Genomic DNA, 56,610 nt, shown 5'->3' with positions numbered 1-56,610 from the left:
CAAAGCAGCACGGCTACGCCAGCAGCATCCAGACTGGACCGAAGAGCAGGTACAGCAGAAGGTGAAGGAAATTTTCATGCATGCAGTCACGTGAGCCATACCTGATCTTCACGCAGAAGGTCAACGAGCTCGAGATCCGTTACATGGAAACGGAGCCCGCCTCCTTTCGGAAACGGACTCCGCCACATTCAACCAACTCACGCTTTGACCAATTTCGGCAGCACCGATGCCGGCACGACTTCATAGGCCGTGGGGACCATGGAGTAGCTGGCGCGGCCGCGTGAGAGGCTCCTTATGGCTCCGGCGTAGCCGAACATCTCCACCAGGGGCACTTCGGCGAGGATGCCTGCCTCGGTGCCACGGTGGTCGATGCTGGTGATGCGGGCGCGACGGCGGTTCAGATCGCCCAGGATGTCTCCCTGGTGCTCGTCACTCACCGTGCATTCGACCTGCATCACGGGCTCCAGGAGCACGGGGGCTGCCTGGCGCACGGCTTCGCGCAGGGCGTCTCCAGCGGCCATGCGGAAGGCCTGGTCGTTGGAGTCCTTGGCATGGCTGGCGCCGTCCACGATGCGAACGCGCATGTCCACGAGCGGGCTGCCCGCCAGGGGACCGCCTACGGCTGCCTCAGCGATGCCACGACGCACGGCGCCCATGAACTGGGCGGGGATGCTACCACCGATGACGGCGTCTTCGATGACCACACCGGCACCACGCTGCAGGGGCTGCACGGAAAGCTTCACGCGAGCATACATGCCGGAGCCGCCGTTCTGCTTTTTGAGCAGATGGTCGGCTTCGGCCGGCTGAGTGATGGTCTCACGACACGCGATCTCCGGTGCGGCAGCGATGGTTTCGACGCCATGCTCGCGCAGGAGTTTTTCGCGGATCACCTCGAGGTGGAGTTCGCCCATGCCGGAGATGAGGCACTGGCCGGTCTCCTCGTGCGTGCGCACGCGGAAGGTCGGATCCTCATCCGCCAGACGCGAGAGAGCGGTGGAGAGACGGGACTGGTCGGCGGACTTCGCAGGCTCGATGGCCATGCTGACGACGGGTTCGGGGAACACCGGCGGCTCGAGCATGAGGGCATGATCCTCCAGGCACAGGGTGTCTCCCGTGCTGAAGTCGCGCAGTCCGGTGACGGCGCAGATGTCGCCTGCTTGTACGCTTTCGAGCTCATCGCGGCGGTTGGCGAAGACACGGAGCAGCCTGCCGCAGCGCTCGGTTTTGCCGAGGCGCGGATTCAGCAGCAGAGCGCCTTTTTGAAGCGTGCCGTTATAGACACGGACATAGACGAGGCGGCCTGCCTGAGGATGACGCACGATTTTGAAGGCGAGCGCGGCGAAGGGGGCCTCGATGGCCTGCGTGCGCTGCACCTCTTCAGGAGCAGGGAGGAAGTCCACGATGGCATCCACCAACGCTGAGACGCCGATGTGTTTATACGCGCTGCCGCCGATCACGGGCACGAAGCGGCCGGCGATGGTCTGACGACGCACCGCGGCGCGCAGTGTCTGAGCGGACACGGGTTTGTCTTCGATCCAAAGGGCGGCGATGTCATCGTCGAGACTGGCGAGGGCCTGAATGAGATCACGACGCGCGGTTTCCACGGCGGAGAGGCATTCGGCGGGAATGTCTTCGACGGTGAAGCCGGTGGGTGAGGCTGCGTTGGTGCGCAGTGCGCGCTGCTCGATGATGTCGAGCTGGCCGCAGAGTGCGGATTCAGCGCCCCATGGGAGGAGGACGGGCCAAGCGCAGGCGTTGAGCTTGGTTTGCAGCTCGTTGACGACGCGGGAGAAGTCCGCGCCGAGGCGGTCCATCTTGTTGATGAAGGCTATGCGGGGTACGCGGTAGCGTTCCATCTGTCGCCAGACGGTTTCGCTTTGCGGTTGCACGCCACCGACGCCGCAGAAGACCGCGACGGCGCCGTCGAGCACGCGCAGGGAGCGTTCGACTTCGGCGGTGAAATCGACGTGACCGGGGGTATCGATGATGTTGAGCCGGTGCGGCTGGCCGGTGAAAAGGCGGCTCAGGCCGGCGACAGGCTGCTGCGTCCACGAGCATGGAGCTGCGGCGGAGGAGATGGTGATGCCCTTGTCTTTCTCGATGTCCGAGAAGTCGGTGGTGGTGTTTCCATCATGCACATCCCCGCAGGCATGGATGGCTCCTGCGTAGAAAAGGATGCGTTCAGTGAGCGTGGTTTTGCCAGCGTCAATGTGGGCGGCGATGCCGATGTTGCGGATGCGGCCGGAGTCAGTCGTCGTGAGTTTCATAAGAGTCAGATGTTCAAGCGGAACGCGCTGCTCCCCGGGAGGATATGAAAAGGCCCTGATGCGACTGGCGGCATTCAGGGCTCCCGGGGATAGCAGCAATATCTGACTTCTGTCCTCTATGACATAGTCATCCCGAGCCCTGGCCGGAGCCGGGCTGAAGAAACTATTTTGAGGACGCGGGGTGTCATAAGACGCGGGTGTATCATCCACCTTAATTTGATTTCGTCAATGTGGGGCGGCATGCCGGGCTTCCATCACAGGCCCTCGCACGCCGCATTTACCAAGCCACGTCCCCGGTCCTGGCTGTATTGCTGCGCAGCGTCCTGGAGCATGGCATCAAATCCGGCTTGATCGAGGCCCATCTCAGACGCCATGGAGGTGACATTTTCCCAAGTCACCTGCTGTTCAACCGCTCCGATCTCTTTGAGCAACATGAACGCAATGGCCTGCAAGCGAATGCCCCTTCTTCTTCGTGCATTCTCCCATGCCAAGAAACCGATCTGCCCCAACGTTCTGGCCTCTCCGGCGCGATCGCCGATGGCCTGCCTTATCTCGAGCGAACGGCCAAACTTCTCGCATGCCGCTACATGGTTTCCTTCGTTCAATTCAATTGTGGCAAGATTATGCCACGATGAGGCTTCGCCGGCACGGTCGCCGATAACTCGCGTCATCTCCAATGCGCGACCAAACCTTTCCCGCGCCGCTGAGTTGTCTCCTTCTTTGAATTCAATAGCACCAAGATTCAGCAACGTCGCAGCCTGCCCCGCTCGGTCGCCGATGGCTTGCCTCATCTCCAGCGCCCGACCAAAATTTTCCCGCTCCGCGCCGTAATGGCCTTCGTTCAACTCAATCAAGGCGATTTGATGCCACGTCGCAGCTTCCCCCGCTTGATCACCGATGGCCTGTAGCATCACCAGCGCTCGGCCAAACTTCTCCCGTGCAGCCGCATAACTGCCTTCGTTCAATTCAATCGACGCGAGACTATGCCATGTCACGGCCTCTCCAGCCCTGTTGCCAATGGCTTGCTCGATCTCCAGTGAACGGCCAAACTTCTCTCTTGCAGCAGCGTAGTTTCCTTCGTGCACATCAATCGTGCCAAGTTGATGCCATATCGCAGCTTCCGAAGCTCGATCACCAATGGCTTGTTTGATCTCCAGCGAACGCTGATACTTCTCTCTTGCGGCGGCGTAGTTTCCTTGTTGCACATCAATCGTACCAAGTTGATGCCAAGTTGCTGCCTCACCCAACCGGTCGTCGATGGCTTGTCTAATTTTCAACGAGCGATCAAACCCCACTCTCGCGGTTTCGTAGTCACCTTCTCTCATTTCAATTGAGGCAAGCTGATGCCATACTGTGGCCACCGCTGCTTGGTCGCCGATGGCTTGCTGCATCTCTAATGCCTGACTAAACTTCTCCCTCGCCGCAGCATAGTTGCCTTCGCTCAATTCAATCGTCGCAAGCTGATGCCAAGTTGCGGCCTCCCCGGCTAGGTCGGCAGCGGATTTAAACCTAGCCAGTGCTTGAAGATAAAATCCCTTGGCTCGTGACCACTCACCCAAGGATTGGCATGTGTCCGCCAGTAATTTCAGAGTTTTTGGCTCAGCTTTTTCATCTGCCAAAGGCTCCAGCAAAGCAGCAACCGCCTTAAATTCCGCTGCACGGTAGAGAATAAAGGAAATACCTCCAGTTGCCCATTCTTGCCGTTCTCGGTCTCCGCATGCCTCTGCATGTTCTCGGCATGCCAGCAACTCCGCCATGACATCTAGTCGCAATTCCTGTGCACGGTTGGAGTTGAGGCATGATTCGAAAAAAGCAGCGGCGGCACGATGGGCTGCAACAACCAGTTCAGGGTAGAGGCGATCGGGGTTTGCCAGGAAGCCGCGCTGTAGCGGATAAACGGCATAGACCACGGTCTCGTTCTCCTCTCCCAGTTGTTGCAGCAGACCACGGACCACCATGGCGGCGGCGGCGGCAGGTACTTCCGCCGAGGTCAAGCCGCCTATCTGCGCCACGCCATCCAAGGGAACTGGAAGTTCCACCAGGGCCAACCGGCTGAGAGCGAGGCGGTGAGCCGGAGCCAGTGCCTGATAAAGCTCCGGGACAAAGATTCCTCCAGGTATTTTTCCCGTAGTTCATTCAGAGTATCGTCTGCCTGCATATCCTGAGCGGATTCCAACTGCTGCTGCAATGGGCCAATCTCAGTAGAGGCTAGCACATCCCCGGCCTGCTTGATGAAGCGCGGGGTACCGCCGATCTTACGATGCAGGAGGGAGAGAAACCCGCGCGAGATCTCACCAGCGGCCATGCGCTCTAGCACACGCTCATTGCGCGTGAGGCATTTGATGAATTCCGCCTCCGAAAAATCGGGCAAGGGCTCGTGCACCCGCCCTGGCTGGGCAACATCAAATCCCTCTGGTACATATCGGCAAGTCAGGATGCAGCGCCCCTCCCCGGTCAAGCGGCCAAAAAGCACCTCGAAGAATCCGGCCAACACTTCGCTTTCCCAACACGGAGCCGCCGGTGGCAGAGGCATGAGGTCTTCCAGATTGTCCAGCACAAGAAGGATTCGCGACTCCTTCAGAACTTGCACGGCCAGCCGAAGACGATTTGCCAACTGTAGCTTGCCGTCATTCAGCATTTCAAAGTCCGACTGCCTCCCGAGTCGCTGGCAAGCGTCTCCTATTTGCTCTACCAGCCCAAGGGCAAAGTTCTGCGCGTTTTTCCGAGTGGCCCGCAGCACGGCCACATGAAATCCCTCCTGCTGGCAGCGGTTGGCAAGACGGGTGGCAAGCGTGCTTTTGCCAGCGCCGCCGATGCCGGTGAGCAGGACCACATGAAACTCTGCATCGCGCAAGCCAGGGCGCAGACGCTGGAGCAGACGCCGACGGCCCACAAAGCCCTCCCTCAGCCCCACAACGCCATCTCCCAACAGCTCGTATTTGATGCCGGGTTGTTGCAGTCTTTCCAGGGGCTTTGACTGGTCGATGAAGTCATCAGTGGCATCCGCGGCGAAGACCTGCGGAAGGGTGAACGTGGCATCGAAATAGACTTCGTCCCCCACCGTGAAGTGCGCGCTTCCAAAAAGGTCCCGACGCGCCGTGGCCACCGAGGCATCGACCGGGCGGCCCGCCGCCAGCTCATGGTAAAACACGCTGGCAAAATCTGTGGCCAGCCCGTCCGCCACACTGGCCCCCCAGCCCAGAGCCACGGGCACATGCCCGGCGGCCGTCAGCGTCTGGCAAACCCCGGCCGAGGCTGCCTGTGCCGACTGGCAGCCGCTGACGAACACCACGCGCACGCCACGACCGGCAAACAACTGCTCCGCCATGCTCCGGGCATCGCGCAGGTCTGAGCGCCCGCGCTCGTCCTCAAAGGTGAAATAGCCGATGCCGTCCTTCACGATACCGTGCCCGGAGAGGTGCACCACATGCGGCTTCAGCTCCGAAATGAGATTCTTCAGCTCATCAAACGTGGCCGCCTCTGCGATGCTGAGGTGGACCCTGCTCCCCAGCTTGGTGGCCAGCCGCAGCATGGCCTCCTCCTCGCGCTCGTAATCGAGGCCGGTCTGGTCAATGGGCGCACAGGCGGCAAAGAGGATGCGCAGAGGCAGCGCCACCTGGCCCAGCCTTGGTGCAGCCAGCGCCTGACTCATGGTCCGCCGGATGGCCCAGCGGCCATCCGCCACCAGGAATCCGCTGCTGGGGGAGGGCAGCAGCTCCCAGGGCAGGTTTAGCAGCGCGGGTGTGGCGGAGGAGATGCGCAAGGTGCCGTCTGTGCTGCTGATTTCCTGCTCCATGTGCTGCCACAATGGACCAAGCAGGGTGTCCCTGAGTTGATGGCCCAGCTCGCTCAATGACACGGGATCTGCCAGCGGACGCCTGCTGCCTTCGAACGAATCGGAGAGAGCCGTTGTCTTTTTGAGCAGGTCATCAATAGCGGCCTTTTCCGCATGAAACTCAGGACCGCCCTGCACCGGGCCGAGGGTGGCCTGAATTTCCCCATCTTCGGTTTGTCGCAGGTGAATGACCAGGCTAGGCATAACTCACCATCATCATAGGTGGAAGACTGCAATGTTTGCAAAAGAAATCCTGTTTCAGATTTGCATTTGTCAGAAGCCGCAGAATGTTGCCCCATGGCCAAGCAACCCCAAGCCGCTCCCACCCGCATCAAGATAGGCGGTGTCGAGATGGTGCTGCGTCCGCAACACCAGAAGGGCACCATTCCTGAAGACCTTCTTCGCAAGGCTGTCATGAAGGCAGTCGCCTCCGAGCAACCGGTCAAAAAGTCCTGAAATGCCAGCCAGAGGAAAGCAGGACTATCAGCGGCAGGTCTTCATCAACTGTCCCTTTGACGCTGAATTTCTCCCGCTGCTGCGAGCCATGGTCTTTGTGCTGAAAGCCTGCGACTATGTGCCGCGCTGCGCCCTGGAGGCGGACAGCGCCACGGAGGTGCGAGTGGAAAAGATTCTGCGCATCATTGGCGAGTGCGGGCTGAGCATCCACGATATATCCAGAACACAACTGGACCGGAAATCAAGGCTGCCACGCTTCAACATGCCGTTTGAGCTGGGATTGTTTCTCGGAGCGGCAAAACTTGGTGGAGCACAGCACCAGAAAAAGAGAGCACTCATTTTGGATGTCGAACCCTATCGCTATCAGAAATACCTTTCTGACATTGCCGGACAGGACATTCGTGCTCACGGTAATAATGCAGACACGGTGATCGGCCAAATCCGCAATTGGTTGAACACACACAACGCGGACAGCCAGGTTCTTCCGGGCAAGGCTGCGCTGGTGAAGCATTACCAACGGTTCCAGAAACAACTGCCCATCATGTTAAAAGATCTGAAACTCAAGGAGACGGAGATTTCGTTTGTGGACTGGTCCAAACTCATCGGAATGTGGCTCGTAGCGGTGGCGAAAGTTTGACGGTCGATTGGAAGTGCACAGGCCAGCCCTTCATACAATCTGCCACTTTCTGTCCTATGACTTTATACCACGCTTGCTTCTCATAGCTTGACATAAGTCACGACAACAACCACCCTCCGGGCCCAAACCAAACCAGGAGGGCCTTATGCAAAACAACATCGATCAATACGAACAGGCATCCTTTTTTCGAGCGCTCCAGCAAGCGTCGTAAAGGCTACCCGAGCGAAACACGCGTGAAGCGTGGCGTCCGCATCGTCAACGGAGACAAGTGGCTGGAGGAGAAACTTGGCCGCCAGGATCTCTGCCCCTGCGGTTCCAGCCGCCGGTTTCAAGAACTGCTGCCTCGCCGAAGGCCGCTATGAAGGCGCGGAACGCCACCGGTTTTTTCCGTGAGTGAAGGAGCGCGCATGCGCTGAGCGCCTTCCATGGGATGGCCGACACCGAGAAAAGTCTTCCACATCGCCGCAGAAACCGATATATCTGCGGCGATGTGGCCGGACGGCCGCGTTTGCTTATGAAATCATCTCTGACCGCGAGTGCTTTCCTGTTGCTCAGTTTCGGCCCTGCCGCCGCCACCACGTGGGATGAGCCATGGCAGAAACAGATCATCGAGAACTCGGACGCGCTGGTCCGTGTGAAGATCGTGAAGAGCAGCCCCAGCCGTGTGGAGTTTGCCGTCATCAAACAAGTGGCGGGTGAAAAGCTGGGCGAGAAAGGAAGTCTCGTCGGCTTCTCCATGCTCAACTTTGGCAGCTACTCGGTGAAGGAGGATGTGTTCGAGCTGAGTCCGAAGATCGAGTACTACCTTTTCGTGAAGAAGGCGGAGAAGAAGGGTGAGTACCTGCTGCCCACGCCGACGTCCGGTTTTGCGGCGACTCGAAAGGGCACAACCACGGCCACCTACCGGCACAGCCACCACCAGGCCTTGGTGTCGGACGCGGACTATGAGATGACGATGGCGGCCATCTTCAAGGAGCTCAAGCATGAGAAGCCGGACCTGGGTCTCGTGAGGAAATACATTGCCGAGCAACTGGCCCAGAAGCCCGCGGACATTCCTGAGGATCCGAAGGATGAAGAATTCGGCCGCTTCTGCCGCCAGCATGTGGCACTGGAGACGCTGTATTATCTAGGCGGCGCTGACCTTGCCCAGCTCGAACCCTTCCTGAAGCACCAGAACTGGCATGTGCAGACCTCGGCCGTGCGTGCCCTGGGGCGGATGCCGAGAGCCGAGAGTCTGGAGCGGCTGCTGGCATTCATCGCTGATCCGGAGCGGGCGGGATTTCCCAAAGTGATGGCGGTGTGGGCACTGCGCGACCTGAACGCCACGGAAGCCGCCCCGAAGCTGCGCGAGATGCTCAAATCCACCAAGGATGAAGAGACAGGCTTTGGCGGAAACATCATGGACCCGCGGGTGGCCACGAGTTTTCCTGCTTCGGTGCATGGAGCGATCGAGCAGGTGCTGGAAGGGTGGGAAAAGGCGAAGAAGCCATGAGCGGAGCGTGAGGAGCATTGTTCACTGCCTGCTGAAAAAGACGGAGGTGCCCACGCTGGCGGAGGCGCATGCTGTCACGCTGGTCGGAGCGGCGGAATGAGCGAGATGTCGAACTAAAAAGTACTTCCGCGGGCATGCGGACTTCGCTTAACCTGCGGCATGAAATTTCCGCTTCTCGCCGGCGCCTTCTTTTCTCTCACGATCATCGCCTGCGCTGACGCACAGACCGACACGCCTGAGATGGCTGAAGCCCGGGTGATGGGCGTGACGGTGGTGCAACTGATGCAGGACAATCTCAAGTCGCGGAGCGAGACGAGCTTTCCAGGCATCCATGACTGGATGCTGAAGGAGGGGAAGACCTTCAATGAGCTCAACAAGGACAAGCCGGACGATTCCTGGCGCAAGCTGGACAGCCGCAAGCTGATCCACCACAATGCGAACTTCTGGCAGATGTATTATGAGGTGGTACCGGGAGATCCGGGACTGGCGATGCTGCATGCGGGTGTGCTGATGGCGGCAGGTGATGTGGACCGTGCGCAGACGATTCTGCGGCTGACGCTGAACCGCGGTGATCTGGATGACAGAACACGGCAAATCCTCATCAGCATCATGCGGCATTGCGGAGCCTTCATGACCCCGTCCCACAAGCTGGTGGAGGCGGGGGTGGAACTGCATGACAAGGAGGAATTTGCCGGTGCGCTGGCCCAGTATGACGCCGCGCTGCGCCTGTGGCCGCTGAACGGCTGGGCGGCCTATGAACGTGGAACAACCCTGCGCATTCGCGACAAGGATGACACTGAGGAAGTTGTGAAGGCGTTCGCGCAAAGCCGTGAGATCCAGCCATTTCAGTTTCACGCATGGCAGGGCAGCAAAAAGGACATTCCGGGAATGGTGGAGATGATGACCGAGATGCCCGGGCTTTGGGAGCCCTCGCAGAAAAGCATAAAGCACATGATGACGCAGGAGGAGCTACTGAAAATGTCCGAGATTCTGCAACTGGCCGAAGTGGACGATCTGGCGCTGGTGGCGCGGCAGATTTACATCGTGAGACGCGGACGCTACGCGCCGGAGGATCACCCTTTCATCTCGAAATCACTGCGCCGGCTCGCGCCCGGCGTGCAGGCGGAGGCGACGATCGCCAAACTGGCAGGAGCAGGACTGACCACGACACAGATTTATAAGGCTCCGGTGCCGGGCCGGGCGGAATGAGCATGACTGCCAGATGACGGCAAAGACCATGATCCATCTCACCCTTGCATGAATACAGGTCTTCTGCACATCCGTCCATTCCAGCCCGCTGATGAAGCCGCGGTCATCGGCTTGTGGCGGATGTGCGGGCTGGTGGTGCCGCAGAACAATCCGGCGGCGGACATTGCGCGGAAGCTGCGGGTGGCTCCGGAGTGGTTTCTGGTGGGAGAACGGGAGGGAGCGGTCGTGGCGACCTGCATGGCGGGGTATGAGGGACATCGGGGCTGGATCAACTATCTGGCGGTGCATCCTGATCATCGCAGGCAGAGCCTGGCGCGGCAGATCATGGAGCATGCGGAGGCGCTGCTGCGCGCGGCGGGCTGTCCGAAGATCAACCTGCAGGTGCGGAGGACGAACAGCGCCGTCATCGCATTCTACGAGTCCATCGGTTTTTCGGTGGATGAGGTGGTGAGCCTGGGCAAGCGGCTGCAGCATGATTCGCCCCAGGACGGTGCGCAATCTTGAGCGTGTTTCCCGCAAAGGGGAACCTAAAAATGAGGCTGCCATGCGCCTTGCGATCTGGCGACCTTGTGATTGGGTTCGACCATGAAAACGTCTCGTCTGTTTCTGGTCGTGCTGAGTTTTGTTGGGGCGGCTCTGCCCGCCATGAGCCTGGCTGCGGAGGGGGTGCTGAAAAAGGCCACCTACTGCCATGCACTGGCAGAAGATCAGTCGCCGAAGGACACGGCGGAATTCTTCAACCAGGAGGATACCATTTTCCTCTCCATCCAGCTCAAAGGGCGGCCGAAGTCCGGCGAGGTGGCGGCAAAGTTCATGATCCAGGACCGTGTGTTTGCCGAGGCCAAGGTGGACGTGGCCACCGTGAACAAGGGCGTGGTCTTTTCCATTGGCGAAGACACCTTTGTGGGGTTTGACGTGAAGCCGAACCAACCTCTGCCAGTGGGGGTGGGCTATCAAACGGTGGTGACTTTTGATGGCAAACCGCTGGGCCAGTTCCCTTTCCGCATCGCTCCGCCCAAGGAAGCCACCGTTCCCAGCAAGCTGCTGCGCGTCACCCTGGCGAAAGGCACGGACGAGGACCGCAAGCCGGTGAATGAGACGCATGACTTCGGAGGCGAGGACAAGGTCTTTCTAGTGGGCACGGCCAACCTGGGACTGGCCTCCTGGCTGGAGGGCACCTGGAGCGTCAACGGCAAGGTGGATGAGGGAGGCACACGCAGCATCACCATGAAAGAGAACAAGGAAAACGTGCCCTTCAGCTTCTCTTTCATCCCTGCCGGCGGCTGGCCCGCGGGCACGCATGAGGTCTCGCTTCAGCTCGACGGGCAGGAAGTGGCGCATGAAAAATTCACGGTGAAGGTCGGTGCGCCGATGGCCGGGGCCACCAAGCTCGACATCGACTCTTCCCTGCTCTTCCGCGACGACGGCAAGGGCGAGCCCGGCAAGGAGGTGAAGTCGTTTTCCACGGAGGACACCGCCTTTCATGCACGATGGCAGCTCAAGAAGCCCGCGCTCGTGAAAGGCGTGCAGTTTGTCTGGCGGCTCGTGGAAGCCGAGGGCGAGAAAGCGCAGGTCATTGCCACCGCCGATGTGGAGGCTGGTGTGAATGACGAGATTGACTCCTCGCTCACCACAAAAAACGGCCTGCCGCCGGGCAAGTATGAGATCGATCTGGTGCAGGACGGCAAGGTGCTGGACAGCAAGGCCTTTGAGGTGAAGTGAGGGCTTCTGGTCGAAGCCTTCTTTCAACTCAAGGCTGAATGATGCGCGCCCCGCGCTGCCAGGTGACGTAGGACCAGACCCATTGGAGGAACACGGTGGCGCGGTTGCGCATGCCCATGAGGAAGAGCAGGTGGACAAAGAGCCACATGAGCCAGGCCAGCAGGCCGCGCAGATGCATGCCGCCCACGGTGGCCACCGCCGCACTGCGGCCGATGGTGGCCATGCTGCCTTTGTCAAAATAAGTGAAGGGCTCGCGGGCTGTGGCCCCGCCCCCGGCTTCATTCACGATGGTTTTGGCAATGAAGCGGCCCATCTGCATGGCCGCCGGACTTACGCCGGGAACGCGTACGCCTTTGGCATCCGTGAGCGACACCACATCACCTGCGGCAAAGACTTCGGGGTGAGCTGGAAGGCTCAGGTCCGGCTGCACCTGGATGCGACCGCCGCGATCGAGGGGCACACCTGCGAGCGTGCGGGTGACCTCGCTCGCCTCCACACCTGCCGCCCAGATGACGATGTCGGACTCGATGCGCTCCTTGCTGGTGACCACATACCCTGCCCCGACCTCCGTCACTCGTGTGTCCAGATGCACCGTCACACCCAGGCTCTCCAGCCGACGGCAGGTGTAGTCCTGCAGCGGGGCAGGAAAGCTCGGCAGAAGTTTAGGCCCTGACTCAATGAGATGAATCTTTGCGGAGCTGGGATCGATGCGGCGAAAGTCCCCCTTCAGCACCACGCTGGCCAGTTCCGCCAGCGAGCCAGCCATCTCCACGCCCGTGGGGCCGCCACCCACCACCACCAGCGTCATCAGCCGCGCGGTTTCCTGCGGATCGTTCGCAGACTCCGCATGTTCAAAGGCCAGCAGCACCTTTTTGCGGATGGCCATCGCATCATCCAGGCTTTTGAGCCCCAGGGTGTGCTGCGCCCATTCGTTGTGTCCGAAATAACCGGTCTTCGCCCCCAGGGCGATGACGAGGTAGTCGTAGTCCAGCACATGGTCCTTCAGATGCACTTTTTTAGCCACCAGGTCGATCTGCCGGACCTCGTCCATCAAGGTGGTCACGTTTTTGCGGTGCGAAAGGATGGAGCGCAGCGGCTGCGCGATGTCTGTCATGGCGAGGCCCGCGGTGGCCACCTGATAGAGAAGCGGTTGAAAGAGGTGATGGTTCCAGCGGTCCACCAGCGTCACCTCAAACCTGTCTTCGGGAAATCCCTTGGCACATTCCAGTCCGGCAAAGCCGCCGCCGAGGATCAAGACACGCTGTTGTTTCATGCGGTGATTAAAGCATCCACACAGACTCCTGCAATGGCGCCTGGTACAAGTCCGGTTTTCCCTGATGTGGGCAAGATTGGCCGGTCCGTGGCTTCTCGCATGCCTCCTGCACGCGTCACTCGTTTTTAAGATATGGAATGTTCGGAGACGACACCTTTTTAGCTAGATTAAGTCCGTGCTTTCCTACTTAGATACGCCGCCATGAAATTCGCCTTCCTTCCCATCCTGCTCCTGAGCACGGTCCTCCATGCCGCCGATACTTTGACACTGCCCGGACTCAAGCAGGACATTGAGTTTGCCAAGGCGGGAGATGTGAGCCTGACGCTGGATGCGTTTGTGCCGGAAGGGGCGGGACCTTTTGCCACCTGCATTCTGGTGCATGGCGGGGGCTTTACCAAAGGGGACAAGCATTCGTTCATCAAACCCTTGTTTGAGCCGCTCTCGAAAGCCGGCTTCACGTGGTTCACCATCAACTACCGTCTGGCGCCGCAGCATCAGTGGCCGGCCTGCGTGGAGGATGTGAACTCCGCGATCAAGTGGGTGAAGGCGCATGCGGCAGAGTACAAGGTGGACGTGAACCGCATCGCTCTCATTGGAGAGTCAGCGGGCGGGTATCTCGTGTCTGCGGCGGGAGTAACGGCGAAGGACGAGACGCGTGTGGCGGCGGTGGTGCCGTTTTATGCGCCACACGATTTGGTGATGCAGGTAAAGATGCGCGGAGAGCTGGGCAACCTCGCAGGCCTCATTGGCATGACGGAACTCAATGAAGCCGCGTGGGCAAAGCTGGCGATGATTTCACCGATCAACCAGATGCGGCCTGGGCTGCCGCCCTTTTTTCAGATCCATGGAGACAAGGATGAAAAGGTGCCGATCTCGCAAAGCGTGAACTTTGAAGCCAAGATGAAGGCTGCGGGGAACCCGTGCGAGACCCTGGTCATTCCCGGCGGCGGACATGGCATGGGCGGGTGGGAGAAGCTGGGCTCGGACTATCAGGTGAAGCTGATCGAGTGGCTGAAAAAGACGCTGAAGTGAGGGCAAGGCAGAGCTTCGTAAACCGTTGCAACAAGACATCTCCAGTCACGTTTTCCTTGCCTCTTTCCAACCATGATCCGTTCATTCATCTGCTTCTTCACGCTCTTCGTCAGCACCTTCTCTTTCGCAGCGGATGCGCCGCTGCCGCCCAAGGACAAGTTTTATCTCTTCCTGCTCGTCGGGCAGTCCAACATGGCGGGGCGCGGCGTGGTGGAGGCGCAGGACAAGGCGGTGAATCCACGGGTGCTGATGCTGAACAAGGAGGGGCAGTGGGTGCCTGCGGTGGACCCGCTGCATTTTGACAAAGCTGCGGCGGGCGTGGGCCTGGGCAAGACCTTTGGCGAAATCATGGCGAAGGAGAATCCGGGAGTGACGATTGGTTTGATTCCCTGCGCGGTGGGCGGCTCGCCCATCGATGCGTGGAAGCCGGGGGTGTTTTATCCACCCACGAAAAGCCACCCCTGGGATGACACGGTGAAGCGGGTGGAGCTGGCGCTGCCGGCGGGCACGATCAAAGGCATTCTGTGGCATCAGGGAGAAAGCGACTCCACGGGAACGCTGGCGCCGGCCTATGGCGCGAAGCTGCAGGATCTGGTGAAACGCCTGCGGGAGCTGGTGAAGGAACCCAAGGTGCCATTCATCGTGGGACAGATGGGGAAATTTGACGGCGTGCCGTGGTCGCCGGAGAAAGGCATCGTGGACCAGGCGCATCGTGACCTTCCGAAACAGGTGCCGAACACGGCGTTTGCTTCTGCTGAGGGCCTGAAACACAAGGGGGACAAGGTGCATTTTGATGCGGCGGCCTATCGTGAACTGGGAAAACGGTATGCGGCGGCGTATTTGAAGATGACGAAGTGAGGTGGCGTGCGCAAAGCCTGCGCTGCGAGGCGGATTTTGAGCACAAAAGTGCCAGAAATGAGCGCAAAAAAGTGAGGGGCCAAAGAACCGTGCGGCGTACTTTCACGCACCATGACGCGCTTTCTCCTCCCGCTCTCTGTCCTGCTGCTTGCGACTTCGCTGCGTGCTGAATTCAAAGCGGGGGCGGCGGTGGTGGACATCTCGCCGCCGAAGCTGCCGGTGCTGGTGAACGGCGGCATGCTGAGCCGCTATGTGGAGAAGATCAACACGCGGGTGAACGCACGGGCGATCGTGGCGACGGATGGGAAAACGCAGGTCGCCATCGTGGTGGCGGACAGCTGCATGATGAGCAGGGAGGTGCTGGACGATGCGAAGAAGATGGCGGCGGCGAAGACGGGCATCCCGGCGAACTGCATGCTGATCTCGGCCACGCATGCGCACTCCACACCGGCCTCGATGGGATGCCTGGGAACGGATCCTGATCCGAGCTACGTGCCGTTTCTGAAGGAGAAGCTGGTGGAGGCGATCGCCACGGCACAGGCGGCCATGGAGCCAGCGCGCATCGGGTTTGGCAAGGCGAACGCAGCGGAGTACACCGCACTGCGGCAGTGGATTCGCCGGCCGGACCGTGTGGTGGAAGACCCCTTTGGCAACAAAACGGTGCGGGCGAACATGCACGCGGGGAACAATCTGGATAATGTGACGGGCGAGTCCGGGCCGGAAGATCCTGATCTCTCGCTCATCTCCATCCAGACCAAGGGAGGCAAACCGCTGGCGGTGCTGGCGAATTTCTCGATGCACTACTTTGGAGACAAGGACATCAGCGCGGATTACTTCGGCTTGTTTTCAGACGGATTGAAACAGCGCATCGACCCCGAGGGCAAAATGGTGGGCATGATGTCGCATGGCTGCAGCGGTGACATCTACCGTGTGGACTACAAGGTGCCGGAGAAGGAGCGGCCGAAGCCGACCATCGGTGAGTATGCCAATCAACTGCTCGACATTGCGATGAAGGCGTATGCGGGCATCCAGTATGAGGAGCCTCATACCATCGCGATGACGGAGACGCGGATGACCCTGAAATACCGCACACCGGACAAGCAGCGGCTGGAGTGGGCGCAGCGGATGGTGGCGGAGATGGGAGACCGGCTGGCGAAGACACCGACGGAAGTGTATGCGCGGGAGCAGATCATCCTGAATGAGCGGCAGCAGACGGAGATCGTGGTGCAGGGGCTGCGGCTCGGCGACGTGGGCATCGCCACGACGCCGAATGAAACGTATGCCATCACCGGCCTGAAGATCAAAGCCGCGAGCCCCATTCCCAAAACCATGGTCATCGAACTGGCGAACGGCGGGGACGGCTACATCCCGCCGCCGGAGATGCACGCCTGGGGCGGCTACAACACCTGGGCGGCGCGCTCCGCCGGGCTGGAGGTGAATGCGGAGCCGAAGATTGCGGGGGCGGCGATCGCGGCGCTGGAGAAAGTGGCCAACACCGTGCGCCACGAATGGAAGCTCAGCGATGGCAAGGCAGCGAAGGCTGTGCTGGCTCTGAAACCGGCAGCTTACTGGCGTCTGAACGAGTTTACGGGACCCGTGGCCGCGGATGCGAGCCCTCACCGCCGTGATGCTGTTTATGAGCGCGATGTGGCGTACTACCTTGAAGGCCCCAAGTCCGAGAGTTTTTGCGCCGATGGCGAAGTCAACCGGGCCCCCCATCTCGTGGGTGCGCGCATCCGTTCACGCCAGCCTGATTTCGGAACATCGTACACAGTTTCTCTGTGGTTCTGGAACGGAATGCCCAATGAGGGGCGGGACACCAGCGGCTGGCTTTTCTCCCAGGGGCACGATCAGGTGCTGAGCCTGTCCGGCCACCATCTCGGCATCGGAGGTAAAAGTGGCAACACGGGCAAACTCATCTGCCTGGTCGGTACGGACGACAAGAACATCGTTGCGGGGAAGACCGAGATCCCCCGCTGGCAGTGGCAGCACTTGGTGATCGTTCATGACGGAGGCAAGGTGTCCGCCTATCTTAACGGGACCCTTGAACTGGAGGCCCGCGGCGATCCCCTTCAACGCCCCGAAAACCTCTTCTTCGGCGGGCGCAGCGACAACGACTCGAACTGGGAGGGAAGACTGGATGAGATTGCGGTATTTGACCGGGCGCTGAAGGCGGAGGAGATCGCCAAACTGCAGGTTAAATGACCCAAAGAGTGTTCATCCATACAGTTGGGTGCGCCGAACTGTCTCTTGCATCGGGGTTCCTGCTGGGTAACAGCAACGATCCCTGATGCAAACAGGGCTTCGGGAATGTCCCCGAAGACACCTCATGTCAGAACACAAAAACGCAAACAGCTGGACCCTGGCCCTCGTCGCCTTGGGAGTGGTCTTTGGAGACATCGGAACGAGTCCGCTCTATGCCCTGCGGGAATGTCTCACCCATGCAGGCTATACCCCAGGCCGGGACGGGGTGGACATGATCTACGGACCGATCTCCCTGATGTTCTGGTCCCTGACCCTGATGGTTTCAATCAAGTACCTGGGGCTGCTGAGCAAGGCCACGGCGCAGGGGGAGGGCGGCATGTTTGCGCTGCTCTCGCTGCTGCGGTCCAAGAAGGAGGCGCTCACTCCCAAGGCTGGCGCCTTTGTCATCCTGGTGGTGCTGTTTGGCGCGGCCCTGCTGTATGGAGATGGCATGATCACGCCGGCGATCTCTGTGCTCTCTGCCGTGGAGGGGATGAAGCAGATCAGCGCCGCGCTGCCGCAGCACGTGATCGTGTACATCTCCGTGGCGATCATCCTGGGACTGTTTCTGGTGCAGAAGCATGGCACGGCGCGGATCGGCGTGGCCTTTGGGCCGATCATGATCCTATGGTTCACCGCCCTGGGAGGGCTGGGATTTTACCGCTTCATCCAGCATCCTGAGACCATCATGGCCCTGTCTCCGCACTGGGGCATTTATTACCTGATGCATCATGGGTACCACGGCATCGTCATCATGGGCATGGTGCTGCTGGCGGTGACGGGGTGTGAGGCGCTGTATGCGGACATCGGCCATTTCGGCGCCAAGCCGCTGAAGCGCGCGTGGTTCATCCTCGTTTATCCGGCGTTGATTTTGAACTATCTCGGCCAGGGTGCGCTGGTCATCAGCGATCCGACGGCGCTGGAGCACCCGTTCTTCAAGCTGGTGCCACAGGCGCTGATGGTACCCATGATCATCCTGGCCACGGCGGCCACCATCATCGCCTCGCAGGCGATGATCACCGGGGTGTACTCGCTGACGCAGCAGGCGGTGCAGCTCGGCTACCTGCCGCGGCTGAAGATCATCCACACGAACCCGGATGTGCGCGGGCAGATCTACATGCCGCAGGTGAACTTTCTGCTGATGGTCGCCTGCATCGCGCTGGTGATCGGCTTTGAGACTTCGAGCGCCCTGGCCTCCGCGTACGGGCTCTCGGTGTCCATGGAGATGTTCCTCACCAGCGTCCTGTTTTTCTTTGTGGCCCGCCGCATCTGGGGCTGGGCGTTTTGGAAGGCCTTTGTACCGGTGCTGGTGTTTGCCATGATCGAGCTCGGGTACGTCTCCGGCAGCCTGATCAAGTTCATGCAGGGGGCCTGGTTCCCGCTGGCCGTGGCGGCGTGCATCTGGCTCATCATGAAGACCTGGACGGACGGGCGTGCCATCCTGTTCCAGGCCATGCAGCGCGGGCGCCTGCCGGTGGTGCATCTGATCGATGAGATCAAAAAGGACCGCATCATCCGCGTGCCGGGGACGGCCGTCTTCATGTCCGCCAGCGCGGACGGCCTGCCGCTGGCGCTGCTGCACCACCTGAAGCACAACAAGGCGCTGCACAAGCAGGTGGTGCTGCTGAGCGTGAAGTTTGAAAACGTGCCGTATGTCTGCGACGAAACGCGGCACGAAATCAGCGAGTACCACGAGGAGTTTTACCGGGTGGTGCTGCGCTACGGCTTTGCGGAGTCGCCAGACGTGTTTGATGACCTCTGCCAGGCGCTGAGTGAAAAGACGAAGGTGAAACGCAACGGCATCACCTTCTACCAGAGCCGCGAGGTGCTCCTGACGAACGGCCCCGGCAAAATGGCGGCCTGGAGGAAGAAGCTGTTTGTGACGCTCTCGCGCATGAGCCGCCCTGCCACGGGGTATTTTGACCTGCCACCACGGCAGGTGATTGAGCTGGGGATTCAATTGGAAGTCTAGCGGCGCTGGCTTAGAGCATTCGGTCTGCTTCCGATTTATGCCCCCACTCCGTCCTTTTGTCTTCGCCCTCTGCCTGCTGGCAGGCGCCTCCGCCCTCGCCCAGTCCCCTGCCCCTGCCCCTGCCCCTGCCGCCACGCCCGTCCCCACCCATGCCAATGTGCCGTATGGAAAACACGCCAAGCAGGTGCTGGACTTTTATCAGGCGAAGGCGGAGCAGCCGACGCCGCTGCTGTTCTTCGTACATGGTGGTGGCTGGATGACGGGTGACAAGGCCAACCCTGACTTCCTCAAGCAGTGCCTGGAAAACGGCATCTCGGTGGCGTCGATCAACTACCGCTTCATTCCGGATGCGCAGGCCGAGGGTATCACCCCGCCGGTGAAGGCCTGCCTGGATGACTCCGCGCGGGCGCTGCAGTTTGTGCGCAGCAAGGCGGCGGAGTGGCATTTCGACAAGAACCGCGTCGGCGGCTGCGGTGGCTCGGCGGGCGGATTCACCGTGCTGTATCTGGGTTTTCACCCCGACATGGCCGACCCGAAGAGCGCCGATCCCATCGCCCATGAGTCCACCCGCCTGCGCTGCGTGCTGGCCTTTGTGCCGCAGACCTCGCTGGACCCGAAGCAGATGAAGGAGTGGATTCCGAACCTCGAATACGGCAACCATGCCTTTGGCCTGGGGAGCATGCAGGAGTTTGTGGACAAGCGGGACAGCCTGATGCCCTGGATCGAGCAATTCTCCCCCTACGCCCTGGCCAGTGCGGACGACCCGCCGGTGCTGCTGTTTTACGACAGCACCCCGGACCTTGGCAAGCCGCCGGCCAAAGACCCGGTGCACTCCGGCAACTTCGGGGCGGGAATCGCCGGAAAGCTGAAGGCGGTCGGCATCGAGCACGAGATCAACTACAACAACGACTATGCCCATATGAAGTACCCGGGTCTGTTTGGGTTCTTTAAGGAGAAGCTGAAGTAGCGGAGGAATGACGAAGTCCGAAGGGACGAGGCATCTCATCAGTTGTTCAGTGGTCATTCGTCATTCCTCATTCTGGTTTGATTCGTTTCACTCGGCTCGTCATTCCGCGTCACCCCCCAATCAGTTCCTCCAGATCCCCGTCGGTCAGGCCTTCCATCATCGGGGTCTGGTCATTGAGGGCGGCTTCGACGAGGCCGCGTTTTTGGGCCTGGAGTTTGAGGATGCGCTCCTCCACGGTGCCACGGATGGCGAGGCGGTAGGCGTTGACGACTTTCTGCTGGCCGATGCGGTGGGCGCGGTCGATGGCCTGGGCTTCGACGGCGGGGTTCCACCAGGGATCGGCGAGGATGACGTTGTCGGCGGCGGTGAGGTTGAGGCCGTAGCCGCCGGCTTTGAGGCTGATGAGGAAGATGCGGCAGGCGGGGTCCTTCTGGAAGCGTGCCACCTGGGCGGGGCGGTCCTGACTGCTGCCATCGAGGTAGGCGTGGTCGAGTTTTTCGGCCTTCAGATGGTCACGCATGAGGCGTAAAAATTGCACGAACTGGCTGAAAACGAGCAGCTTGCCACCGGATTCGAGAACGGATTCGATCTGGCCCAGCAGGGCAGGCCACTTGCCGGAGAGGTCGTCCTGATCGAGGCCTTTGAGGGCGTCTGGCTGAACGCCAGTGAGGCGGAGGTCGCAGCAGACCTGACGGAGGCGCAGCAGGACGGTGAACATGGTCATCTTGGCCCCGTTCTGGCCGGAGCGGCGGCGGGCGGCTTTGATCTCCTCGCGGCCTTCCTCCAGGATCTTGCGGTAGAACTCGCTCTGAGCCGCGCTGGGGGTGCACCACAGCACCTGCTCGATCTTCTCGGGAAGGTCTTTGAGCACCTGGCGTTTGGTGCGGCGGAGGAAGAAGGGCTGGGTGAGTTTCTGAAGGCGGTGGGCGGCGGCCCGGCCCGCAGGCAGGTCGAGGCCAGACTGAATGGGGCTCTCGAAGCGTTCCTTGAAGGAGCTTTGATTGCCGAGGTAGCCCGGCAGGGTGAACTGGAAGATGGACCACAAATCCCGCACACCATTCTCCAGCGGGGTGCCGGTGAGGGCGATGCGGCCTGCGGAGTGGAGGCCGCGGAGGGTCTTGGCGGCATCGGTGTCCGGGTTTCGAATGAAGCTGGCTTCGTCGAGAAGAAGTAAGCCAAACTTAATAGTTTGATAATACTTAATATCTCTGACGATCAATTGATAAGAGGTCAATATTACGTCGTGAGCAGAGATCGTGCTGAGAGCCTTTTCGCGGCCTGCGCCTTGGACTAGGAGCACCTTCAAGGTGGGGGCGAAGCGCTCGAACTCGGCCTGCCAGTTGGAGAGGAGGGACTTGAGGCAGACCACCAGCACGGGGCCGCTTTGGTCGCCTTTCCGCTGTTTGAGGAAGAGGGCCAGTGCGATGCTCTGGACGGTTTTACCCAAACCCATCTCATCGGCCAGGATGCCGCCCCGGCCGCGCAGGATGCGGGAGGTCATCCAGCAGACACCTTCCATCTGATAGGGACGGAGCAACCCGGCGAGGTCGCCGATTTCCGTATGAACCTCGCTTGCAGTAACTTTAATATCGTTACATTCATCCACATCGCCATGGCCAAAGTACGAAGCATGCGCCCCGTGGACGCGGGCCCCTTCAGGGGTGAGTTCGAGAGGGACATCACGCAGGGATTCCTCCAGGTCGTCGACGGCGGCGATGTCGAGAATGTAACGCCTGCCATTGGCTCCTTGGACGGAGCGCTGGCCGGAACGGACGAGGCGGAGTACCTCGGCGCGGGGGAGGCGGAAGCCGTCGGAGGACTCGTAGGCGAACTCCATGCTGAGCCAGTCGCCCCCGCCGCGGCTGCCCTGCCCGTCCGGCAGGACGAAGCGGGTTTTCGGGGCGATGCGCTGAATTCCCCGGGTGGCGGAGCGCCAGCGTTCGGCCTCTGTGATGGTGGCTAGGTCACGGAGCAGGGGTAGCTCGGAGGCGTAGAAACGGAGGACGTTTTCGCTGCCTTGAAGACGCCAGGATGAGCCTTCGGGTTTGAAATTCAGGGCCTCCAAACGGCGTAAAAGGCGGAATTCAGCCTCTACATTTTGAACGTAAAATATAAAGTCACTTAATTCATCTTGAATAGGAAATATCGAACCAATATCACTTTCGTATCGGACTGGCCAGCGATGAGATTTGTAACGGGCGAAGAGTTTCGCATCTACCGCCTGCAACGAGCCATCGAGCTGAATTTCGAATTCGCAGGGGACGGGGGCAACGTGGAATTTCTTAAGTCCATCCCCCCGAAGTTCAACTTGGAAGCATTCTGCCAGGGCCTCCCCCTGCTCTGCCAGCCAGCGGAGGGGTTTATTAACGGGGGCCCGGCTCAACTCCCCGGCCAGGGTGGTCAGGCTGGGGCTGTCTGAAAGGTGGCGGAAGAGGGAGGCTGTTTCCTGGCAGATCCACCATGGCCCGGAGACATGGCGCTGATGGGCGCCTTCCAGGGAGAGGCGCAGGGTTTGAGGACCGGTGGACTCGACGATCAGGGGCAGCCGCACCCGCTCGGGGGCCACATGGAGGGGGCGTTCCTGACCGTTCGGCTTGCCGACAAACACGCGGGGGTGGTCCGCCAGGGTTTGGAGGAAGGTGTTGATGTTTTCGCCCTTGAGGGAGATGGGCAGGCTCTGCGGCTGCTTGATGCCCTGACCGGCCAGCCAGGCGGCGAACAGGGATGACTCTCCCTCGCCCCCGGGCTCGAATTTGACGAAGACGCCGAAGGGCTCGCGGAGCTGGCCTTGGAGGAGCGGATCGGGGAGGTAGAGGGAGTAGCGGCCGGGGACTTTGAGGGGGACCGGGGTGGCTTTAGCCGGACCGGGACTTCCAGAACTAGAGCCGCCTAAAGGCGGGACTACATTACCTGATCCACCGGCGGGACGAGGTCTGGTGGTGCCGTTTTGCTCGCGGACATGGGCCAGGGCGACGGCGAGGGCGTGCTCGCACATCATGCCGGTGCGGCGGGAGTGGGGGCAGGTGCAGAGGTTTTCCACATCGGAGGCGGTGCGGATGCGGAGGCCGGTGGTGAACTTCATCTTTCCAGAGCCGGCGGTGCCGCGGATGATGCCATCGCTGCTGCTGGTGACGGCGGCCAGACCGGCGTCCACCAGCGAGCGGGCGGACTTCATCACCGCCCAACCGCCGATTTCTGCGAGCCATTTCTCTGTGATTTCCATTTCGTGCTGGCGTGTCCCATGGTTTATCTGCAAAGTCCAGCGTCAATTGCCTATGAGGATCGTCGCCATTTCCAACCAGAAAGGCGGAGTCGGTAAAACGACGACCGCTTTGAATCTTGCTGCATGCCTCACCCAACGCGGGGTGCGGGTGCTGCTGGTCGATCTTGACCCGCAGGCGAACGCGACCAGCGGACTGGGACTGGCGCAGGAAGACGGGGGCAGCCTTTATTCGGCGCTGGTGGAGGGTACGGACCCACGCCTGGCCATCCGCAGCACCCGCCTGCCGAACCTGTCCATCATCCGCTCCCATCAGGAGCTGGCGGGATGTGAAATCGAACTGGCGCAGGCTGGGAACCACCTGGCCCGTCTGCGGGATGTGCTGGCCCCGCTGCGTGACTCCGGCCATTTCGACTACGCCATTCTGGACACCCCGCCCTCCCTGGGCGTGCTGATGACGGGCGCCCTGGCGGCGGCGGACGAGCTGCTGGTGCCCATCCAGTGCGAGTACTTCGGCCTCGAAGGACTTTCCAAAATCGTCAATGTGGTGCAGCAGATCCGCGACTGCGGGGCGAACCCCAACCTGCTGCTCGAAGGCATCGTTATGACGATGTATGACAGCCGCGCCAATCTGGCGAACCAGGTGGTCAATGATGTGCGCAATTACTTTGCCGAGACCTGCTACCAGACGCTGATCCCGCGCACCGTGCGCCTGGGAGAGGCGCCGAGCTTTGGCAAAAGCATCATCGAATACGAGCCCTCCGGACGCGGAGCCCAGGCCTACCGGGCCCTGGCAGATGAGTTTTTGGCCCGCCGCGCCGCGGCCCAAGTGCCGGCGGTGGCCGCTGCCTAACCCGGGAATGGTTGCCACGCAGGCTCCCGCGTACAGCCTGAGCGGAGGTGGAGCTGCCGTCAATCACGCGCTCCTTGCCAATTTTAACGAGGGCGCTTAAATAATGCTGAATGCCTGACGTCGCCAAGCCAGCCAAAGAACGGGCGAAACAAGCTGCCTGCACGCCAAGTCTGACCAGCATCGAAGAGCACTACAAGCTGCTCAGTTGTCTGCTGGACTACATTCCTGACCGCATTTACTTCAAGGACAAGCAGGGGGCATTCGTGCTGGTGAGCCGCTCGGAGGCCAGCTACCTGGGGGCTGCGGAGCCGGCGGAGGTGATCGGCAAAACGGACTTCGACTACTTCGAGCATTCGCTGGCGCAGGCGGCCTGGGAAGATGAGCAGGAGCTGATGCGAGTGGGGCAGTCCATCAGTGGCAAGGAGGAAAAAAAGCTGCTGCTGGACGGCCGCACGGGCTGGGCGCTGGTGACGAAGATTCCGCTGCGTGATGCGGATGGCAGCATCATCGGCACCTGCGGAATTTCCAAGGACATCACCGCGCTGAAGGAGAGCGAGGAGGCGCTGTACCGGGCCAACATTGCTCTGGCCTCCCAGAAGGCACTGCTGGAGCAGTCGATGGCGGAGCTGCAGCAGACGAAGCTGCAACTGCAGCAGCAGCTCTCCCTGCGAGAGCGGGTGGAGGATGAACTGGTGCGGGCAAAGCGCGAGGCGGAGGAGGCCAGCAGCGGGCTGGGGCCGTTTTTCCAGGTGTCGCTGGACATGCTCTGCATCGCGGGCATGGACGGGTATTTCAAGCGGATCAACCCCGCGTTTTGCACCACGCTGGGCTACACGGAAAAGGAGATGCTGGGCAAGCCGTTCCTGCATTTTGTACACCTGGAGGACCGGGCCAAAACGGTGGCCGCCATGGAGCAGCTGGCCGCAGGGCAGAACCTGGTGAATTTCATCAACCGCTACCAGCATCAGGACGGCAGCTATCTGTGGATCGAATGGACGGCGGCGCCGAATGCCGGCCAATCGGCCATCTACGCGGCGGCGCGCAACATCACCCAGCGCATTCGCAGCGAAGACGAGCTGCGCATGGCGCGTGAAGCGGCCGAGACCGCGAACCGTGCCAAGAGCACCTTCCTGGCAAACATGAGCCATGAAATCCGCACGCCGATGAACGGCATCATCGGCCTGACCGAACTGCTGCTGAACACGCGGGTGACGACGGATCAAAGAGGCTACCTGAACCTGGTGCGGCAGTCGGCCGACTCCCTGATGACGGTGCTCAACGACATCCTGGATTTCTCCAAGATCGAGGCGGGCAAAATGGACCTGGACCGGCACGAGTTTGACCTGCGCGACGCCATCGGTGACACGCTGCAGACGCTGGCGGTGCGCTCGGCGGAGAAAGAGATCGAACTGGCCTACCTGGTGAGGCCGGAAGTGCCGGACTGCCTGATCGGCGACGTGACCCGCCTGCGGCAGATCATCATGAATCTGGTAGGAAATGCCATCAAGTTCACCCCGCGGGGAGAGATCGTGGTGGAGCTGCGGGTGGAAAGCCTCACCCAGGAGCAGGTGTCCCTGCATGTGCTGGTGTCAGACACCGGCATCGGCATTGCCAAAGACAAGCAGGCGCAGGTGTTTGAGTCCTTCACCCAGGCGGAAAGCTCCACCACGCGCCATTTTGGCGGCACGGGACTGGGGCTGGCCATCTCCAAACAACTGGTGGAGCTCATGAAGGGGCGCATGTGGCTGGACAGCGAGCCTGGCAAAGGCAGCACCTTCCATTTCACGGCGCTCTTTGACCTGGGCTCGCAGAAACCGAGCGCCGCACGGCTGCTGCCGGAAAAACTGCAGGACTTCGGAGTGCTGGTGGTGGATGACAATGCGACGAACCGCATGATCCTGGCGGAAATGCTCAAGGCCTGGGAGCTGCGGCCCCTGCTGGCCAGCAGCGGGGAGGAGGCGCTGGACATTCTGGAGGAACTGCGGGCCACGGGCACACCGATACCCCTCATGCTGCTGGACTACATGATGCCGGACATGGACGGAGCGGAAGTTTGCCGCGAGGTCAGCCGGCGGTTTGGCAGCAGCGCCCCCAAAATTTTGATTCTCTCCTCGGGAGGCAGTCTCAGCGGGCAGGTCGATGATGAAGACCTGGGTTATGAGCGCTGCCTGACCAAGCCGGTGAAGCACTCGGATCTTTTCGATGCGATCACCCGCGTGATGGGCGGCGTGATCGCCGATGACCGGAGCGTGATCTCCCAGGAAACGACCGGACGGGAGGAAGGGGTGACGATGAAACTGCTGCTGGTGGAGGACGGGCGGGTAAACCAACTGGTGGCCATCAAGCTGCTGGAAGACCGGGGGCATCAGGTGACGCTGGCGAACAACGGGCGCGAGGCTCTCGCCATCCTGGCCACTCAGACCTTTGACGCGATCCTCATGGACGTCCAGATGCCGGAGATGAACGGGCTGGAGGCCACGATGGCGATCCGCCAGCATGAGGCTGGCAGCGGCAGGCATGTGCCGATCATCGCCATGACTGCGAATGCGATGAAAGGCGACCGCGAGCAATGCATCGCCGCTGGAATGGACGACTACATCGCCAAGCCAATTCATTCCACGCAGCTCTACCCCCTGCTGGAAAAATATGCCAGCCCCAACCAGACGCCGCAGGATGAACTTCTGCCCTATGGCGAGGACTGTGACGCAGCGGTGTTCGACGCGGCCACTTTTACCGAGAACATTGGCGACGCCCCGCTCATGATGGAGCTGATCCGGCTGTTTTGCGCGGAGTCCCAGCCGATGCTGGGCAACGCCTGCCTGGCGCTGCACAACCTGGATGGCGAGGCACTGCACCACGCCGCGCATTCCCTTAAAGGGCTGGTGGGCAACTACGCCGCCACGCCGGCCTTCAACGCCGTGTCCGCCCTCACGCAATGCACGCGCGATGGCAACCTGCTGCAGGCAGGCAAGCTCCTGGCCGTGGTGACGGAGGAAGTGGCGAGGCTGAGGGAGGCGCTGCTGGAGTTTGAGCGGGAGCTGGAGTGAAGAGGAGCGTGATTAAAGCGTCGATAACACGTCATTATTGAGGCTTGCTCAACAGGCTGACACTCGTGGCAAGGCTGCTCCGACTGGAGCCGGGGCGTGGTGTGTGGCGGAGGCACAAGCTCTCCCGCGGCGAAATAGCCGGGAGACGCTTCTGGAAGACGGGGCGCGTGAAGCAGATGATGGGTTCGCTTCCCGGACTGGCTGCCAAGACCCAGGGGAGCACTCGCTGAGGCTCGGCACCCCTGGGCTGTATTCCGGAAGGCCGTTGGCCTTCAAGGCAAAGCAGTCAGTCAATTATGCAATCCTCAATAAAGCATTTAAATTATTTCGTGTCCTACAAATCCAGGATAGCCAACACGATCTTCCCTCTCCCCCGCCCATAAAAAATGACAAGCACGAATGGCACTCGGTTAGGGACGTGTATCGTGGACTTTGAAGACTGTTAGGAAGAAACGCGACAGCGTCTTGGAGTGCGGTGACAGAGATGCACGGCGCAAGCCCGCATCGACGGCACCGCTTTCGCAGGGGGGGTGTCGAGTGTTTTCAGGTCTTTCCACGCCGTCCGGCCTGCGAAAAGCGGCGTGGCGCTACGCTTCCCGCACGCACTCCAAGACGCTGTCGCGGCTGGCATGCGCCCCTGTGCGCCAGAACACCAAAAACCGCGAGGACACGCCTTAACCGAGTGCCATTCATGACAAGCACCCAAATTTTCTCTTCGGGGAGAGGGGTGGCTCGACGGCTTTGAAAGCATAAGGCCGCCCCCTCACCCTAACCTTTGACTTCGTCTATCTCCGCTGCGCTACGTTCCCCCAACACGCTCGGGGAGACGTCTTGCCCTCGAGGGGGAGAGGGGATTCGCTTTGGGCACATGCTTCAGCAAGACCTGCAATCGGACACGAAATAATTTAAAATGCTCTATAAAACTCATTTCCGTTGCGCGGGCTGTTTCTTGATCGCGGATCATGGGCTTCGACGGCGGCTGGCTGAGGACAGCCAGCCCTACCTGCGCTGGGCACTCGCATGCCTGCAGCGAGGCAGGGAGGCTGGTCCTCCAGCCTCCGCCGAACGTCTCCACGCGCCGCTGAACGCCGCTGACCGGAAATCCGGTTTGGAAAACGCTATAAAGCGTTGACATAGCAAACCGAAAAACTCATTTCCGGAATAGCCGGTGCTGCGGCGAGGGAGGCCGATGTAGATCGGTGCTCCGATACCGATTCGGTGCCGACGCGGCATCGGAATACCGCGCTACAACACGCTGCACAGCATCAGCACGCACATGCCGGAAATAAGATTTGGAAAACGCTATAACACGGCATCGAACTGGCTTTGGCTTTCTAGCCAGCCAGGGCCTGCACCGCCTCCTCCACCCAGCCGGGATCGGGCAGGGCGAAGGGGCGGAAGGTTTCGAGGCGGGATTCGTGCTCGCTGTAAAAGAGAGCGCGGTGGAGGCCGAGGGTGCTGGCCTTGGGGGAGTCGATGAGGCTGGCGGAGTCGTTGGCGCTCATCTGGAAGAGGACGCGCATGCCGAGCTCGCTGACGGCCTTGCGGCTGAGGGAGCGGTTGAGGTTGTTGAGCGTGTCCAGGCTGGTGATGAGATGAACGCCGAGGGGCGGGCCTTCGGAGATGATCTCGTTGAGCTGGTTGCCGGGTTTCGGGGCGTCGTCGCCACCGAAGGAGAAATCCTCCTCATAGCGCAGCTTGCGGAACTTTTGGAGACCATGGACAAAGAGGTAGATGGGCGGATCTCCCGCGCTGCCTTCGTCGCTACGGCGTTTCATTTCGGCGTGGATTTCCGAGATGAACTCCGGCGCCTCGTGCCCCTGCGAAATCTGAGCGCGTCCATTCGCGGCGTTTTCAAGGAACTCATAGTCTGGCGCGCCGGAAAGTGCGCTGTGAATGAGGTAAAACTTTGGCTGCTCCGCGCGCGGATGCTGCGCGGCGAGGGCGAGGATGCCCAGGCCCATGATGGCGGCGACGGCCTCGTCATTCTGACCGACGAGCAGCAGATGGCGGCCGCTCTGGCGTGGAAAGAGGGCTTCCGTGGGGCCTTTGATGGCATTGGGCATGCCGAGCCAGCATTTGGGATCTGGCGGAGCTTTCAGCGGCGGAGTGAACAATGCGGCGGCGAGGAGGGTGTTGTCGCGCACGTCGGCGGGCATGTTGCCTTCAAAGACGATGGGGCGATGAGACGCGAAGCCGCGCTCGTTCGAAATCTGGGAGACTTTGAGGAGGTTGGCATCGCGCTCCTCATCGGTGAGCCAGACGACCTGGAAGGGGCTGTTGCCTTCGATGGCGCCGGCGGCGTCATTGTAGATGCCTTCACCGGGCCGCGAGAGGAGGCGCGGCGCGGTGTTGGTGTCGTCCATGATCAGGGCGGCGTCAGATTCATTGCACTGCAGGGCGATGCGAATGACCATCTGCCCGAGCGTGGTGCGCGCGAGGGTGTAGGCACCACCCAAAGTCTGCGAACCGAGGAAGACGTGAATGCCGAAGGCGCGGCCCTGGCGCACGACGCGGTCCAGCAGCAGGGCGGCTCCCTGCGCCACGGAATCATCTTCGGTGAAGTACTCCTGGAACTCATCGATGATGAGCATGGCGCGGGGCATGGGCTCGCCGGTGGCGCGCTTGTAGCCGGCGAGATCCTGCGCGCCGGCCTTGCGGAAGAGCTCGCCGCGGCGGCGCAGCTCCTCATCCAGGCGCTGGAGAACGCTGAGGGCGAACTCGCGGTCGCTCTCGATGGCGATGACCTTGGCGTGCGGCAGCTTGACATCCGCATAGCATTTGAACTCGACGCCTTTTTTGAAGTCGATGAGATAGAACTCCACCTCGTCCGGACTGCAGGTGAGGGCGAGATTGGTGATGATGATGTGGAGGAGCGTGGATTTGCCGGAGCCCGTTTTACCCGCAAGCAGCGCGTGCTGCCTGGTCCCCTTCCCGATGGCGAGGTATTGCAGCTTGGTGGCGCCGGTGCGGCCGATGGCAATGCGCAACTCATTGGTGGTGCTTTCCGACCAGAGCTCTTTGGGCGTGACGACGCTGAAGGGCACCTGCACGCGGTTCGAATCAATGCCAGCCTGGCCGATCTGGTGCGCGAGATCGGCGGCAAGGGAGTCAGGCGGCGGCGCATCCAGCTCCAGGGTGCGGATATTGCTGAAGCTGACCACGCCTTTCTCGCGCACGATGCGGAGGCAGTGCTTGCGCAGGTCCTCGGCGCTGAGGCCTTCCGGCAGGGGCTGGCGGCGGTCCCAGTGAATGAGCACAAAGACGCCGCAGCGAGCGCCGCTCATGACGATGCTCTTCAGGCGCGCCATGGAAGATTCATTGAACCCAGTGGGCAGCCCGGCGATGACGAGGAAGTGGTATTTCTCCGCCACACTTCCGGCCTGCTCATTGTACTCGGTGATGGTGGCGTACTCATTGCGCAGGTACATCTGGATGACCTTCTCGACGTGCTCATTGAGCTCGATGAGGCGCTCCTCAATCTGCTCGCGCTGGGTCCAGATGCGGCGGTTGATGAGGGCGGGCTCGTAATCCGCCAGATGCATGAGGCCGGCGAAATTCTGCCCGAGGCCGACGGCATCGATGATGGTGAAATGCACCTTTCCGGGAGGGGCCTGGGTGAAGAGGCGGAAGATGACGTTGTTCATCACATCGGCGACCCATTTGCCACCGTCATCATCGGTCTCGATCAGAAGAGAGCCCTCCTGCGGGAAGGCCAGCGCCAGGGGCAGGGAGACGCGCTCATGACCGCCGAGATTGAAGGGGGCCTCCTTGGCCAGCAGGGCGGCCGGAGCGCTGAAATCAAGTCCGAGCTGCCCGAGGCGCACGGCCTCCGGGAACCTGCCCTGCGGCTGATAGGCGGTGCTCCAGCCGGAGAGCTGGGCTGCGGGATCCTGCCGGACCTCGTCCACGGCGGCGAGCAGCGGCGGGATTTTCTGATTCCACTCTCCCTGCAGCGCGGCCCAGCGCTGCTGGGCGGCCGCGTGCATGCCGTGCATGGCGGCCTCATGCTGCTCAATGAGCTGCCGCCGATGCTCTTTGAGGGGACCGCTCACCTGCGCGAGGGCCTCTGCTTTTTGCATCTCGAAGCTTTCCAGATTGCGGTGCAGCAGGCGTTCATTGCGCGCGAGGCAGGCGGGAATCTGAACGGCGAGGCGCTTCGTCATGGCCTTCCGGAACTTCTCCGCCACCTCTTCGGTGCGGTTCCAGTCTGCGGTGACCTGCGCGTCCGTGTGCTCAAAGTCCGCCTGCAACTGCGCCGCGGCGGCGTCGCTGGCGGCGTGCAGTTCCTGCAGGCAGGTTTCGTAATCGAGCACTGCCAGGCTGAGCTCCTGCGAGTCCACCCGCGGCTTGGAAAACATTTTGAACATGCCTGAGGTGGCGCCGGCTGCGAGCTGCTCTTCGAGGTGCTGCGCGTGGCCTTCGATCTCCTGAATGCGGCCGGGGATGTCTGACAGTGTGAGGGCGGGATTTGGCGCGGGTGCGGTTTTGCGCCCGAGGCGCTCGCCGGTGGCCTTCACGACCACCAGCAGGCGGTCTTTGGCGGCGGTGAGGCGCTCCAGCAAACCACTTGTGGTGTGCTCAAGCTGCTGCAGGCCGCGTTTGCGCACGGAGTCCGCATGGACGCGGCGCATCTGCTGGCGGCCAAGCCAGCGCTCGCGCTCCTTCTGGGTCATGGCGGGGAGGTCGCGGCGGATGCGGTCCTCGTAGCGTTTGAAGGAGGTCCTGCGGACATCGTGCCGGGCATGGATGGTCTTCACAAACTCGTCCCACTGGGCCGCGACCTCGCTGACGGTGGCGTTATGCTGCTTGTCGAAGGTCTCCAGGTGCTGGAGGTGATTCTGCTCGGAGGTGTAGCGCTTGGAGCGAGTCTCCCGGGAGATCTGCTCGCTGCGCGAGGCGAAGTCGCCGATGGTGTCGCGCAGCGAATTGTACAAAGAAACGATACGCGAAGCGCGGAGGTCAGGGGAGCTGTTCACAGTCTTTGCGGATCTTGCGGAGCAGGGTTTCGAGTTCGCCGATCATGGTGTTGGTCTTGGACATGAGAGCGGGCAGCGGCTCCAGATAGGTTTTTTCAAAGTCCAGCGCCTTGGCATCGCGCCAGTGGGCCTTGGTGGCATGCCAGTGGACGGAGAGGTCACGGGCGTTTTGGGTGAGATTCATGCGGGAAGTGGAAAAGAGAGGCCTGAGGGGCAGGCGTTCAGGAGGGAGAACTCGCCGGAGGGGCGGGAGTTTCATTGTAAGCCTGGAGAATTTTTTGAATTTCGACGAGGTAAGCCTGGGCTTTGGCGAGATCTCCGTCAATGACATCGCGCAGGCCTTCGATCTTGCGTGCGAGAGGGTCGACGGCGCGGTCAAAGTCCCGCCCCCAGGCCTTGGTGCGCTGGGCCTTGGCCTGCGCCTCCTCCAGGGCGGCGGTGGCTTTGCGCACGGCCGCCTTCTGAATGGAGGCGGCCTCCACAAAGTCAGACATGCGCGCGGTCGTGAGCTCCGCCTGCGCCTGGTCGAGCTTTCTCTGCAGCAGGCGTATCTGCTGCTGCCAGTAGGCGGGCTGCTCGGTCTGCAGCCAGGCGCGGGTTCTTTTCACCTCATCTTGTATGGCGTCGAGGGTCTGCCGGGTCTTGCTGATGAAGACGCTGAGGGCAACGCGAAACGCCTCGATGGAGTCGAGATTGGAAATGCGTGCCTGGTCAGCCATGAAGAAAGTTTTCGGTTCGCGGTTCTCGGTTCGCGGTTCTATGGCGCCGATCAGCGCTGGGCGAGGTATTCTTCGATGCGCTGGGCTTTGCGCAGGAGGAAGGGGGTGTGCTGCTCGGACATCTCCATGAAGCGCTTGATGGCTTTCATGGTGGTGTTGAACTCGGCGGCAAATTTTTCGTGCTCTGCGTCCTGCCAGGTCTCGCCGAGGGAGGTGAAGCGGCTCTGCAGGGAGGCGGCGCGCTGGACCATTTCCGTATTGAAACGTTTCAATTCCTGCGCAAAGCGCCGGACCTCCTCGGGATTCATGATTGCCTGGGCCATGAAGCCATGATGAAGGGCGAATGCCGGTTGACGAGTGGTTTTGCGGCGAATTTGTTCGGCGGAACGCTTATCCCCGGGACCGGCCACGCGCAGGCGTGGGTGCGGAAAAAAGCTCGACATGGCGGGAGGCGGAGGCTTAAAATTCCTTGTTCCCAATGGAATCATCGCGATGCGGCACCTCCTGCCATCACTCCGGCATTCATTGCGATGAAGTTCTTCAACTACGACACCGCCAGCGCCTTTGACCGCCCTTCCGTGCAGGGCTGGATGGTGGTCTTTGTATGCGGATTTCTCACCGTGTGCATCATCGGCCCGGTGCTGGGCATGGCCCTGTGGCTGTTTGCGATGCTCCTGAAACTGCTGCATGTGCTGCCGGCGGCGGCGTGGGATGTGCCGCTGCATTCCGCCATCCGGGTCATCCTGCAGGTGGCCGCGGTGTTTGGAGCCCTGCTGGCGACCGTGATGATGCTGGAGCTGAAGCGTCGGAAGCGCCAGGAGGCTCGCATTGCAGGGCATCACCCCATCATAGGCGATTTCGAACATTCGCCTTTTTACAAGACGTGGTATGCGAGACCGGTGCTGCCTACCGGCAAGACGGTGAGGCTGAGCGCCTACGGCAGCAGCCCCTCCGAAGCGCAGGCCACGCAGTGGCAGCAGTTCATCGCACGCTATGACGAGCTCATGAGCGCCAGCACGGAGTCTCTGCTGAACGAGCCGCATCCGATGGAGGGGTGTGAGGCCATCACGCTCACGCCAGGAGGCATCACGCTGACGCCGGACGGGAGGATGCATGTGGGGTTTGAGCTGGCTACGGTGCCGGAGGACTTTTGGAAATCAGAAGCCGAGGAGCCCTACCCAACGGCCAGTTTCACGGCGGAGCTGAAGCTCAAGAGCACGGAGTGGCTCACGCCCTATGGCTAGTCCACATAGAGCAGCGCATTGGAGCTGAGCAGCGCGTGGCAGAGGGCGGTGAGGCCGAGGAAGGCGGGGTCTCCGGGAGTCTTGGACGGCACGCCGAGCTGGACCTCCAGCGGAGTGGGGTTCGCCTTGTAGAATTCTGTCTGCGCCTGGATGAACTCGACGCTCTGCTGCACATCGGATTCGGAAGGAGCCTTGCCGCTCACGAGCCGGAAGGCGTAGCGCACCTGGTCGGCCACGTCCTTGCCGCCTTCAGCCTGGAGGCGCTGGGCGAACTGCTGGGCATGCACGCGCATGGTGGTGCTGTTCATCAGCAGCAGGCTCTGCGGGCTGACGGTGGTGACGGTGCGCGCGTCACAGTTTGGCTCCATGATGGGAGCGTCAAAGGTGGCGAACATTTCGAGCTGCCGCGAGCGGCGGGCCTGCACGTAAATGCTGCGGCGGAACTCGTCGCCATTGAGCGGGACGACTTTGCCAGAGGGACGGCCGGCGGTGTCGGTGGTGTCGATGCCAATGACCACCTGCCCTTCCTCATTGAACATGACGGGAACAGGAGTGCCGCCGACCTTGGGATTGAGCTTGCCGCTGACCGCCAGCAGGCTGTCGCGCAGGATTTCAGCCTCCAGGCGGCGCACGCTCATGCGGCTGAGGTAGGAATTGTCGGGGTCGATGCGGTCACGGGTGGCATCGCGCGTGGAGGCCTGGCGGTAGGTGCGCGAGGTCATGATCTGGCGGTGTAGCTGCTTGAGGCTCCAGCCGCGGGCCATGAAGTCGGTGGCGAGCCAGTCGAGCAGTTCGGGGTGGGTGGGCTTGCTGCCGAGCTGGCCGAAGTCCCCTGCACTGGCCACGATGCCTTTGCCAAAGTGGTGCATCCACACGCGGTTCACCATCACGCGGGCCACCAGCGGGTGCTTGCCATCAGTGAGTTCATTGGCCAGGGCGAGGCGGCGGCCGGTGGTGGGCAGCGCGGCATTTTTCTCGGGAATTTCGATTTTGCGGAAGGCGGCGAGGACAGTGAGGTCGCTGGGCTTCACCTGCTCTTTGGGCTGGTCAAACTGGCCGCGATTGAAGATGAAGGTCGCGGGGATGGCCTCGGGCTTCTTGGGGAGCTCGGTGAAGGCGTGGAGGAACTCCTGCTTGGGCTTGGTGGCGCGGACGGCGGCGGCATCGTCCACCATTTTCTTCAATTCAGCGGCGTGCTTGGTTTTATAGGTGGTGTCGTAGAGGTAGAGCGAGCCGGCGCTGAGCTGGTTCACGCGCGGCCAGGCTTTGAGGAGCTTGGTCTGGTCTGCGGTGCGCTTTTTCACCTCGGTGCGGTAGGCGGTGCGCAGGGCCTCACGATCCTTTTCGGGGGCCTTGGCCAGCTCCTTCTCCAGCACTTCCGTGATGAACTCCTCGCCTTTGGCGAGACGCGCGGCGTCGATCTTCTTGGCCTCGACTTCGATCTTCGCGGCCTCTGCGGCTTCTTTCTCCGTCTGCAGGGAGACGAGGCGGCCGGCGGGGCTGCGCCAGGCCTTGGTATCGAAGCCCGGCTCAAAGACGGCGCGCAGGCGGTAGTAGTCGGCCTGCGAGATGGGATCGTAACGATGATCGTGGCATTGGGCGCAGCCAATGGTGAGACCGTAGAGGGAGGTGCCCACCATTTTGAGCGTGTCGGCGATGTTGGCGTTTCGCGTGGCGAGATCGCTCGTTTCTCCGGTGCCATTGGGGGACATGCGCAGGAAGCCGGTGGCGGCGAGTTTCTCGATGGCGTCTGGAGAGAGGTCCTTATATGGCTGCGGCACCATTTCATCGCCGGCAAGCTGCTCGCGGATGAACTGGTCAAAGGGCTTGTCCTTGTTGAGCGCGTTGATGACGTAGTCGCGGTACTTCCAGGCCCAGGGACGCTCCAGATCCTTTTCGCCGAAGCCTTCGCTGTCGGCATAGCCCGCGGCATCCAGCCAGTGGCGGCCCCAGCGTTCGCCGTAGTGCGGGGAGGACAGCAGGCGGTCCACGAGATGCTGGATGCTGGTCTCTGGGTTCTTGATGTAGGCGGCGACAAAGTCATCGACCTCCTGGGGTGTGGGCGGCAGGCCGATGAGGTCGAAGCTGGCGCGACGAATGAAGGTGACGGGATCGGCTTCGGGGGAGAAGGAGAGTCCTTTCTCCTTCAGCTTGGCGGCGATGAAGGCGTCGATGCCGAGTTTGGAATTGGCCGACTGGGGAAGACTGGGGGCTTTGGGATGGGTGATCGGCTGCAGTGACCACCAGGCGCGCTCTTCATCGGTGAAAGCATGCTCGGGCCCGAGCTTTTCGGGTTCAGGACGCGCCGTCTTCGCGCCCTGGGCCACCCAGGCTTCGAGCGTGGCGATGTCCTGATCTTTGAGCTTGGTTTTGCCTTTCGGCATTTCGCCCTTTTTGATGAGGTCGATGAGGTGGCTTTCGGCCACCTTGCCGGGAACGATCACGGGGCCGTCCTTGCCGCCTTTGAGAATGAAACGCGCCAGACGCACATCGAGCCCGCCTTTCATTTCGCCGTCCTCGCCATGGCACTGAAAGCAGTGGGTTTTGAGGATGGGACGCACGTCTTTTTCAAACATCACCGGAACCGCAGCCCATGAGGGGACGGTGGTCAGCAAGGCGTAACTGATGATGAGTGGGGAGCGAATCATGTTGCGGCTGAGGGAAATACGAAGCGTGTGCCAGCGCTCTTGCATCGGCCAGGGCAGCGGGTTTGATGCCAGCTCCGAGGGGGAATGAGGAATGTTTGACCGAGATCGTCGGCAGACCTTTACTTCCCGGCCACCGCGTCATCCACGGCGCCATCGAGGACGTCGCAGGCTTCGAGGAGGGCTTCTTCGGTGACGGTGAGAGGGGGGCAGATTTTGACGGTCTGGCCCCAGGCGCCGACGGGAGCGAAGAGAAGCAGGCCGCGCTGGTAGCAGAGCTCAATGATGCGGTGCGCGAGGTCGTGGTTCGGCTCCTTCTTGTTTGGCATGATGATCTGCATGCCGGCAACGAGTCCGGCGCAGGTCACATTGCCGACGACGCTGGGGTGGCGCTTCTGGATGGCCTTGCAGCGCTCCAGCAGGATGGGGCCGAGACGGGCGGCGTTGCCAGTGAGGTCTTCGTCGAGCAGCTTGCGGATGTTGGCCACGGCGGCGGCGCAGCAGACAGGGTTGCCCGTGTGCGTGCTGGTCATGCTGCCCGGGGGGAACTGGTCCATGATCTCCACGCGGCCGATGACGGCGCTGAGCGGCATGCCGCTGCTGATGCCTTTGCCGCAGCAGATGATGTCCGGATTGACGCCGTAGTGCTCGAAGGCCCAGAACTTGCCGGTGCGGCCAAAGCCGGCCTGCACTTCGTCGAAGGTGAGCACGACCTTGTGCTCATCGCACCAGGCGCGGAGTTTTTGGATGTATTCCACAGGGGCGAAGTCGGGCCCCACGCCCTGATAGCTTTCGATGATGACGCCGGCGATGTTGTCTCCGGTCAGGCCTTTGTCGGCGATGGTTTTGAGGAAGCTGTCGAAGCTGGTGTCCTCCGTCCAGTAGCCGTCCGGGAAGGGCGCATTGAGGATGGCCGGATCTTCATTCACGATCCACGATTTCTGCCCCGCCATGCCGCCGGCCTGCTGGCTGGCGAGCGTGCGGCCGTGGAATCCGCGGGTGAAACCGACGATGCCGATCTTCCCCTTCCCGCCAACTTTGATGCCGTGCGAGCGGCTGAGCTTGATGGCGCACTCGGTGGCCTCGCTGCCGGTGCTGAGGAGGAAAACTTTCTTCAATCCTTCCGGCGAGACCGAGGCGATGAGCTCGGCGGCTTCGGCGCGCTCCTCGCTGGGGAAGACGTAGTTGTGAATGAGGCCGCTCTGGATCTGCTCGATCATGGCCTTGCAGATTTCCGGCGCGGCGTGGCCTGCATTGGTCACCAGCACGCCGCTGCTCCAGTCGAGCCACTTGTTGCCGTATTTGTCGAAGATGTGGATGTCGAGGGCCTTGTCCCACACGATGGGGGGCATGCCGCGCATGGACTGGGGCTCAAAGTGACGCAGCTTCTCCAAAGTCGGGAGGGAGTCCGGGTGCGGCAGCGGGGTGCAGATGCGGCGGTACTTGGTTTCGACGTGTGGAACAGTCTGTGGAGTGATGCTGAATTCTTTGCCCATGGAAACGATGATGCACGGGACTGCATTCTGCTGCTACTCTCTTTGCAGCAACTCGCGGTATTTTTGTGCGCATACGAATTATCTCGCTGGCAATATGATTGTGATGAGGCGATCCTGAAAGCAGGCGGCGCGCTGTGTGGTTCACGGATTCTCCGCGCTCTTCTGCGCCCGCAGCACGCCCCGGCTGTCGTCGGGCCAATAGGCGCCGTCCTCGATCCATTCGCGCAGCATGCCGATCTGATCGTCCGTCAGGCTCACCTCGGTGCGCGGCATCATTTTGGGATGAGTGCCGCCACGCTGCACGGCGCTGACGAGCAGGCTGCAGTCCGGGTCTTCCGGCAGAATGTAGTCGCGCCCGCTGGCACTGCGTTTGAGAGCGGCGGCCCTTGTGGTGAGATTGAGAGAGGGCGGCGGTAGACTGCCATTGTGGCAGCGCAGACAGTGCTGCTGCAGCACGGGTTTCACTTCCGTGAGGAAATAGTGCTCCCGCTGGCTGCGGCTGGCCGGCCAGAGCGAGCAGGCGGTGGCGATGAAAAGAAGGGGGAGAAAGCGTAGAATCATGGTGCGAGCATAACCACCCACGCGGAACCGGACTACGCCCCCCTTGTGCAAAGCTGCGCGCATGCTTGACGCCCGCCCGCCCTCGCGGCCACATTAGCAGCATGCCCCGCCCCTCCAAGATCCCGGTTCACCGCCCTTTTCGCATCGTTTTGACGGGCGGCCCTGGCGGCGGCAAGACGACAGCGGGCGATCTCTTCCGCCGTGAGATGGGCGAGCGCGTCGTCCTGGTGCCCGAAGCGGCTACGATGATGTTTGCCGGCGGCTTTCCGCGCGTCGCGCAGCCAGACGCCGTGCATGCGGCCCAGCGCGCCATTTATCACGTGCAGATTCATCTGGAAGAGGCGGTGATGGCGCAGCACCCCGACCGCATTTTGCTGTGTGACCGCGGCACCGTGGACGGGGCCGCCTACTGGCCGGGAGGCAGCGACGGCTTCTTTGAAGACATCGGCAGCACCCTGGAGCGCGAGCTTACGCGTTATGATGCGGTCATCTTCTTTGAGAGCGCCGCCTGCGGCCACATGAGCATTGAAGGAGGGAATCCTATCCGCAACGAATCGGTGGAACTGGCCGCCAAGCTCGATCACCGGCTGCGCGCGCTCTGGAGTCAGCACCCGAACTTCATTTTGGTGCCCCACAATGTATCCTTTTTTAAAAAGATCTCCTTTGGGCTGGCCATGCTGGATGACATTGTGACCAAGCTCAGCCGCAGGCGCGCGCGAAAGAAGCGTTGATCGAAGCGCCCGGCTGCGCGTAAGGACAGGTGCATGAACGTCGAACTCGTCAACACTGGCACCGAACTCCTTTTGGGGGACACCATCAACACGAACGCGGCCTGGATCGGCCAGCGGCTGGCGGCGCTGGGCATTCAGGTGGCGCGGCAGACGATCGTGCCGGACGGGGCGGTGATCCGCACGGCCATCGCTGAAGCAGCGCAGCGGGCGGATGTGGTGCTGGTGTCCGGCGGACTGGGACCCACGAATGACGACCTCACCCGTGAATCGACGGCCGAACTGCTGGGTCTCGAGATGGAGTTGAACGCCGAGGTGATGCAGCACCTGAGCGACTACTTTGCCAAACGTGGCAAGCCGGTGAGCCTGGCCACGCAGCGCCAGGCCATGGTGCCGCGCGGCGCGGAGGTGATGCCCAATCATTTTGGCACGGCTCCAGGCCTGTACTTCCCTGCAGAGCTCAGCGCGGCGCTGGGCTGGAATGCGCACATCTTCCTGCTGCCCGGCCCGCCACGCGAACTGAAGCCGATGGTGGAGAGCCAGGTGGAAACGCGCCTGCGCCAATGGCTGCCGGACGGGGATTCACGCCGCGTGCTGTATCTCAAAGTCACGGGCGTGGGAGAGTCCGACATCGTGGAGGCGGTGGAAAAGCAACTGGAGGCCATCGCGGGGCTGGATCTGGGCTACTGCATCCGCAATGGGGATGTGGACGTGCGTCTGGCGGGCCCGCAGGCCGCCGTGGACGCGGGCGCAGACGTGGTACGCGGGGCTTTGGGCGACTGCATTGTTTCGGAAAACCGCCGCATCATTGAAGAGGTGGTGGTGCAGCTTCTCAGCGAGCGTGGTGAATGGCTGGCCACGGCGGAGTCGTGCACCGGCGGCACCATTGCGAACCGCATCACGGATGTGAGCGGTGCCTCGCGTGTGTTTGGCCATGGCTGGGTGACGTATGCAAATGAGGCGAAGGAGAAGCATCTCGGGGTGCCGATGGAGCTGATCGAAACGCATGGCGCGGTGAGCGAGGAAGTGGCCCGCGCTATGGCGGAAGGAGCGCTGAAAAACAGCGGTGCCGACCATGCTTTGGCCGTCACGGGAATCGCGGGGCCCACGGGCGGCACGCAGGAAAAGCCGGTGGGCACCGTGTGGATCGCGCTGGCGACAAAGGGGGCTGAGACGTGGGCGCAGAAGAAGTTTTCACCGGGATCGCGGGATCGGTTCAAGCTGCTGACTTCGCAGGCGGCGCTGGACATGCTGCGGCGGCGGATGCTGAGGATTGCGCTGAGATGACATGCGCTCATGGCACGCGCTTTCCAGAGCGAGCTAAAGCTCGCGAGTACTTTAACGGGCGGCTTTCACCTGGTCCCACACCTTGCTGTACTTCGCCAGATCGGGGCCTAGGTCTTCGATGACTTCGCATCTGGCCTGCAGCTCGGCGGGGATGGTGATGGCGGGGTTTTTAAGGAACTCGGCGCTGACTTTGGCCAGGGCGGGTTTGTTGGGGCAGTAGTAGCCCATCCACTCCATGTTTTCGGCGGCGATGGCGGGATCGAGCACGAAGTTGATGAAGGCGTGGGCGAGGGCGGGCTGCCTGGCAGCTTTGGGGATGACCATTTCATCGCAACCGATGGTGACGCCTTCGCGGGGAATCATGATTTCGACCTTGGGATTTTCCATCTGCACCTGAAACAGGTCGCCGCTGTAGCCATGCACGAGGAGGAATTCGGCGGAGTCGATGCCGGACTTGTAGCCTTCGTTGTCGAAGCGGGCGATGTTCTTTTTCCAGCGGATGAGGACGTCGCGCGCGGCGGCGAGCTGGGCGTCATCGCGGGTGTTGATGCTGTGGCCCAGGGACTTGAGCGCGGCGCCGATGCTTTCGCGCATGTCATCCAGCAGGGTCATGCGACCGGCGAAAGCGTCGCGGTCAAACATGGCCCAGGTGGCGTCAGCAGCCTGGCCCTTCATCTTGTCCTTGCGCACCGCGATGCAGGCATAAGCGACCGTGTAGGGCACGCTGTGCTCCATGGTTTTATCCATCACCTTGGAGAGGGCGGCGGGATCGATGTTCGGCAGATTGGGAATGAGCTTGTGATCCAGCGGCGCGAGCATGCCCTGCGCCTGCATGACCTGGATCATGTAGGCGGTGGGAAAGACGATGTCATAGCCGGTGGCGCCTGCCTTGACCTTCGCAAACATGCTTTCGTTCGAGTCGAAGGTGTCGATGACCACCCTGCAATGCTGCTGCTGCTCGAATTTTTTCACCACCTCAGGGCTGATGTAGTCAGCCCAGGTGTAGAGATGCAGGGTCTCGGCCCGCACACTGAGGGTGAAACAGACCAGGCTGAAGAGCAACGCGCAGCGCCTCATGGCCGGATGGAAAGATGATGATCAGGCCGCCACCGGCTGGCGCAGCGGAATGCGCTGCACCCGGCGGAAAGCGGCTTCGGTGTTGTAAGCCGCCAGAAGCAGCAGGCTGAAAGCGAGGTCACTCATGAGCGAATTGCGCAGGAACCACCAGGAGGGGAGGTGCCCTGGCTCGCCGGTGGTGAGGGCCTGGACCCAGCCCGCGAGATCCTTTGAATAGGCGGAGACGGGATTGCTGAACCAGGAGACGGTGTTGGTGATGAGGTAAAAGGCCAGGGAGCAGCCGGCCACGCCCAGCAGGCTGCCGAGCAGGCCCGTCTGCCCACGCCAGCGGCTGGCCAGCAGGGCGGCGATGGCAAAGCAGGGGTACACCGCCAGCGCCTCCCAGTGCAGCACGGACTTCACGCCTGTGGCGGAGGCATCAATGGCCATGAGCAGCAGCGGGATGAGCAGGAAGGAGACGCGCTTGGAAAAGACCAGCGTGCCGGTGAAGGCCAGCGCCATCCATGGAGTGAAGTTTTCCAGCACCTCAAGGGTGACGTAACCTTTCAGCTTGGCCCAGCGAAACGCGGCGGCGGCGATCAGCAGCACGAGCGGCAGCAGGAAGGCACGGGAGGGAGAACGGGAGTCGGGGGAGGTCATGGGGGGAAGATGCAGGGGCTGGGGCTCAAGGCAAGGAGAGCGGCCAGGCATTTATGATTTACGATTTATGATTTATGATTTATGATTTGGACGGGAGGCGGCTGCCGACTGGGGAAGCTGTCAATTCGCTAGGCGAGGCCTTTTTTTCGCAGGAAAGGCACCAGCTCGTCCACGCCGAAATCGGCCAGGACTTCGCCGTCCCAGTCCATGGTGGGGGCCTTGCTCTGGCCGCTGAGGTCCATCATGGCCTGCATGGCCTCACGATTGCCGGAGACCGTGACGAGCTCATAATCAATGTGGCGGGCGTCGAGATACTCGGTGACTTCCTCGCACCACGGGCAGCCGGTTTTGACGTAAACGATGGGTTTGACCATGGGCTCATGATGCGTGAAAGCCGGCGCAGGGCAAGTGATGCATGCGTGATTCGCGGTTGACCACCCCCCTGCCCTGCTTAGAATCCATGCGCTGTTTTCAGAGCGAATTCATTCAGTGCTCCGAAGCCCGTCCCTTTGAACGCCAACTCCCCATGCGCCATCTTCGACCCCAGACTGCGCAGCAGGAACCGTTCCAGCGGATGGAACGCCCGAAAGAAATCTCCAGCGTGCTGCAAGAGTGCGCTGGTGTGACTTTTGAGCCGGCAGGGCCCATGCGGCCCGGCTTTGAAAACCGCAGCAGCCCGTGGTGGTGCTGTGGCAGGCCGCAGGTGCGGCCCGCCGCGTGCCGCGGACCCGTGGAAGAGGCAAGCCGCCCGTTCCCGCCCGCCGCCCCCTCCAGCATCCCGGCCCTGCTCGCACCCGCAACCCACCCCTACGAAAACTCAGAACATGTCCGACTACCCCAATCGCAATGGCGGAGGCAACCGCCGCCGCAACCGCAACCGCTCACGTGGCCCCCGTCCTGAAGGCCCACGCCCCACCCGTGAAGGAAACCGCGAAACCCGCAACGCCCCTTCGTTCTTCCAGAAAATCCTGGGCTTCTTCGGCCTCGGCCAGTCCAAGGCGAAGAGCCGCCCGCAGGCGGAACGCAGCAGCTCCGTCCCCCGCTCCACCAATGACAATCCGCGCCCGCAGCGCGAACCCCGCCAGCGCCGCGAAGCTCCTGCCGCGGTGAATCCGGCGGACATCACCACGGACCGCCTCTACGTCGGCAATCTGTCTTACGACGCCACGGAAAGCGATCTGTTTGAACTCTTCAACGGCGTCGGCGCGGTGAAAAATGCCGAGGTCGTGGTCAACAGCCGCACGCAGCGCTCCAAGGGTTTCGCCTTTGTGACCATGGGCAGCGTGGAGGAAGCCCGCCGCGCGGTGCAGGAACTCAGCGGCAAGGATTTCATGGGCCGCCCGCTGCAGCTCAGCGGCGCCAAGCCCAACACCCGGGGCAGCGATGACTCCGGCGCGCCCTCTCCTGAAGAAGCTCAGGCCGCCTGAGTCTTTCATTCACTACGCCCGCAGGTTCCCGACGGACCTGCGGGCTTTTTTTTGCGCGCGGTGCAGAAATCCTGCAACACGGTGAACAAAAGCGCCGCGTCCTCCTTCCAACATATCAAACCAACCATGCCATCCCCCATTCTACTCGACCGGGAACCGGAACCCGGGACAGTGACGACCAGCGCCCCCGTCACCCAAGCCTCTCCGGCAGAGATCCATGCCGACGAAAAATTCTGCAATCAACTGGAGGACCGCGCGCTTCTGGGCGGCCCGAACCGGCGTCTGCGTGACCTGCAACTGCTCTACAGCGTGGCGAAGGATTTCATTCTGGGCTTTCGCGCCCTGCACTTTGTGGGGCCATGCATCACCGTGTTTGGCTCCGCCCGCTTTCAGGAGAACCATCCCTACTACAAACTGGCGCGGGACATGGGCAGGGCCATTGCGGAGATGGGCTTCACCGTCCTGACAGGCGGCGGCCCTGGAATCATGGAAGCTGCGAATCGTGGCGCAAAAGATGCTGGAGGACGGAGTGTCGGCTGCAACATCCGGCTTCCTTTCGAGCAAATTCACAACCCCTATCTCGACCGCTGGGTGACCATGGAGCATTTCTTTGTGCGCAAGACGCTGCTGATCAAATACAGCTATGGCTTCGTCATCATGCCGGGGGGCTTTGGCACCATGGACGAGATGTTTGAGGCGCTGACGCTGATCCAGACCAAGAAGCTCAAGAGCTTCCCCATTGTCATCATGGGCAGTGATTTCTGGCCGGAGATGCGCCATTTCATGGACCACATGCTCAAAGGGGCCACCATCAGCCCGGAGGATCTGGACCTGATCAAGTGGACCGACTCCGTGGACGAGGCGGTGGCCCACCTGCAGGACAAGGCCGTGAAGCAGTTCGGCCTGCGCCGTCATCACATTCCCGCGAGCAGCACGCTGCTGGGAGAAAAGCCGCTTGAAGGCGCGCATTGAAACTCCACACTGCCTGCCCCCGCATGTCCGACCACACGCTCATCCTCTCCAACGGCCTGAAGCTGGGCTATTGCGAGTATGGCGATCCGCGCGGGGAGGTGGCCTTCTACTTTCACGGCTGGCCTTCGTCACGGGTGCAGGGCTCGCTGTTTCATGAGCATGCCAAAAAACATGGCATGCGCCTCATCTGCCCTGACCGCCCCGGCATCGGCCTGTCTGACTTTCAGCCCGGCCGCGGCCTGGCCGACTGGCCGGAGACGCTCACCCAGCTGGCCGCACATGTGGGTGCGGACAACTACCACGTCATCGGCTGGTCTGGCGGCGGCCCCTACGTGCTGGTGACGGCGCTGGCACTGCCGAAGCGCCTGCTCTCCGCCAGCATCATCTGCGGTGCGCCTCCGCTGAAGTTTCTGGGAGACCGCGAGATGTTCTGGCTGTACCGCTTCATGATCCAACTGCGGCATTTCTTTCCCACGATTCTCGGCGCGGTGCTGCGCCTGGGCGGAATGACGGCGAAGGGAAACCCGGAAAAAGCCCCGCTGCGCTGGCTCATGAAACTGCTGGGCACCGAAGACCGCCGTGTGCTGCTGCAGCCCGGCATTTATGATGTGGTGCGGGACGCCACCCTCGGGGCGCTGGACCGCGGCGCACGCAGCGTCATCGCCGATGCGGACATCTACCTCAGCGAATGGGGCTTTGAAGTCAGCCAGATCAATTTCCCCATCCGCTTCTGGCACGGCAAGCAGGACCGCAACATTGCCTGGACCTACACGCAGCAGATCGCGCAGCTCATCCCCCAGGCGGAAACTCACTGGTCTGAAACCGACGGCCACTACTCCCTGCCCATCACACACGCGGAGCGGATCATCACCGCCGCGCTGCAGAAGGAAGCGCCGGGGCTGAAGGTGGCGTAACGGGAGCCGGTCATTGCCGCTTTTCTGCGGCGGAGCTTCCAGAGCCGGTTAAAAACCGGCGCTCCCAGTATTGTCTTGCGGGATTTACCCCTGCTTCGGCAGCAGGATCGGAATGCCGTCATCAATGACAAATACCCGCGTGCCGTCCTCCGTGGCCAGGGCCGCGGTGACTTGATTCATGGCGCATTCCTCCGGTGTGGCGCGCCGCAGGGGCTGGTGCGTGTCCGGGCAGCGCATCAGGGGGAGAAAATCATCGAGCCAGTCGGTTTCGCTTTGCATCAGTATTCAGCCATGGTGGGGTCGATCTCACGTGCCCAGGCGATGATGCCGCCCGAGATGTTCCAGACATTTTCAAAGCCGTGTTCGCGCAGTTTGCTGACGGCGCGCGCGCTGCGGCCGCCGCTTTTGCAGTGGACGAGAATGCGCTTGTCGCGGGGAAGTTCGGCCGTGCGGTTTTCGAGTTCGCCGAGGGGAATGAGCACCGAGCCCTCAATGCGGGAAATGCTCTGCTCGTGCGGCTCGCGTACATCCAGCAGGAAATGATTGTCTCCGGCATCGCGGAGCTGTTTGAGTTCGTGAACGGTCATGGTGGGAACATCTGGAGCAGCCTGCGCGGCGGGAATGCCGCAGAAGCCCTGGTAGTCGATGGGTTCGGTGATGGTGGGGTGGTCGCCGCAAACGGGGCAGGCCGGGTCGCGGCGCAGGTTCAGCGTGCGGAAGCGCATGCTCAGGGTGTCCACATGCAGCAGCTTGCCCAGCAGTGGCTGGCCGGTGCCGGTGATGATCTTGATGGCCTCCAGCGCCTGCAGAGTGCCGATCAGACCCGGCAGCACACCCAGCACTCCACCCTCCGCACAGGAAGGCACCAGCCCCGGCGGCGGCGGCTGCGGGCACATGCAGCGGTAGCAGGGCGCGCCCAGATGCGGGGCAAAAACACCCACCTGGCCATCAAAGCGCAGGATGCTGCCATAGACGTTCGGTTTGCGCAGCCACACGGCCACGTCATTGCTCAGGTAGCGCGTGGGGAAATTGTCCGTGCCATCAATGATGACGTCATAGTCTGCCGCCATGCGCTTGGCGTTCGCTGCGGTGAACAGCTCGGGGTAAACCTGGATATCCACGTGCGGATTGATGTCCGCCAGCCGGTCACGCGCGGCTTCGAGCTTTTTGCGGCCCAGGTCTTTTTGTCCGAAGAGAATCTGGCGCTGCAGATTGGTGATCTCCACCACATCCGCGTCCACCAGGCCCAGTCCGCCGATGCCCGCCGCCGCCAGATACATCGTGATGGGCGAGCCCAGCCCCCCTGCCCCGATGCACAGTACCCGGGCGGCCTTCAGCTTGCGCTGGCCCTCGATCCCAAATTCGGGAATCGCCAGGTGGCGCGCGTAGCGGCGCAGTTCGTCAGGGTTGAGGTCAGGCATGAGCCCCCACCATGGCATGCAGAATCGCCAGTGCAATGATCCAGCGGTTGCGATGATGCCTCAGGCGCATACACTCTCCCTTGTCATGCCTGATTGGACTCCCCCAACCCAAGTCAATCTGGTCGATCTGGGCTTCATGGACTCGCGTTCGAAGCTCATCGACCTCGCCGCCTTCCTCGACCGCGTCCAGCGTGCCGGCCAGGACGGCGACTTTCGTGTCCAGGCCCTGAAAAACGCCCTGGCCCTCCTCGCTCAGGAGCAGCCGCACCGTGCCAAAGAGGTGCTGTTGAGCTTTAGTGACCCTAGTACGGAGCCGATCGCGAAAGCGACGATGCAAGGAGCCATCGGAGCGTTCAAAGGCTGAACTTGAAACTTTAAACCTGAAACTTGGAACTGCGACTGGATGAACTACATCGAACCCCACGGCCACATGGTCAGCCGTACCACGGATGACTACGAGCGCATGGCCATCGCTGGCTGCCAGGCCATTTGCGAGCCCGCGTTTTGGGCCGGCTTTGACCGCGCCAGCGCCGACGGCTTCTATGACTACTTCCGGCAGATCACCGAATATGAGCCGAAGCGTGCGGCAAAGTTTGGCATCCAGCATTACTGCTGGCTGTGCATCAATCCGAAGGAGGCGGAGGATTTGGAACTGGCGGACGATGTGATTGCACTGATCCCCCAGTTCATCGACAAGCCCGGCGTGCTCGGCATCGGCGAGATCGGCCTGAACAAGAACAGCCGCAACGAGCTGAAAATCTTCGAGCAGCATGTGCAGGTGGCGCAGGACCACGACGCGCTGGTGCTCATCCACACGCCGCATCTGGAGGACAAGCTCAAGGGCACGCGCCTCATCGTCGATGCGCTGAAAAACTTCCCCAAGATCAAGCCGGAGCGGGTGATCATTGACCATGTGGAGGAGCACACGATTGACTATGTGCTGGACCACGGTTTCTGGGCCGGCATCACGCTGTACCCCGAGAGCAAATGCACGCCGAACCGGGCGATCGACATGCTGGAGCAGCGCCACGCCGAACGCATCTGGATGAACAGCGCCTGCGACTGGGGCGTTAGCGACCCCCTGGCCGTGCCGAAAACCATGCAGGCCATGCGGCAGCGGGGATGGAGCAGCGAGATGATCCAGCGCGTGGCGTGGGATAATCCTCGGGCGTTTATGGGGCAGTGCGGGAAGTTTAAGCTGTGAGGTGAATGGCTGCTGGTTATTTACCCTTTCGATCTGGCTCTGACTGCCAGCCTCGTTCTCGTCATCCGTTCTCGCATGCCGCCTTCTTTTAAAAACACCTGCTCCAGTGCCTTGATCTGCCTCCCCAGCAGGTAATGCGCGACCTTCACGAGTCCGAGCATCACATTTGCAGCGATCTCCGGCTCTTCGCTTTCGATGCCTTTTTGGAAGTCCGCATAGGTCGTTCCCGGCAGCCGGTTCAGCTCACGCAAGCGTCGCGCATAGCGGTGTGCAGCGGGCCATTCTAACAGGCCTCGTGTCCGCAGGAAATCCTGATAGTCTTCCTTCAGTTCGCCCTGACTGTGGCGGGCTGCGTTCGTTAGATTGATCTCCATCTCCTTGGACGTGCCGGAAGCCTCGCTTCCCTCCACGATGTTCTGCTTTCCAGATCGCGCCGCCTGCACCATCTGATCAACCGTCCTGTCTCCGTATTTGGGCAGCCATTTTCTCGTGAAGAACACGGTCCCATCAAACACAATCAGAGCCTTCTGGTAAGAAAGCAGCTTCTCATAGCCACCATGCGGCGGGAGGAAACCTGGAGAGTCATCAGGGGGCATGAGAAGGACAGAAAAGACAAAAAAGACTTAAAGGACAAGACCAAACTTCGCATGGCCTTCGTCCTTTTTGTCCTTTAAGTCCTTTCTGTCCTTTCTCCATTGCCTGTCTCCACTCCCGCTCCTCGAATGACCGCCCCCAATCCCGACACCATCGCCCTCATTGCTGGAAACGGCATCTACCCGGAAACCTTCGTGGTGGCGGCACGTCGCGCCGGAGTCAAAAAGCTGGTGGCGGCGGCCTTCATCAATGAGACGAAGCCGGAGCTGGCGGCCATGGTGGATGCCATCGAGTGGTTCCGCGTGGGGCAGCTCGGGAAGATGATCTCCTTTTTCAAAAAGCAGGGCGTGACGCAGACGGTGATGGTCGGGCAGATCGCGCCGAAGAACCTCTTCGACCTGCGCCCGGACTTCCGCACGCTCATCATGATGGCAAAGCTCAAGCAGCGGAATGCCGAGACGCTGTTTGGCGGCATCGCCAAGGAGCTGGAGAAGGATGGCATCACCCTGCTGCCAGCGACTACGTTTCTAGAAGACCTCATGCCCAAGGCGGGGCACGTGGCGGGACCCCAGGTCAAGAAGCGGCGGCAGGAGGACGCGGAATACGGTTTCAAGATCGCCAAGGAGAGCAGCCGGCTGGACATCGGCCAGACGGTGGTGGTGAAAAACGGCACCGTTCTCGCGGTGGAGGCCTTTGAGGGCACCAATGAGGCGGTCAAACGCGGGGGCGCCCTGGGGCGCGGCGGGGCGACGATGGTCAAGGTCTCCAAGCCGGATCAGGACATGCGCTTTGACGTACCCGTGGTGGGCCCGGAGACGATCCGGACGGCGGCGGGAGCCGGGGTGGATGTGATCGCGGTGGAGGCAGGCATGACTCTGCTTCTGGGGAAAGACGAGGTTTTCCGGCTCTGCCAGGAGGCCAAAGTGACCCTGCTGGCGCTGGCGTAGGTTTTCCCATACGCACGCCACCGCCTCTCGGACGGCACGATTCTTGTCTCGTATTTCAGACTGCGTTCCGGTTTAATACTGGCGGATAGCGGGATTATTCCGCTGTTCACATAACATAATAAACCAAACGATAGATAAAACACATAACATGAAAACGAAAAGAAAACACGCCTTCACTCTGATCGAGTTGTTGGTGGTGATCACGATCATCGCGATTCTCGCGGGATTGGCCGTTCCCACCTACAACGTGATTCAGAGGATGGCCAATCAGACCAGCGGCGTCAACAACGCCAGACAGATCATCGCCTCGATGAAGCTGTTCGCGAAGGACCATAACAGCCAGTACCCCGACTCAGTGCCCAACCCGCTGACCGGCAGCCCGGCCCAGAACGCGAATGACGCCTTCCGCTTCCTGATCCAGGAAAAGATAGTGGCCGATGAGCGCATCTTTGGCTGCCCCGCCGGATTCAATCCGGATGGCAGCATCGGTCAGGGTCCCAACTACGCCACTGCGTTGATGCCGGGTGAAAACCACTGGGCCATCACGGCCAACCAGACGGACGCCACGGCGGGCAGCATGCCCCTCGTGTATGAAAACCCCGCCATCCCGAGCTGGCCGCCGCAGTGGAATGCGAGTGTGGCAGGTCAGGTCACTCCTGGCCGCACCTGGTACGGTGGCAAGATCATCATTGGTCGCAATGATGGCAGCGTCACCGTCGAAACTCTGGCAGACACCAAAGGCATGGTGGGTCCCAAAATGATGGCCGGCGGGGTCAACCTGTTCACGCAGGCCTCCGAGGGAGTCGCGCAGCGCGTCCTTCCTGTGGTTTTCGGCAATGGCGTGCCGACTTACAGAGGCACACCTCCCATTGATCCCCTCCCGCCTCCAGCGCCTCCATCTCCTGAACGCGCTCCTGGTGGCTTGCCGGTTTCGCCCCTGGCCCAGCAATAATCCAGCCTGAGATGATACTCCACGGCCGCCGGATGCCCTGCATCCGGCGGCTTTTTGATGATTGGGTTTGCACGCGCGACCTCCGCTTTCCAGGCATCTTCCGGCCCCCACCTTTTTTCTCGCCTTCCTGCGGCTATTTTCCTCTAATCACACGTCAATTATTTAATTGCGACACCGGCAGAACACCCACCCCACCAACAAAAAAACATACACTCCCATGAAAACGAAACGCAACCCCGCCTTCACTCTGATCGAGCTGCTGGTGGCCATCACGATTATCGCCATTCTCGCGGGCTTGGCTGTGCCTGCCTACACCACCATGGTCCAGGTTCAGGAATTTCAGATGAAAGGGGTCAACAACTGCAAGCAAATCATCCTCTCGCTAAAGATGTTCTCCAAAGACCACAACAGCCTTTATCCAGACTCTGTGGAAAACCCTGTGACAGGAATCCCCATGGCACAGAACGCCAATGACGCCTTCCGCTTCCTGATCCAGGAGCAGATCGTGACCGATGAGCGCATCTTCGGCTGCCCTCTCGGATACAATCCAGACAATAACATCGGCCGGGCCCCAGACTATGGCAATGCCCTGATGCCCGGTGAAAACCACTGGTCCCTGACTGCCGGCCAGAAGGACACATCGGTGGGCAGCATGCCCCTGGTGTTTGAAAATCCTGCCTCCATCGCCTGGCCACCGCAGTGGAATGCTGACGTCGCGGGCCAGATCCAGCCCGGTCGCACCTGGCCAGGCAGCCAGATCATCATCGGTCGCAACGACGGCAGCGTCGCTGTCGAAGCTTTGGCTGGCGACAAAGGCAAGGTCGGTCCGAAAGTCATGCCCGGAGGACTCGACATTTTCACCCAGGCCTCGCAGGGGCTGCCGGAGCGAGTCCTGCCTGTGGTTCTTGGCGAGGCCCCGTAATCATGGAGCTGGAGTCAGTGCCACCAGCCTGCCCACCTTCCACCGGCCTTGCGGGTATGCCCTATGCTTCACCGGCTCCCGCTTGGTCGGCCTCCCCCACCACTGCTCCAGGAAGCCTGCAGACACTCCACGCAGCCAGCCGGTCTCCCTACGGAGCCGGTTTGTGCTTTGGATGCCTTTATTTTTTTCTCGCATTTCCGCACCCGGTTGGGTCTAATCAGCGGTGTACCGATTAATTCCGGTCTCCGCATAACATCATAACCAACCCATAAAAAAACATACGCATCCAATGAAAACGAAACGAAAAAACCACGCCTTCACTCTGATCGAGCTGCTGGTGGTGATCACGATCATCGCCATTCTCGCGAGCCTGGCCGTGCCCGCCTTCACCATGGTCCAGACGCAGGGAAACCAGATGAAAGGTGTCAACAACTGCAAGCAGATCATCATGTCGCTCAAGCAGTTCTCCAAGGACAACAACAGCCAGTATCCTGACTCGGTGCCCAACCCCCTCACGGGCAGCACCGCCCAGAACGCCAATGACGCCTTCCGCTTCATGATCCAGGAGCAGATCGTGACCGACGAGCGCATCTTCGGCTGCCCCGCCGGCTACAACCCGGACAACAACATCGGCCAGCCGCCGAACTACGCTCAGGCCCTCCTTCCCGGTGAAAACCACTGGGCGATGACGGCCGGCCAGACCGACACCACCCCGGGCAACATGCCCGTCGTCTTTGAAAATCCGGCCTCCATCGGCTGGCCTCCGCAGTGGAATGCGGACCTGGCAGGCCAGGTCAAGCCCGGCCGCACCTGGACCGGTGGCGCCGTGATCATCGGCCGCAATGACGGCAGCGTGGCGGTGGAAAAACTCAGCGGCAAGCGCGGCATGGTGGGCCCGAAAATCATGACAGGCGGCATGGACGCCTTCACCCAGGCTGCCAACAACATCCCCCAGCGCATTCTGCCGGTGGTGTTTGGCGGTGCTGAAATGATGAACGGTGGTGCGGGTGGTTATGGCGGCGGCTACCCCGGCCAGGCCCCGGCTCCCTTCGGTGCCCAGCCAGGCATGCCACCTCCCTCCCCCTACGGAGTGCCTCCTGCCGCACCTGGCGCCCCGGCCCCTGGCGGCCTGCCGCCTTCCCAGCTCGGCCAGTAAGCCAAGCGTGAGAGAATCAATGCCGCCGGATGAGTCTCATCCGGCGGTTTTTTTTTGCGTTTTGCGCCGAAGGTTTGCGGGCAAACCACTTGACCCTTTCCCGGCATCTTCGATTACTGTACCGCTGCTGAACTTGGCTGGATGTCCCTGCGCATCCCGCCCCCTCTCCCCCCGAATCACATGCCGACTTTCCCCCTTCCTCGCCATGCTTTCAAGCGCCTGTTTTTTGGTGTTTGCCGGGCTGCGGTGGCGGTGTTCCTGCTGACGAGCACAGCCCAGGCCTTTGACACCGTCATTCTTGATCCCGGCCACGGCGCGCACGACCGCGGCGCCGCCATCGGCTACGTGTATGAAAAGCACCTGGCCCTGGACACCGCCCGCCGCGTGGAGCAGCTCCTCAGACGGGAGGGCCTCAAGGTCATCATGTCTCGCAGCCGGGACGTCTTCATTCCCCTGCAGGACCGCTCCGCGCTGGGCAACAGCCGCGGCAACGCCATCTTCGTCAGCATCCACTACAACTACAACCGCGGCGGCAGTGGTGCCGGCGCGGAGTCTTACTACCACTTTTCCTCCAGCTATATGCTGGCGGCCTACATCCAGGCCTATCTGGTGCAGCGCACGGGCATGACGAACCGCGGCGTGAAGAGCGCGAACTTTCACGTCATCCGCGCCACCACCAAGAACCCCGCCGTGCTCATTGAGTGCGGATTCGTCAGCAATTCCACCGAACGCGCCCGCATGCTGACGGGCGAGTTCCGCGCCAAGATCGCCGAAGGCATCGCCCAGGGCATCATCGCTTTCAGGAAGTCGAAGTAAGACCACGCGCAGTTGAAAATGAGTCTGTCCAGGATCCGCAGCAGAGAGTCTTCTTCGGATGGAAAATGCCATGCAGACGCAGGTGTCGTAGGACGGTCGTGGCGAAGCCCGCCCGTCTGTGAGCGTACGGCAAACATCCTGGCGTATGAATGTCCTCGCAGCCGGGCGGTTTGGCGGAGGATGTGACAGAGCATGAGAAAGCCTTTGCCGCCAAACACGACCGCCCTACGGCCGGAGCGCCGTGTTGTTCGCCTGAGTGACCTGCCTGCCGCCGCAGGAATGCAGACCTGTTTTCAAAGACGCTTGGGTCTATAGCGGTTCGCAAAACTCATTTCCGTTTAGCGGGCTGTTTCTTGATCGCGGATCATGGGCTTCGACGGCGGCTGGCTGAGGACAGCCAGCCCTACCTGCGCTGGGCACTCGCATGCCTGCAGCGAGGTAGAAAGGCTGGTCCTCCAGCCTCCGCCGAACGTCTCCACGCGCCGCTGACCGGAAATCCGTTTTGGAAAACGCTATAAGCCCCCCTGTCTTGTTCAAAACAGAGCGAGGCTGCCCCCCAAAGGGTGCGCCCAGCAGGAGCGAGTGAGTGCCGAGCTGGCCAGGCCCCTGTCTTCTTCCTCCTCACCCGGGCTTCACCACGCCACCGCCTTCAGCCTCCATCGCCGCCTCGGCCTGAGCTGTTTCTGGTGGCTGGGCCGGAGCACGACGGACGATGCCCAGCTGCACCGCCGCACAAGAGGCGATCTTAAGCAGGAAAAAGAACTGGGAGATCAGCGCCGCCACCATGCAGGCCGCATAGCCCAGATTGATCAATGGCACGTGGGTGGACAGCCAGAAATTGGTGATCAGCACGGCCTGAAGCTGCTGCATCGTGTCCGCGCCCTCGGAGGCCTCAAACTGGATGGCCAGGAACATGCAGGCTGTTCCAGCCACGCCGCAGACCAGCAGGCCCAGGCCCTTCCGCGTGATCAGTTCCGCAACGAGGCCAAACAGCGCGCATGCAGCCCCGATGAAGAGGATCGTCTCATAAAGCGTGGTGATCGGCGGGCGCTGCATGATGATGCAGCGGACTGTGACACCCATCACTGCATATGCGGTCGCCACAACCAACAGCCCCACGGCGATGAATTTAATCCCCAGCACAATCTTCCTGCCAAGCTTTGCCACAAAGCCTGACAAGACGTCTTCCTTGGGCGCCCAGCCGCCCAGCAGCACAAGCAGCCCCAGCAGCAGCAGGGTGGCCTGACTGCTCCAGTAGGCATAGATCTTGGGCCAGGTGCCGTCAGTGAAGCCATAGGCATGCAGGCCAACGCCCAGCTGGTTCACACCGAACCAGGAGAAAACCACGATGCAGCCCAGCACCAGATTGCAGCTATGCAGGCCCGTCTCGCGAATGTAACCGCCCAGGCGCGCATGGAGGATGATCAGGCACATCAGCACGATCATGAGCGCGCCGTTTTCCTTCGGGTCCCAGCCCCAGAAGCGGCCCCAGCTGTAGTTCGCCCAGATGCCGCCGAGAATGGTGCCCACCAGCGAGAGAAACAACCCCGCGCAGATGAAGCCGTACGCGATGCGCGTCATGAGAGAAGCACTGGGAATGAAGCTCAGCACCGCAAACACCAGGCCGCCCAGAAAGAACCACTGCGCATAGAAGAAGTAGTCCGTGCGCAGATAACTTCGCTCCAGCGCCACATGCTCGTCCGCGTGGATGGCGGCGGCCGCCGCTTGAATCTTGGTCAGCAGCGTCTGCGCGGCAGTCTTAAATTTGGCCGCGTCCGGCAGCGCCAGATAGACATCCTCATACAGGCCCAGCCACGCCAGCTGCTCCGGGGGGACGGCCCTGCCTGTTTTGAAGGCGGTGAAGATGATCTCTCCCGGGCCGTGCCAGACCTTGCTGTTTTCGCCGGGTGCCGGAGGAAAAATGCGGAGCGTCTGCTCCGAGTTTCCGCTCATGATGGCGTTCAGGGCGGTCTGGCTGACCGCACTGAACCAGGGAGGAGGCTCCGTCCGGGCGCCGCTGCGCAGGGCGGCCACGATTTCCTGCGCGGCCTTGACCACTGTATTCAGGCTCTTCGAGTACCGCACGGGCTGCTGCAGACCGGCAGGCACCTCCTCCAGCTTTCCACCCAGAGGGGAGCGGACGAAGTCGAAATGCCCGAGCATCATTTCATAGTCGAGGAAGCTCAAGGCCAGCTGCACGAGCATGCGCTGCTCCGGCGCCTGCTGCTTGGGCGGAATGCTTCGGTACTCGTCCATCTTTTGCATCAGCAGGTCACGCGCGGGCTCGATCTCCGCAAAGGAGTACTGGTCCCGCTTGGCACGGGCCGTGAGGCCCAGCTCCGTGATCGCGGAGGAATTGTCCACCTTGAACAGGGGCACCAGCCTGCCGATGTCGGGGCGGAACCAGCTCATCAGCAGCCACTCGGTGGAGGATAGCTTCACCTTCTTGCCATCGGTGTGCGTGATGGGCTTCTGCGTGGCGGGATCAATGAGCGGCTTGCCGTCCATCTCACCGTTCTCTGTCAGCCACAGGCTGGCGCGGGCGCGGAAGCTCCGCAGGCGGTTCATGGCCACGGCTTCCAGCGGCTTGATACGGCCGGACTCCTGCACCGGGATGAGGGAGAAAATGTCCGTGACCTCCTTGTTCTGGAACAGCTCCAGCGGCGGGAGTTCGGCGGCGTGGAGACGCCCGCTGGCGGCAAGAAGGATGAGAAAGGCAAGGCGAAAAAGAGGCATGACAGTCGGCAAGGTTTGGGGGCTTACAGGAGCTTCCACATCGCGAGGGCGAAGGCGGCATTGAAGGCAAGAGTGAATCCGATGGCGAAG

The 56,610-nt window shown here is 61.4% G+C and carries 47 protein-coding genes (2 of these 47 running past the window's edge); 27 read left to right on the top strand and 20 right to left on the bottom strand.

The features are described from left to right. On the top strand, window positions 1-94 hold the final stretch of the coding sequence (locus ACILSQ_RS20800) for a hypothetical protein (protein WP_395745581.1). Its footprint begins 104 nt before the window's first position; 94 of the gene's 198 nt are visible here — the last part of the coding sequence; its start codon lies off the left edge, out of view; its stop codon occupies window positions 92-94. A gap of 103 nt (window positions 95-197) precedes the next feature. Here the strand turns inward: ACILSQ_RS20800 and fusA are convergent, their stop codons facing one another. From fusA to ACILSQ_RS20785, 3 genes are all read right to left on the bottom strand, one after another. Further along, window positions 198-2,267 carry an elongation factor G gene (fusA, locus tag ACILSQ_RS20795; RefSeq protein WP_395745580.1) on the bottom strand — a complete coding sequence of 690 codons (2,070 nt, stop codon included), beginning with the start codon at window positions 2,265-2,267 and terminating at the stop codon, window positions 198-200. A 254-nt stretch (window positions 2,268-2,521) separates the two neighbouring features. Then, entirely contained in the window at window positions 2,522-4,261 is a 1,740-nt protein-coding gene (locus ACILSQ_RS20790; RefSeq protein ID WP_395745579.1) for a tetratricopeptide repeat protein, read from the bottom strand. Window positions 4,262-4,266: 5 nt separating this feature from the next. Continuing rightward, window positions 4,267-6,306 (bottom strand): CHAT domain-containing protein, encoded by a 2,040-nt coding sequence (locus ACILSQ_RS20785; RefSeq protein WP_395745578.1) that lies wholly within the window; start codon window positions 6,304-6,306, stop codon window positions 4,267-4,269. A gap of 93 nt (window positions 6,307-6,399) precedes the next feature. Here ACILSQ_RS20785 and ACILSQ_RS20780 point away from each other — a divergent pair, with 93 nt between their 5' ends. The 6 genes from ACILSQ_RS20780 (at window position 6,400) to ACILSQ_RS20755 (ending at window position 11,618) form a co-directional block, all read left to right on the top strand. Next, window positions 6,400-6,558 carry a hypothetical protein gene (locus tag ACILSQ_RS20780; RefSeq protein WP_395745577.1) on the top strand — a complete coding sequence of 53 codons (159 nt, stop codon included), beginning with the start codon at window positions 6,400-6,402 and terminating at the stop codon, window positions 6,556-6,558. A 1-nt stretch (window position 6,559) separates the two neighbouring features. After that, window positions 6,560-7,195, top strand: a complete 636-nt coding sequence (locus ACILSQ_RS20775) for a hypothetical protein (protein WP_395745576.1) — start codon at window positions 6,560-6,562, stop codon at window positions 7,193-7,195. A gap of 514 nt (window positions 7,196-7,709) precedes the next feature. Beyond that, entirely contained in the window at window positions 7,710-8,687 is a 978-nt protein-coding gene (locus ACILSQ_RS20770; protein ID WP_395745575.1) for a HEAT repeat domain-containing protein, read from the top strand. Window positions 8,688-8,846: 159 nt separating this feature from the next. Further along, the gene (locus ACILSQ_RS20765) at window positions 8,847-9,896 is read left to right on the top strand and encodes a hypothetical protein (RefSeq protein ID WP_395745574.1); all 1,050 of its coding nucleotides are present in this window, start codon (window positions 8,847-8,849) and stop codon (window positions 9,894-9,896) included. A gap of 48 nt (window positions 9,897-9,944) precedes the next feature. Continuing rightward, a complete protein-coding gene (locus ACILSQ_RS20760) occupies window positions 9,945-10,400 on the top strand; it encodes a GNAT family acetyltransferase (RefSeq protein ID WP_395745573.1) in 456 nt (151 codons plus the stop codon). Window positions 10,401-10,481: 81 nt separating this feature from the next. Continuing rightward, complete coding sequence (locus ACILSQ_RS20755; RefSeq protein WP_395745572.1) at window positions 10,482-11,618, top strand: hypothetical protein; 1,137 nt, start codon at window positions 10,482-10,484, stop codon at window positions 11,616-11,618. Window positions 11,619-11,646: 28 nt separating this feature from the next. Here the strand turns inward: ACILSQ_RS20755 and ACILSQ_RS20750 are convergent, their stop codons facing one another. Then, window positions 11,647-12,891, bottom strand: a complete 1,245-nt coding sequence (locus ACILSQ_RS20750; protein WP_395745571.1) for an NAD(P)/FAD-dependent oxidoreductase — start codon at window positions 12,889-12,891, stop codon at window positions 11,647-11,649. A gap of 201 nt (window positions 12,892-13,092) precedes the next feature. Here ACILSQ_RS20750 and ACILSQ_RS20745 point away from each other — a divergent pair, with 201 nt between their 5' ends. The 5 genes from ACILSQ_RS20745 to ACILSQ_RS20725 all read left to right on the top strand — a co-directional run bounded on the left by ACILSQ_RS20745 (window position 13,093) and on the right by ACILSQ_RS20725 (window position 19,964). After that, entirely contained in the window at window positions 13,093-13,923 is an 831-nt protein-coding gene (locus ACILSQ_RS20745) for an alpha/beta hydrolase fold domain-containing protein (protein WP_395745570.1), read from the top strand. Window positions 13,924-13,995: 72 nt separating this feature from the next. After that, window positions 13,996-14,781 carry a sialate O-acetylesterase gene (locus ACILSQ_RS20740; protein WP_395745569.1) on the top strand — a complete coding sequence of 262 codons (786 nt, stop codon included), beginning with the start codon at window positions 13,996-13,998 and terminating at the stop codon, window positions 14,779-14,781. 111 nt (window positions 14,782-14,892) lie between these two features. Beyond that, window positions 14,893-16,986, top strand: coding sequence for a LamG-like jellyroll fold domain-containing protein (locus tag ACILSQ_RS20735; RefSeq protein ID WP_395745568.1), 2,094 nt, complete (start codon window positions 14,893-14,895; stop codon window positions 16,984-16,986). Window positions 16,987-17,110: 124 nt separating this feature from the next. Next, window positions 17,111-18,997 carry a potassium transporter Kup gene (locus ACILSQ_RS20730; RefSeq protein ID WP_395745567.1) on the top strand — a complete coding sequence of 629 codons (1,887 nt, stop codon included), beginning with the start codon at window positions 17,111-17,113 and terminating at the stop codon, window positions 18,995-18,997. Window positions 18,998-19,034: 37 nt separating this feature from the next. Beyond that, window positions 19,035-19,964: an alpha/beta hydrolase fold domain-containing protein gene (locus ACILSQ_RS20725; RefSeq protein ID WP_395745566.1), complete on the top strand. Its 930-nt coding sequence runs from the start codon at window positions 19,035-19,037 to the stop codon at window positions 19,962-19,964. Between the two features lie 109 nt (window positions 19,965-20,073). Here the strand turns inward: ACILSQ_RS20725 and ACILSQ_RS20720 are convergent, their stop codons facing one another. Continuing rightward, a complete protein-coding gene (locus ACILSQ_RS20720) occupies window positions 20,074-23,139 on the bottom strand; it encodes an SNF2-related protein (protein WP_395745565.1) in 3,066 nt (1,021 codons plus the stop codon). 100 nt (window positions 23,140-23,239) lie between these two features. Between ACILSQ_RS20720 and ACILSQ_RS20715 the strand changes: the two genes are divergently transcribed. Both ACILSQ_RS20715 and ACILSQ_RS20710 read left to right on the top strand, forming a co-directional pair. Then, a complete protein-coding gene (locus ACILSQ_RS20715) occupies window positions 23,240-24,037 on the top strand; it encodes a ParA family protein (protein ID WP_395745564.1) in 798 nt (265 codons plus the stop codon). 110 nt (window positions 24,038-24,147) lie between these two features. Beyond that, window positions 24,148-27,084: a response regulator gene (locus ACILSQ_RS20710; RefSeq protein WP_395745563.1), complete on the top strand. Its 2,937-nt coding sequence runs from the start codon at window positions 24,148-24,150 to the stop codon at window positions 27,082-27,084. A gap of 1,334 nt (window positions 27,085-28,418) precedes the next feature. On the opposite strand, the gene ACILSQ_RS20705 is transcribed toward ACILSQ_RS20710, so the two are convergent. The 4 genes from ACILSQ_RS20705 to ACILSQ_RS20690 are packed head-to-tail and all read right to left on the bottom strand — an operon-like array spanning window position 28,419 to window position 33,105. Continuing rightward, window positions 28,419-32,063 carry an FtsK/SpoIIIE domain-containing protein gene (locus tag ACILSQ_RS20705; protein ID WP_395745562.1) on the bottom strand — a complete coding sequence of 1,215 codons (3,645 nt, stop codon included), beginning with the start codon at window positions 32,061-32,063 and terminating at the stop codon, window positions 28,419-28,421. Further along, complete coding sequence (locus ACILSQ_RS20700) at window positions 32,047-32,247, bottom strand: hypothetical protein (RefSeq protein WP_395745561.1); 201 nt, start codon at window positions 32,245-32,247, stop codon at window positions 32,047-32,049. The genes ACILSQ_RS20705 and ACILSQ_RS20700 overlap by 17 nt, the downstream gene beginning before the upstream one ends. A gap of 37 nt (window positions 32,248-32,284) precedes the next feature. Beyond that, window positions 32,285-32,782 carry a hypothetical protein gene (locus ACILSQ_RS20695; RefSeq protein WP_395745560.1) on the bottom strand — a complete coding sequence of 166 codons (498 nt, stop codon included), beginning with the start codon at window positions 32,780-32,782 and terminating at the stop codon, window positions 32,285-32,287. A 50-nt stretch (window positions 32,783-32,832) separates the two neighbouring features. Then, window positions 32,833-33,105, bottom strand: a complete 273-nt coding sequence (locus ACILSQ_RS20690; RefSeq protein ID WP_395745559.1) for a WXG100 family type VII secretion target — start codon at window positions 33,103-33,105, stop codon at window positions 32,833-32,835. Between the two features lie 207 nt (window positions 33,106-33,312). Here ACILSQ_RS20690 and ACILSQ_RS20685 point away from each other — a divergent pair, with 207 nt between their 5' ends. Next, the gene (locus ACILSQ_RS20685) at window positions 33,313-34,026 is read left to right on the top strand and encodes a hypothetical protein (protein WP_395745558.1); all 714 of its coding nucleotides are present in this window, start codon (window positions 33,313-33,315) and stop codon (window positions 34,024-34,026) included. On the opposite strand, the gene ACILSQ_RS20680 is transcribed toward ACILSQ_RS20685, so the two are convergent. The 3 genes from ACILSQ_RS20680 to ACILSQ_RS20670 form a co-directional block, all read right to left on the bottom strand. Further along, window positions 34,023-36,674, bottom strand: a complete 2,652-nt coding sequence (locus tag ACILSQ_RS20680) for a PSD1 and planctomycete cytochrome C domain-containing protein (RefSeq protein ID WP_395745557.1) — start codon at window positions 36,672-36,674, stop codon at window positions 34,023-34,025. The two genes, ACILSQ_RS20685 and ACILSQ_RS20680, sit on opposite strands and share 4 nt — an antisense overlap. A gap of 119 nt (window positions 36,675-36,793) precedes the next feature. Continuing rightward, window positions 36,794-38,167: an aspartate aminotransferase family protein gene (locus tag ACILSQ_RS20675; RefSeq protein ID WP_395745556.1), complete on the bottom strand. Its 1,374-nt coding sequence runs from the start codon at window positions 38,165-38,167 to the stop codon at window positions 36,794-36,796. Between the two features lie 141 nt (window positions 38,168-38,308). Further along, window positions 38,309-38,728: a c-type cytochrome domain-containing protein gene (locus ACILSQ_RS20670; RefSeq protein ID WP_395745555.1), complete on the bottom strand. Its 420-nt coding sequence runs from the start codon at window positions 38,726-38,728 to the stop codon at window positions 38,309-38,311. A gap of 101 nt (window positions 38,729-38,829) precedes the next feature. On the opposite strand from ACILSQ_RS20670, the gene ACILSQ_RS20665 reads away from it, so the two are divergent. Further along, entirely contained in the window at window positions 38,830-39,459 is a 630-nt protein-coding gene (locus ACILSQ_RS20665; protein ID WP_395745554.1) for an AAA family ATPase, read from the top strand. 33 nt (window positions 39,460-39,492) lie between these two features. After that, window positions 39,493-40,743: a competence/damage-inducible protein A gene (locus ACILSQ_RS20660; protein ID WP_395745553.1), complete on the top strand. Its 1,251-nt coding sequence runs from the start codon at window positions 39,493-39,495 to the stop codon at window positions 40,741-40,743. 51 nt (window positions 40,744-40,794) lie between these two features. Here ACILSQ_RS20660 and ACILSQ_RS20655 read toward each other — a convergent pair whose 3' ends face one another. From ACILSQ_RS20655 to ACILSQ_RS20645, 3 genes are all read right to left on the bottom strand, one after another. Beyond that, on the bottom strand, window positions 40,795-41,820 hold the full coding sequence (locus ACILSQ_RS20655) for a spermidine/putrescine ABC transporter substrate-binding protein (RefSeq protein ID WP_395745552.1): 1,026 nt from the start codon (window positions 41,818-41,820) through the stop codon (window positions 40,795-40,797). A gap of 21 nt (window positions 41,821-41,841) precedes the next feature. Next, a complete protein-coding gene (locus ACILSQ_RS20650; RefSeq protein WP_395745551.1) occupies window positions 41,842-42,459 on the bottom strand; it encodes a DUF6580 family putative transport protein in 618 nt (205 codons plus the stop codon). 128 nt (window positions 42,460-42,587) lie between these two features. Beyond that, complete coding sequence (locus tag ACILSQ_RS20645; RefSeq protein ID WP_395745550.1) at window positions 42,588-42,833, bottom strand: glutaredoxin family protein; 246 nt, start codon at window positions 42,831-42,833, stop codon at window positions 42,588-42,590. A gap of 450 nt (window positions 42,834-43,283) precedes the next feature. Between ACILSQ_RS20645 and ACILSQ_RS20640 the strand changes: the two genes are divergently transcribed. The 3 genes from ACILSQ_RS20640 (at window position 43,284) to ACILSQ_RS20630 (ending at window position 45,772) form a co-directional block, all read left to right on the top strand. Then, window positions 43,284-43,886: an RNA recognition motif domain-containing protein gene (locus tag ACILSQ_RS20640; protein ID WP_395745549.1), complete on the top strand. Its 603-nt coding sequence runs from the start codon at window positions 43,284-43,286 to the stop codon at window positions 43,884-43,886. Window positions 43,887-44,012: 126 nt separating this feature from the next. After that, window positions 44,013-44,858 (top strand): TIGR00730 family Rossman fold protein, encoded by an 846-nt coding sequence (locus tag ACILSQ_RS20635; RefSeq protein WP_395745548.1) that lies wholly within the window; start codon window positions 44,013-44,015, stop codon window positions 44,856-44,858. A gap of 23 nt (window positions 44,859-44,881) precedes the next feature. Next, complete coding sequence (locus ACILSQ_RS20630) at window positions 44,882-45,772, top strand: alpha/beta fold hydrolase (RefSeq protein ID WP_395745547.1); 891 nt, start codon at window positions 44,882-44,884, stop codon at window positions 45,770-45,772. Window positions 45,773-45,856: 84 nt separating this feature from the next. Here ACILSQ_RS20630 and ACILSQ_RS20625 read toward each other — a convergent pair whose 3' ends face one another. Together ACILSQ_RS20625 and moeB are read right to left on the bottom strand one after the other, a co-directional pair. Then, window positions 45,857-46,051, bottom strand: coding sequence for a hypothetical protein (locus ACILSQ_RS20625; protein WP_395745546.1), 195 nt, complete (start codon window positions 46,049-46,051; stop codon window positions 45,857-45,859). After that, window positions 46,051-47,193: a molybdopterin-synthase adenylyltransferase MoeB gene (moeB, locus tag ACILSQ_RS20620; RefSeq protein ID WP_395745545.1), complete on the bottom strand. Its 1,143-nt coding sequence runs from the start codon at window positions 47,191-47,193 to the stop codon at window positions 46,051-46,053. Before moeB ends, ACILSQ_RS20625 begins: the two co-directional genes overlap by 1 nt. Window positions 47,194-47,278: 85 nt before the next feature. On the opposite strand from moeB, the gene ACILSQ_RS20615 reads away from it, so the two are divergent. Further along, complete coding sequence (locus tag ACILSQ_RS20615) at window positions 47,279-47,557, top strand: hypothetical protein (protein ID WP_395745544.1); 279 nt, start codon at window positions 47,279-47,281, stop codon at window positions 47,555-47,557. Window positions 47,558-47,596: 39 nt separating this feature from the next. Continuing rightward, complete coding sequence (locus tag ACILSQ_RS20610) at window positions 47,597-48,397, top strand: TatD family hydrolase (protein WP_395745543.1); 801 nt, start codon at window positions 47,597-47,599, stop codon at window positions 48,395-48,397. Between the two features lie 20 nt (window positions 48,398-48,417). On the opposite strand, the gene ACILSQ_RS20605 is transcribed toward ACILSQ_RS20610, so the two are convergent. Continuing rightward, a complete protein-coding gene (locus ACILSQ_RS20605; RefSeq protein WP_395745542.1) occupies window positions 48,418-48,993 on the bottom strand; it encodes a four helix bundle suffix domain-containing protein in 576 nt (191 codons plus the stop codon). 126 nt (window positions 48,994-49,119) lie between these two features. Here ACILSQ_RS20605 and ACILSQ_RS20600 point away from each other — a divergent pair, with 126 nt between their 5' ends. The 5 genes from ACILSQ_RS20600 to ACILSQ_RS20580 all read left to right on the top strand — a co-directional run bounded on the left by ACILSQ_RS20600 (window position 49,120) and on the right by ACILSQ_RS20580 (window position 53,784). Beyond that, window positions 49,120-49,938 (top strand): LpxI family protein, encoded by an 819-nt coding sequence (locus ACILSQ_RS20600; RefSeq protein WP_395745541.1) that lies wholly within the window; start codon window positions 49,120-49,122, stop codon window positions 49,936-49,938. Between the two features lie 148 nt (window positions 49,939-50,086). Beyond that, entirely contained in the window at window positions 50,087-50,890 is an 804-nt protein-coding gene (locus ACILSQ_RS20595; protein WP_395745540.1) for a type II secretion system protein, read from the top strand. A 217-nt stretch (window positions 50,891-51,107) separates the two neighbouring features. Continuing rightward, entirely contained in the window at window positions 51,108-51,812 is a 705-nt protein-coding gene (locus tag ACILSQ_RS20590) for a type II secretion system protein (protein ID WP_395745539.1), read from the top strand. Window positions 51,813-52,101: 289 nt separating this feature from the next. Then, the gene (locus ACILSQ_RS20585) at window positions 52,102-52,968 is read left to right on the top strand and encodes a type II secretion system protein (RefSeq protein ID WP_395745538.1); all 867 of its coding nucleotides are present in this window, start codon (window positions 52,102-52,104) and stop codon (window positions 52,966-52,968) included. A 180-nt stretch (window positions 52,969-53,148) separates the two neighbouring features. Next, window positions 53,149-53,784, top strand: coding sequence for an N-acetylmuramoyl-L-alanine amidase (locus tag ACILSQ_RS20580; protein ID WP_395745537.1), 636 nt, complete (start codon window positions 53,149-53,151; stop codon window positions 53,782-53,784). Between the two features lie 621 nt (window positions 53,785-54,405). Here the strand turns inward: ACILSQ_RS20580 and ccsA are convergent. Together ccsA and ACILSQ_RS20570 are read right to left on the bottom strand one after the other, a co-directional pair. After that, on the bottom strand, window positions 54,406-56,520 hold the full coding sequence (gene ccsA / locus ACILSQ_RS20575; RefSeq protein WP_395745536.1) for a cytochrome c biogenesis protein CcsA: 2,115 nt from the start codon (window positions 56,518-56,520) through the stop codon (window positions 54,406-54,408). A 23-nt stretch (window positions 56,521-56,543) separates the two neighbouring features. Continuing rightward, window positions 56,544-56,610, bottom strand: the end of a protein-coding gene (locus tag ACILSQ_RS20570; RefSeq protein WP_395745535.1) for a cytochrome c biogenesis protein ResB. It continues 1,235 nt past the right edge of the window; 67 of the gene's 1,302 nt are visible here — the last part of the coding sequence; the start codon falls outside the window, past its right edge — the gene reads right to left on this strand; its stop codon occupies window positions 56,544-56,546.

The sequence above is a fragment of the Prosthecobacter sp. genome (genome assembly GCF_044227185.1).
GTDB lineage: Bacteria > Verrucomicrobiota > Verrucomicrobiia > Verrucomicrobiales > Verrucomicrobiaceae > Prosthecobacter.
The sequence above is the reverse complement of the archived record's forward strand: the minus strand, read 5'-3'. Positions and strand labels throughout refer to the sequence as shown.

What these genes read in the sequence shown, in the direction of transcription:
- fusA (WP_395745580.1), bottom strand. Translation starts at nt 2,267, where the DNA reads ATGAAACTCACGACGACTGACTCCGGCCGCATCCGCAACATCGGCATC.
- ACILSQ_RS20785 (WP_395745578.1), bottom strand. Translation starts at nt 6,306, where the DNA reads ATGCCTAGCCTGGTCATTCACCTGCGACAAACCGAAGATGGGGAAATT.
- ACILSQ_RS20780 (WP_395745577.1), top strand. Translation starts at nt 6,400, where the DNA reads ATGGCCAAGCAACCCCAAGCCGCTCCCACCCGCATCAAGATAGGCGGT.
- ACILSQ_RS20775 (WP_395745576.1), top strand. Translation starts at nt 6,560, where the DNA reads ATGCCAGCCAGAGGAAAGCAGGACTATCAGCGGCAGGTCTTCATCAAC.
- ACILSQ_RS20770 (WP_395745575.1), top strand. Translation starts at nt 7,710, where the DNA reads ATGAAATCATCTCTGACCGCGAGTGCTTTCCTGTTGCTCAGTTTCGGC.
- ACILSQ_RS20765 (WP_395745574.1), top strand. Translation starts at nt 8,847, where the DNA reads ATGAAATTTCCGCTTCTCGCCGGCGCCTTCTTTTCTCTCACGATCATC.
- ACILSQ_RS20760 (WP_395745573.1), top strand. Translation starts at nt 9,945, where the DNA reads ATGAATACAGGTCTTCTGCACATCCGTCCATTCCAGCCCGCTGATGAA.
- ACILSQ_RS20755 (WP_395745572.1), top strand. Translation starts at nt 10,482, where the DNA reads ATGAAAACGTCTCGTCTGTTTCTGGTCGTGCTGAGTTTTGTTGGGGCG.
- ACILSQ_RS20750 (WP_395745571.1), bottom strand. Translation starts at nt 12,891, where the DNA reads ATGAAACAACAGCGTGTCTTGATCCTCGGCGGCGGCTTTGCCGGACTG.
- ACILSQ_RS20745 (WP_395745570.1), top strand. Translation starts at nt 13,093, where the DNA reads ATGAAATTCGCCTTCCTTCCCATCCTGCTCCTGAGCACGGTCCTCCAT.
- ACILSQ_RS20740 (WP_395745569.1), top strand. Translation starts at nt 13,996, where the DNA reads ATGATCCGTTCATTCATCTGCTTCTTCACGCTCTTCGTCAGCACCTTC.
- ACILSQ_RS20735 (WP_395745568.1), top strand. Translation starts at nt 14,893, where the DNA reads ATGACGCGCTTTCTCCTCCCGCTCTCTGTCCTGCTGCTTGCGACTTCG.
- ACILSQ_RS20730 (WP_395745567.1), top strand. Translation starts at nt 17,111, where the DNA reads ATGTCAGAACACAAAAACGCAAACAGCTGGACCCTGGCCCTCGTCGCC.
- ACILSQ_RS20725 (WP_395745566.1), top strand. Translation starts at nt 19,035, where the DNA reads ATGCCCCCACTCCGTCCTTTTGTCTTCGCCCTCTGCCTGCTGGCAGGC.
- ACILSQ_RS20720 (WP_395745565.1), bottom strand. Translation starts at nt 23,139, where the DNA reads ATGAAGTCCGCCCGCTCGCTGGTGGACGCCGGTCTGGCCGCCGTCACC.
- ACILSQ_RS20715 (WP_395745564.1), top strand. Translation starts at nt 23,240, where the DNA reads ATGAGGATCGTCGCCATTTCCAACCAGAAAGGCGGAGTCGGTAAAACG.
- ACILSQ_RS20710 (WP_395745563.1), top strand. Translation starts at nt 24,148, where the DNA reads ATGCCTGACGTCGCCAAGCCAGCCAAAGAACGGGCGAAACAAGCTGCC.
- ACILSQ_RS20700 (WP_395745561.1), bottom strand. Translation starts at nt 32,247, where the DNA reads ATGAATCTCACCCAAAACGCCCGTGACCTCTCCGTCCACTGGCATGCC.
- ACILSQ_RS20695 (WP_395745560.1), bottom strand. Translation starts at nt 32,782, where the DNA reads ATGGCTGACCAGGCACGCATTTCCAATCTCGACTCCATCGAGGCGTTT.
- ACILSQ_RS20690 (WP_395745559.1), bottom strand. Translation starts at nt 33,105, where the DNA reads ATGGCCCAGGCAATCATGAATCCCGAGGAGGTCCGGCGCTTTGCGCAG.
- ACILSQ_RS20685 (WP_395745558.1), top strand. Translation starts at nt 33,313, where the DNA reads ATGAAGTTCTTCAACTACGACACCGCCAGCGCCTTTGACCGCCCTTCC.
- ACILSQ_RS20680 (WP_395745557.1), bottom strand. Translation starts at nt 36,674, where the DNA reads ATGATTCGCTCCCCACTCATCATCAGTTACGCCTTGCTGACCACCGTC.
- ACILSQ_RS20675 (WP_395745556.1), bottom strand. Translation starts at nt 38,167, where the DNA reads ATGGGCAAAGAATTCAGCATCACTCCACAGACTGTTCCACACGTCGAA.
- ACILSQ_RS20670 (WP_395745555.1), bottom strand. Translation starts at nt 38,728, where the DNA reads ATGATTCTACGCTTTCTCCCCCTTCTTTTCATCGCCACCGCCTGCTCG.
- ACILSQ_RS20665 (WP_395745554.1), top strand. Translation starts at nt 38,830, where the DNA reads ATGCCCCGCCCCTCCAAGATCCCGGTTCACCGCCCTTTTCGCATCGTT.
- ACILSQ_RS20660 (WP_395745553.1), top strand. Translation starts at nt 39,493, where the DNA reads ATGAACGTCGAACTCGTCAACACTGGCACCGAACTCCTTTTGGGGGAC.
- ACILSQ_RS20655 (WP_395745552.1), bottom strand. Translation starts at nt 41,820, where the DNA reads ATGAGGCGCTGCGCGTTGCTCTTCAGCCTGGTCTGTTTCACCCTCAGT.
- ACILSQ_RS20650 (WP_395745551.1), bottom strand. Translation starts at nt 42,459, where the DNA reads ATGACCTCCCCCGACTCCCGTTCTCCCTCCCGTGCCTTCCTGCTGCCG.
- ACILSQ_RS20645 (WP_395745550.1), bottom strand. Translation starts at nt 42,833, where the DNA reads ATGGTCAAACCCATCGTTTACGTCAAAACCGGCTGCCCGTGGTGCGAG.
- ACILSQ_RS20640 (WP_395745549.1), top strand. Translation starts at nt 43,284, where the DNA reads ATGTCCGACTACCCCAATCGCAATGGCGGAGGCAACCGCCGCCGCAAC.
- ACILSQ_RS20635 (WP_395745548.1), top strand. Translation starts at nt 44,013, where the DNA reads ATGCCATCCCCCATTCTACTCGACCGGGAACCGGAACCCGGGACAGTG.
- ACILSQ_RS20630 (WP_395745547.1), top strand. Translation starts at nt 44,882, where the DNA reads ATGTCCGACCACACGCTCATCCTCTCCAACGGCCTGAAGCTGGGCTAT.
- ACILSQ_RS20625 (WP_395745546.1), bottom strand. Translation starts at nt 46,051, where the DNA reads ATGCAAAGCGAAACCGACTGGCTCGATGATTTTCTCCCCCTGATGCGC.
- moeB (WP_395745545.1), bottom strand. Translation starts at nt 47,193, where the DNA reads ATGCCTGACCTCAACCCTGACGAACTGCGCCGCTACGCGCGCCACCTG.
- ACILSQ_RS20615 (WP_395745544.1), top strand. Translation starts at nt 47,279, where the DNA reads ATGCCTGATTGGACTCCCCCAACCCAAGTCAATCTGGTCGATCTGGGC.
- ACILSQ_RS20610 (WP_395745543.1), top strand. Translation starts at nt 47,597, where the DNA reads ATGAACTACATCGAACCCCACGGCCACATGGTCAGCCGTACCACGGAT.
- ACILSQ_RS20605 (WP_395745542.1), bottom strand. Translation starts at nt 48,993, where the DNA reads ATGCCCCCTGATGACTCTCCAGGTTTCCTCCCGCCGCATGGTGGCTAT.
- ACILSQ_RS20600 (WP_395745541.1), top strand. Translation starts at nt 49,120, where the DNA reads ATGACCGCCCCCAATCCCGACACCATCGCCCTCATTGCTGGAAACGGC.
- ACILSQ_RS20595 (WP_395745540.1), top strand. Translation starts at nt 50,087, where the DNA reads ATGAAAACGAAAAGAAAACACGCCTTCACTCTGATCGAGTTGTTGGTG.
- ACILSQ_RS20590 (WP_395745539.1), top strand. Translation starts at nt 51,108, where the DNA reads ATGAAAACGAAACGCAACCCCGCCTTCACTCTGATCGAGCTGCTGGTG.
- ACILSQ_RS20585 (WP_395745538.1), top strand. Translation starts at nt 52,102, where the DNA reads ATGAAAACGAAACGAAAAAACCACGCCTTCACTCTGATCGAGCTGCTG.
- ACILSQ_RS20580 (WP_395745537.1), top strand. Translation starts at nt 53,149, where the DNA reads ATGCCGACTTTCCCCCTTCCTCGCCATGCTTTCAAGCGCCTGTTTTTT.
- ccsA (WP_395745536.1), bottom strand. Translation starts at nt 56,520, where the DNA reads ATGCCTCTTTTTCGCCTTGCCTTTCTCATCCTTCTTGCCGCCAGCGGG.